A 53129-nucleotide genomic window follows, 5' to 3' on the forward strand; every position below is an offset into this window, starting at 1 on the left:
GAGCTAGGGGATCTCGAAGGTGGCGACCTCGACCGGGTTGTCGAACTTGTCCACCCGCAGCCCCAGCCAGAACTCCCAGGTCCCGGCCGTCGGCAGCACGATCCGGCTGGTCCAGGCACCGTGGCCGACGATCTCCAGGCGCTGCTCGCCCAGGTCGGCGTCGGGGCCCGAGATCCGCAGTGTCGGCTTGGTCAGCGGGGCGCCCTCGGGGTACTCCACGTGCACCGAGAGCGTGTTGACGCCGACCCGGCCCGGCTCCAGGGTCAGGTGCGCCTCGGCGTCGCCGAGCGGCACCGTGCGGGTCAGCGGCGCCGCCGGAGCCGTCACCGTCTCCACCGAGCGCGGCGCCCGGTCGACCAGCACCGCGCTCAGCGCCAGGACGCCGACCAACAGCAGCGCCTCGGCACGCACGGCGCGCCCGATCCCCCACATCGCCGACCGTTCGGCGTCATGCCCGACAGCGGCTCGCGAACGCGGCAACAGCACGAACCGGTTCCAGGCGGCGATCGCCACCACGACCGCGACCACCGTCACCTTCGCCAGCAGCACCCGGCCGTAGGTGGTCTCCACCAGGTCGCTCCAGCTGCCGACGATCCGCCAGGCCAGCAGCCCCCCGGTCGCCAGCAGTGCCACCAGGACCCCGGCCGCCAGCGTGGAGAAGCGGGCGACCAGGTCGGCCGCGGCACGGCGTCCGGCCAGCTGCGGAAGCACCAGCGCCAGCGCGAAGGCGCCGCCGAACCAGGCGCTGCCCGCCGCCACGTGCACGATGTCAGTGGCGATCACCGGCAGCTGCGGGTCGAAGGCCCGGGTGTGACCGGCCAGGGAGGGACCGAGCGCGCCGAGACCGAGCGCGATGCCGACCGGCCAGGTCTCGGTGACCCAGCGCAGCGCCAGCAGCGCCGCCGCAGTCAGCACGCTGGCGCTGACCTCTGCCGAGCTCAGGCTCCACTCCCCAGGCGAGACCAGGGCGCTCAGTCCGGTGCCGCTCAGCGCGGCGGTCCGCACCCAGAGCACCAGCAGCCAGGCGACGGCGCCCACCACCCCAGCGATCCGGACCAGCCGGAGGACCCGCTGTCCGGCCGGTGCGCGGCGCTGGTCGCCGGGCAGCAGGAACCGCCAGAACGCCATCGCCCCGAGCGCCGCGAACAGCGCCAGGTAGGCGGCCGCGGTGGTCACCGCGACCACGTGCCGCAGCGCTCCGGCGTCGTCGCCGACGTCGGGACGCACCACGGTCGCACTGGCCTCACCGATGGCGAAGGTGATCGACCCGGCGACCGGATGCCCGTCGGCCGAGGTCACCCGCCAGGTGAGCACATGGCTGCCGCGGCCGAGGTCGTCGGGCAGGGCGACGGTGACGACCTCGTCGATCGCCTCCGCCTGCACCGAGCGCTCGGTTCCGTCGGCGTCATAGAGCCGGACCCCGCCGGAGCTCAGCGCCACGTTCTCGGTGAACCGCAGTGTGGCCTCGTCGGGTGCCTCGGCCAGCACCGCACCGTCCACCGGGTCGGCTTCGACCAGGGTGGCGTGGGCCGCCGCCGGGCCGGCCCCGCCGAGCACCACCAGGATGCTCAGCAGGAGGCCGACCAGGCTGGCTCCGAGCAGTCGAATCACGAGGAGCGGCGGGTGCGCGCAAGTGCGACGCCGCCCGCCAAGGCACCGACCACGCCGGCACCGAGACCGACAGCGCCCATCCAGTTGCTGTCGTCGTCGGCCTTCTCGGCCTTCGACTCCTGCGCGTCGCCGGACTCCTCGGTGTCGGCGTCGGCGTCGGCGTCGGCGTCGGTGTCGCCATGGCCGTGGCCGTCACCCTCGGCAGCGGTGACGGTCAGCAGCGGAGCCGGGGACTCCAACTCCTCGTCGTTGCCGTCGGCGGCGACCTCGGTCCAGGCGGTCTCGCCCTTGGCGCAGGTCTGGATGGTCGGGAACGCGAGCGTCTCGCCCTCGGCGTCGGGCAGCTGGACGGAGAGCTCGAAGGTGTCGCGGACGCCGTCGGGCAGCGGCTCGGTGGCGGTGAAGACCACCACCGCGTCACGCTCGGTGATCTGGGCTCCGTGAGCGTCGGTCACCGGCTCGTCGAGCTTCTCGGTCTGCACGTCGAGCTTCCAGAACGGAGTCCGGGTAGGCGTGACGCTGAGGATCTGCTCGGGCAGCGAGATCTCCATCCGGGTGGTCGGCGATCCGTCGCAGCCGTGACCGGCGCTGAAGGTCAGCACCGTGTAGGCGCCAGCTGCGGTGCTCGTGGCGGTGACCGTGACGTGCGCGGCAGCAGGGCCGGCGGTGGCGAGGGTGAGCACGCCGAGAGCGGCCGGGACGGCGAGCAGGCGGGCAGCAGTGCGGTAGGACATGCGGGTTCTCCTTGGCAGGTAGCAGTGCGGACGCCCCTCGGTGAGGGTGCGTGCGGAGCCCGCCGGGCATCGGACGCCGGCAGGCAGGATGCGCCCGGCCTCGAACGAGGTCAGGCAGCCAGGAGAGAGAGCGGGGGGCCGCGCCGCGGCAGACAGCGCAGGGCTCGCAGCGCGATCGGCGGGACGCGCCGGCCGGTCGTCGGCACCGGGCGCGATGCCGTCGGGAGCGGACTGGTGAGCAGCTCGGCCCAGAGCACCAGGGCGTCGAAGGCCCGGCGGCGCAGCGCCCAGACCACCAGGGTGGCCAGAGCACCGAGAGCGTGGGCGAGCATCATCTGCCCGCTCATCGAGCCGAGCATCGAGCCGTGTGCGTGCGCGGCGTCGGGACTCATCGCGGTCAGCAGGTGGTGCAACCCGAACTGGGCGACGCCGACGCCGACGGCCGCCGGGAGCAGCGCGAACCGGCCGCGCAGCAGAGCACATCCGGTCGCGTAGACCAGGCCAGCGGTCGCCAGCAGCCAGGGCAGGGCCGGCAGCTCGCCGCCGGCCCACACGTGGGCGGCGGCGACCGCGACCATGATCTCGACGCTCGACAGGGCGGCCCGCAGCCGGATGCCTCCGGGCGCCTGGACCAACACGCGTGCCCCGGAGCCGGGGGCCGGATGCGTGCGGTTCACGCGGTCAGCCTAGCCCGCTCGATGTGACCGGAGAGCTCGGTCTTACGGCAATACACAGCGCTCAGGTCACATCGAGCGGGAGATGCCGTCGAACATGACGCCGATGATGGCGGCGCTCAGCTCACGCTGGTGGTCGACGCCGGGGCGCCGGATCCCATCGATCGCCGCGGCCAGGATCATCCCGTTGATGGCGCGCGCGGTGTTGACGACGTCGAGGCCGGGACGCAGGTAGCCGCGCTCGACGCCGTGCGAGAGGTAGGCGGCGTTGAGGTCGGCCGCCAGGTCGAAGAAGTCCAGCACCCGGTTCGCCATCTCCGGGTCCACCCCGGGCGCCTCGATCACCAGCATCCGTGGCACCCGCGGGTCGCTGGTGATGATCTCCGCCAAGGCGTCGGCGATCCGCACGCTCTGCGCCCGGTAGCCCTCCAGGGTGTCCACTGCGCCCGGTGCGTTCTCGGCGGTCAGCGCACCGACGATCCGCTCGATGGTCGCGCTGACCACGTGGTCGACGATGTCGCGCTTGTTCTCGAAGTACCGGTAGAAGGTGCCGTGGCCGATGCCCAGACGCGCGGCGATGTCGGCGATGCCGGTGGCGTGGTAGCCGCGCTCGGCGAACGCCTCGAAGGCGGCGTCGATGATCTCGCGCCGCAGCTCGGCCTTCTTGCGCTCGTTGCGACTCAGGGCGGGTTCCACACTCACGGCGCCGATTCTATTGCCACTCCCTCCAAAAGTGACATACCGTTCCGGCAATGACATGCGGTTCCGTTATGCGTCGTCCCGGACGACGCCGCAGCGAGGAGCATCGATGAGCACAGTCCACGACGCCGTGATCGTCGGCGCGGGGTTCGGCGGGATGGGCGCCGCGATCGCGCTCAAGCGTCTCGGCCTGGACGATCTGGTGATCCTCGACCGCGAGTCCGACCTCGGTGGCACCTGGCATGTGAACCGCTATCCGGGGCTCGCCGTCGACATCCCGTCGGCGACCTACTCCTACTCCTTCGAGCCCAACCCGTACTGGTCGCGGCTCTTCGCTCCCGGCGCCGAGCTCAAGCGCTACGCCCGGCACGTAGCCGAGAAGTACGACCTCGCACGGCACATGCGCTTCGACGCCGTCGTGGACGGCGCCACTTGGCAGCCTGAGGCCAGCACCTGGCTGGTCCGCCTCGCCGGGGGCGGCAGCGTCGAGGCCCGCTACCTGCTGACCGCGACCGGCTTCCTCTCCCAGCCGCGGATGCCCGACATCACCGGGATCGACTCCTTCGCCGGTCACGTCGTGCACACCACCGACTGGGACGACTCCTACGACTTCGCCGGCAAGCGGGCGGCGATCATCGGCACCGGGGCCACCGCCGTCCAGCTGATCCCCGAGCTCGCCCAACAGGTCAGCGAGCTGACCGTCTATCAGCGCACCCCGATCTGGGTCAGCCCGAAGGTCGACTTCGGCGTCCCCGAGGTGGTGCAGCAGCTCTTCGCCTCCGTCCCGCTCTCCCAGCGCGCCGCGCGCCTGGTCGGCACCTCGGTGCTGGAGGCGATGATGGTCAGCGGCGTCCTGCACTACCGCCGGGCCAAGGTGATCAACCAGCTCGCCGAGCGCTGGTGCCGCGCGCACCTGAACCGCCAGGTCCCAGACCCGGCGCTGCGCCGCAAGCTCACCCCCGACTACTCGTTCGGCTGCAAGCGGCCGACCTTCTCCAACGACTACTTCCCCACCTTCAACCGCGAGCACGTCCACCTGGAGACGACCTCGATCAGCCACCTCGACGCCACCGGACTCGTCACCTCCGACGGCCGCCGCACCGACGTGGACGTGCTGGTGCTGGCCACCGGGTTCAACCTGTGGGACGTGAACTTCCCGGCGATCGAGGTGATCGGCAAGGACGGCCGCAACCTCGGCGAGTGGTGGCGCGCCACCCGGTTCCAGGCCTACGAGGGCGTCAGCGTGCCGGGCTTCCCGAACTTCATCTCGCTGAACAGCCCCTACTCCTACAGCGGGCTCTCCTACTTCACCACCATCGAGTGCCAGATGCGGCACATGGAGCGGCTCTTCACCGCGCTGCGCGAGCGGGGAGCCGACACCTTCGAGGTCACCGAGCAGGCCAACGACGCGTTCCTGGCCCGGATGCGCGACCTGGTCGGCGACTCCGTCTTCGCCCTCGGCCACTGCGCCACCGCCAACAGCTACTACTTCAACCAGCACGACGAGGCCACGCTGCTGCGACCCACCTCGACGGTGAGCGCACTGCGCGCGGCCGGCAGCTTCCCCCTCGACGCCTACGCCTACGCCTGAGGAGAGTCATGTCCCGCTACCCCACCTTCTCGCTGACTGGTGCGAGCGTCGCGATCACCGGCGCCGCCCAGGGCATCGGCCGAGCCACTGCCGAGGCGCTGGCAGCGCACGGCGCCAAGGTCGCGATCGGCGACCTCGACCTCGAGCTGGCCACCCGGACGGCGACCGCGATCGGCGGCACCGCGCACCGCCTCGACGTCCGCGACCGCGAGGGGTTCGCAGCGTTCATCGCCGAGGCCGAGGCCGCCCACGGCCCCCTCGACGTGCTGGTCAACAACGCCGGGGTGATGCCCAACGGCGGCTTCCTCGACCTGGACGACGCCACCAACGACCTGATCATGGAGGTCAACGTGGGCGGCGTCGTCAACGGCATGCAGACGGTGCTGCCCGGGATGCTGGCACGCGGGCGCGGGCACATCGTGAACGTGGCGTCCCTGGTCGGCAAGTTCCCACTTCCCGGCCTGGCGATGTACACCGCCAGCAAGTTCGCGGTGGTCGGCCTGACCGCCGCCACCCGTCGCGAGTACGCGGATTCCGGGGTCAGCCTGACCGCGATCCTGCCTTCGGCGGTCGACACCGCACTCGCCTCCGGCCTGGACATGAAGCCGCTGCCGAAGGTGAAGCCCGCCGAGATCGCCGACGCCGTCGTCTCCTCGGTCGTCTCCCGCAAGGCGGAGATCGCCGTCCCCCGCTACGTCGGGGCGATGTCGACCTTCATGGCGGTGCTGCCCAACGCTGCCGAGGACCGGCTCCGCCGGCTCACCAAGGACGACCGGGCGCTGCGCACCGACCATGCCGACCGGGCGGCGTACACCGCCCGGCTCGACGCCCAGGCACACGACTGACGAGCACCCGCCTCAGAAGGACGGCGCCCGCTCGGCGGCCTGCGCGCGCAGGTTCTTCACGGTGGCGTTGAAGGCGCGCACCGCGATCGCGCGGTCCACCGGCAGGTCCTCGACCTGGTCGCACGGCTTGCCGGCCAGCCGTGGCGAGTCGCAGCTGACCAGGGCCTGCGTCCCGAAGAAGACGCCGTAGTTGCCGACTCGCGCCACGATCGTGCCGCTCGAGGTCCACAGGTGCGCGGCGTCGGCGTCGGTGCGCAGCTTCGGGCCGGGGTCGACGCCGCGGTAGAACTGCTTGGCCTGCTCCTCGGTCGGCAGGTAGACCAGGCGGACGTCGAGGCGCAGGCTGCCCGAGCTGCCCAGCGAGCGGTGCAACGCGTTGCCTCCGCGCTTGGGGCCACGATCCGCCTCGTAGAGCCGGTCACAACCGGCCGCCGGGTCACGCCGCCCCAGCTCGTCGGGCAGATCCGGACGCGACGGCGCGATGCTGCGCTCGGTCCTGCCGTTCTGGGACAGCCCGGTGCCGCGGCGGAAGGCGGTGCGGTCGAAGAGGGCGCACGGCTCCAGCAAGGGTGTGTTGCCGAGCAGGTCGCGCTCGCCGAGGATCGTCGGGGCCGGGGACTGGTCGAGGTCCGGGTCCTGCAGCCGCTCACGCAGCGCAGCGACCAGCGCACCGCCCGCAGCGAGGAAGGTCGGATCCGAGGCGCGCTCGCCCTGGCCCGGCCAGCCGTCCGCCTCCAGCTGCCAGGTCACGTTGCCCTCGTTGCCGGCGAAGACGAAGGTGCCGCCGAGCCCGGTCTCGGTGGGCACCACGATGCCGTCCGGATCGGGCCCCGACAGGCCGAACTCCTTGGCCAGCTCGCGATAGGTCGACACCCCCGTGCGGAGCTGCTCCTGGAAGGCGAGCGCGGCTGCGGGCGCCGTGGAGGGCACCTTCTTCCAGCGCCGCCAGGCATCGACGACGTCGTAGGGCAGCCGGTCGTAGATCGCCCGCTGCTCGGTGGCGTCGGCCCCAGCGGCCTGCTTGAGCCGGATGGTGACCGAGCGGGTGTCGCGCAGCCCGTTGCGCCAGGTGCACTCGGCGTCGTCCTCGGTCCACGCCAGCCCGTTGCGGGCGCGCTGCGGGGAGCGGTCCCAGCTGGTCTCGTAGATCCCGTCGTCGGCGGTCCGCACCTCGCCGAGCACCGCGCGGACGGCGTCCAGCGGCAACAGCTGGCAGGCGCTGACGTACCGGTGGCGGCCGATCCGGATCTCCTCGGAGGGCTCCAGCAGGTTGGGGAAGCCGCTGGTCTCCGGCTCGCCGGGCGTGGCGCCGCTGGTCTGTTCGCTGCTCGTCGCCGCCTGGTCAGGCCCGACACTGCTGCCGCGCTCCGGATCGGCAGAGCCGTCGTCGCTGCATGCCCCCAGCACGGCCAGCCCGAACAGTGCTACGACGGCCCCGAGCCGCTGTCGCGTCCTCATGGCGTCATGATGCCCCGCGGGGCGCGCCTCACACCCGGGATCGGGGGAAGTCAGAACTCCTTGCGCCGGCGCAGCCGGCTCGGGCGGCCGTCGGGATCGTGCAGGTAGCGGTACCAGGGTGCGGCGAAGAGCTGGCGCGGCAGGGAGAGCCGCGGCTCGGGGAGGCGCCGCAGGCGGCCGGGCGGCCGCTCGGCGGCCTTGCCGCCGTCGTGCCAGGCCTGCAACGCGTCGGCACAGGCTGCGAAGCGGTCGAACATCGCGACCGGATCGACGCAGTCGGCCATCGTCTCGACCAGGTCCGCGTCGCGCATCGCGGCGATCCCGGTCAGCTGGTCGACGTCGAGGCGGTCGAGGTGCTCCGCGGCGAGGGTCAGCCGCAGCCGTCGTCCGTAGTCGGCCTGCGGCTCGGCGCCCGAGGGGTCGGCGCCCAGGTCGATGACTGCGGCGGAGAGCTCCGAGTCACTGGTCCAGGAGCGCCGGCAGAAGTTGTCGGAGCCGATCGAGGTCCAGAGGTCATCGAGCACGCATACCTTGGCATGCACGTAGACCGGCGTGCCCGCGTGGTTCTCCAGGCCGTAGAAGGCGACCCGCTCGGGTGCCGTGAGCAGCACCCGCAGCACGCCGCGGATCCGACCGAGCAGCTGCGGATCGCGCTGGAACCACCCGTCGACGTCGGGGAACTGCGGCAGCACCGCGATCAGGCGCAGCTCGGGGTTCTGCTCCAACGCCGCGACCAGGACCTCGCTCATCTCCCGGCCCCAGAGGAACTGGTCCTCGATGTAGATCAGCCGGCGGGCCTGGCGCACCGCCTTGGAGTAGCCCCGCGCCACGGACCGCTCGCCCTCGGGCGCGAAGTCGTAGGCCCAGCCGGCGCCGAGGTCCGGATAGGTGCGCAGCAGCTGGACCGCGTGGTCGCCGGCTGGCTCGGGCGGTGGCGCCTGGGCCGGAAGCGGACTCTGCTCCTCCCCCAGACCGTCGACCGCGTCGCGCCAGCGCCGCAGCGGGTTGCGCGACGTCGGGGTCGAGTCGTCCCAACGCTCCCGGAAGACGGTCTCGACGTCGGCGACCACCGGCCCCTGCAACGCCACCTGGACGTCGTGCCACGGCGGCCGGGCGCCGTACTCGGCCGAGATCTCGTCGGCCTGCGGATCACCGCGGTGGCTCGAGTCGTCGCGCCTGCCGTGGCACAGGTCGATCCCACCCAGGTAGGCGACGTCGCGCGTCGCGTCGGCGGCGTGACGGACCACCACGAACTTCTGGTGGTGGGCGCCGTTGCGGCGCACCCGCATGTCGAGGCGGACGTCGGCACCGCGCTCCTGCAGGAGCTCACCGAGCGAGCGGTGGTCCTCGTGCGAGAAGCCGAGCGCCCGGCTCTGCGAGCGCCACACCAGCGCCCGGACGTCGACCCCGCGCTCAGCGGCACTGCCCAGCACGTCGACCAGCCGGATGCTGGGGTCGTCGTCGAGCTGCTGGTCGGGGTTGCTCTGCCAGTCGGTGAACCAGACCAGATCACCGGGACCGGTCGCCTGGATCACCCTGAGCAGCTCGGCGAAGTAGGTGGAGCCGTGCACCAACGGCCGGGCGAGGTTGCCCAGGCTGTAGGCACGCTCGGGGTGTGCGCCGTCGAGGCGGGTCCCCGGATTGCCGCGCTCCTCGACCGCCAGGTACCACTGCTCCAGATCCGCACTCATCGGCTCACCCAGCGGCCCGCGGGCTGTACATGATGATCGCGACGCCGACCAGGCAGACCAGCGCCCCGACGACGTCGTAGCGGTCCGGGCGGAAGCCGTCGACCGCCATCCCCCAGGCCAGCGAGCCGGCCACGAAGATGCCGCCGTAGGCCGCCAGGATCCGGCCGAAGTTGGCGTCGGGCTGGAGGGTGGCGACGAAGCCGTAGAGGCCGAGCGCGATTACCCCGCCGCCGATCCACAGCCAGCCCCGGTGCTCGCGCACGCCCTGCCAGACCAGCCAGGCGCCGCCGATCTCGGCAAGTGCGGCGAGCCCGAACAGCAGCAGCGACTTGGCGAGGGTCATGGACGGAATCGTTCCACAGCGTGAATCGCTCAGTCGCCGGTGATCTGGTCGAGCAGGTCGTCGTCGGCGGCGCGCTGCTCGGCGACGGCGTCCGCGAGCTCGACCAGGGTGTCGTCCTTCAGCTCGTCGCGGTAGTCGTCGGCGACCTCGGTGGCGCCGTCGTTGAGCTCGCCGAGCAGGTCTGCCAGGAGCCGGAGGAACTCCTCCCCGGTCGCGGCGTCGAGCTCCGCCAGCTCGTCGGCGTCCGGCATCCCCGGCAGCTCGGCGCCGGTCTCGGCGTCGGCTGCCTGGGGTCCGTGGTCGCCGTGGCCGGCGTTGACGTGGTCGCGCACCGTGGCCGGGATCGGCAGCGAGGCCTCGGTGAGCCACTGGGTCAGCGTCTCGACCTCGGCTGCGCGCTGCATCTGCACCTCGCCGATCACCGAGCTCGCGGACGGCGGGAGCTCGCTCTGCCGGGCGAGGTCGAGCAGCGCCAGCACCTGGGCATCGTGCTGCAACAGGTCGGTGGCGAAGCCGCTGTGTGCCTGCTCGGCGCTGCGCTGGGGCCCGCTGGCCTCGTCGTCGCCGCAGCCGGCGAGCAGCGTGAGGGCGACGGTGATCAGGACGCCCGTCCGGGCAACGGTGCTGGCGAGGCTCATGCGGGCGATGCTCCCAGGTCGCCGGCGACGAGCCTGACCTGGACCCGGTCGCCCTCGCCGACGCCCTCGGCACGCTGCACGGCGACCTTCACCCCGAGCAGATAGCCGCCGTCCTTGGGGAAGAGCGAGGTGGTCCAGTCGGTGCCGCCGATCCGAGCCGCCACCGGGATCACGCCCCAGCCGTAGGTGAGCGCCGAGGCGACCTCACGCAGGTCGGCGGCGACGTCGGCGGGCAGCGGGACGAAGAGGTAGGGCGCGGGGCCGCGCCAGCTGATGATCTCGCCCGAGAACTCGAACTCCACCTCGCCAACCTAGTGGCCCGTGTCGCTAGCGGCGACGGAGCACCGCGGCGGTGACCAGGCCCGCGACCAACGCCCAGAAGGCCGCGCCGATCCCGGCGACGCTGACGCCGCTGGCTGCCACCACGAACGTGACCACCGCGGCCTCGCGGCCCTCGGTCGCCGAGACCGCAGCGGACAGGCTGGCGCCGAGGGTGCCGAGCAGGGCCAGGCCGGCGACGGTCTCCACCACGCCGGGGGGACCGGAGACCGCGAGCGTGGTCAGCGCCACCGAGGCGACCGCCAGCACCAGGTAGGACCAGGCCGCGGTCTCGGCGGCGATCCAGCGGCGCTTCGGGTCCGGTCCGGCGTCCGGCCCGGCGCTGATCGCGGCGGTGATCGCAGCCAGGTTGACCGCGTGACCGCCGGCGAAGGCCCCGGCCACGGTGCCGAGCCCGGTCACCGTCATCGTCTCGCGCCACGGCACCTGGTAGCCGTAGCTGGCCATCACCGCGACGCCGGGCACGTTCTGCGAGGCCATCGTCACCACGTAGAGCGGCAGCGCGATGCCGATCAGCGCGCCCACCTCGAAGGCGGGCACGGTGCCCTCGATGCGTGGCAGCCAGTCGCCGGTCGGGCCGCCGTGGCCGGCGGTCCAGATCACGATCACCACCAGCGCCACCACGAACGCCGCGGGCACCGCGAGTCGCGGCGCGAAGCGCACCAACGCCAGCCAGGTGAGGATCACCGGCGCGATCACCCAGGGGTCGTCGACGACCGCGCGCACCGGCGCCAGGCAGAGCGAGAGCAGGACGCCGGCCAGCATCGCCTGGGCGATCGGGGCCGGGATCATCGCGATCAGGTCGCCGAGGTGCGGCCAGAGCGCGGTGAGCAGGATCAACAGGCCGACCACCACGAAGGCGCCGACCGCTGCCGGCCACCCGCCGTCCGGGACCCCGGTGCCGGCCAGCAGCGCGGCGCCCGGCGTCGACCAGGCCAGGCTCAGCGGGATCCGATGACGGCGGCTCATCCAGAGCATGCCGAGCGCCTGCGCCACACAGAGCACCAGCAGCCCGGAGGCGGCCTGGGCGGGGCTCGCGCCGACCGCGGTGAGACCGGCGAGCACCACCGCGAACGAGCTGGTGAAGCCGACCAGCGCGGTCAGCACCCCGGCGGTGATCGGCTGGCTGCGCGAAGGCGTCGCGGCGTCGTGCATCGCGGCCGCCTAGGAGACGAACCGGGCGTCGACCTCGGCCTTCACCTCGATGTCCTCGGGCAGCAGCCCGAGCTCGTTGTCGGCCGAGCCGGCGGCCGCACCACGCATGAAGGCGGCGGCGGGCATCGCGGTCGGGCCGATCCCGGAGCTGAGCATGCCGGCGTCGGCGATCGCGACCGGCGTCACCGGGCCAAGACCCAGCGCGTCGGCGTAGGTCTGGGCACGCGAGACGGCGTCCTGGACGGCGGCTGCGCGCACCTCGCGCTGCAGCTCGGCCTGGCGCTTGGCGGTCAGCGCCCAGTCGACGCCGTCGAGGGTGAAGCCGCGGGTGTGCTCGACGTGCTGGCCCACCCACCGCGACAGCTCGGCGAAGTCGGAGAACTTCACCGAGATGCCGACCCGGGCGTGGTGCACGAGGGGGAGCTGCTTGCCCTGGTTGTTCCAGGGCCGGTTCGCCCAGGTGCGCACCTGCTGCGTCGACCACCAGGTCACCGGCCCGGCGTCGGGCTGGTGCAGCGGGGCGATGCTCTGCGAGACCTTCTCCAGGGAGCGGACCACCTGCTCGTAGACGGGCCCCAGCGACGGACCCTGCAACCCCACGGTGGCCCTCACCGTGCCGCGCTCGGGCGTGCGGAAGGCGCTGAACCGCCCCTGGACCGTGAACTCGACTGCCATGCCCGCACGCTACCGGGGCCTCGCCCAGAAGTCGTGGGCGCCCGGATCGCGCGATCCGGACGCGGCGCATCTCGGCTGACCGCGGGCGCTAGCGCGGGCCCTCCGGTGCGGCGATGTGATCCGCCCACCGCTTCTCGGCCTCGGCGAGGGTCAGCCCGTCGACCTCGGCCACCGGAAGCCGGACGACGTAGCGCAGCGCCTCGCTCAGCCAACGCGGCACAGGCTCGGGCTCGATGGGCTCCGGCGTCGCGGAGAGGCCGCGAGCCTGCTTGGCGAAGAGGCCCAGCACCTCGACCAGCGCCTGCGTCGCCGGGGACTCCCCCACCTGCTGGATGCGACGCTCGATCTCGGCGTAGACCTCGCCGTCCTTGCGGTAGCCGACCGCCCAGACCTCGGCGACCTCGATCCGATGCCGCCCCGCTGCGTCCTGGACGACCCGCCAGACCACCCGCCAGTCCCGAGCCCCGACAGTGATCTTCCGATACCCGATGAGCCCGCCCAGCAAGGGCTCGCCGGCATGGGGGTCCCGCTCCAGGAGGAGCATCTTCTTCAACGCCCAGCGCACGATCTGCGGGTCGATCTTGAAGAGCTCGAACAGGTCCGCCACGGCGTCCTCGGTCAGCCGGACCACGCCACCGGGAACGGCAGGATGCCGCTGCTCACTCATCGGCCGGCGACCCGGAGGGCACTCATCGACGGGTCACTCCCGGCTGGCGGCGAGGTCCGCCTCGAGCTCCGCCTCGAGCTCGGCGCGGTCGAAGCCGAGCGCCGTGATCGCGTCGTCCAGCTCGGTGCGCCGACCGGTGTCGGTGAGCTCGCGCGCCAACACCAACGAGGCATGCATCAGGTCGATCCGGAGCCGGCGGATCTCCTCGAAGTGCTCGACCGAGACGACTGCCGCAACCGGGCGGCCATGACGCTCGACGATGATGTCCTCGCCCCGCTCTGCGTCCTTGACCAGGCCGGCGACCCCGCGGCCCGTCGCCGCAGTGACCGAGAGGGTCCGCTCCGGGTGCGCGTCAGCAGGCATGGCCATACAAAAACTGTACAGAAAACCATCCAGATCGCAAGGTGGGTGGCATTGGTCCGCGGCAGGCTCCGGCTGTGCGGCGCGCCCGGTGGGGCTGCGCCGACGACCAGATCGGTGCTGCCCAATGAAGAGGCCCCCCACGACGCAAGACGACGTTGGGGGCCTCCCTCACGACCAGCCCGGCTCAGGCACCCCGGAAGCGCCGCAGCCGCAGGCTGTTGGTGACCACGAAGACCGACGAGAACGCCATCGCCGCACCGGCCAGCATCGGGTTCAGCAGACCGGCCGCCGCCAACGGAAGCGCAGCCACGTTGTAGGCGAACGCCCAGAACAGGTTGCCCTTGATGGTGGCCAGCGTGCGCCGCGACAGCCGGATCGCGTCCGCCGCCGAGCGCAGGTCACCGCGGACCAGGGTCAGGTCACTGGCCTCGATCGCGATGTCGGTGCCGGTGCCCATCGCCAGGCCCAGGTCGGCCTGGGCCAGTGCCGGGGCGTCGTTGACGCCGTCGCCGACCATCGCGACGACGCGCCCCTCCCCCTGCAGCCGCTTGACCACGTCGACCTTCTCGCTCGGCAGCACCTCGGCGACGACGTCATCGGCGTCGATGCCGACCTCGGCCGCCACCGTGCGGGCCACCGCGGCGTTGTCGCCGGTGAGCAGCACCGGCCGCAGCCCGAGCTCGCGGAACTGGGCGATCGCCTCGGCGGAGGTGGGCTTGATCGCGTCGGCGACCACCACCACGCCCCGGGCCGCCCCGTCCCAGCCGACCGCGACCGCTGTGCCGCCCTGCTCCTGGGCGGCTGCCAGCGCAGCGCTCAGCTCCGCGTCCAGGTGCTGCGACCACTCCTCGAGCAGCCGCGGCCGACCGACCAGGACGGCGTGGCTCCGCTGCTCGCTGCCGGGCTCGCCGTCGAGGATCACGCCCTGCACGCCCAGCCCCTCGACGTTGCTGAACTCCGCGACCTCGGGCAGCGGACCGGTGCGCTCGCGCGCAGCGGTCGCGATCGCCGCGGCGATCGGGTGCTCGGAGGCCGCCTCCAGTGCGCCGGCCAACCGGAGCACCTGCTCCTCGCTCTCACCGGCCGCGACGTGCACCGCACGCAGCGCCATCTGGCCGGTGGTCACGGTGCCGGTCTTGTCGAGCACGATGGTGTCGACGCTGCGGGTGGACTCCAGCACCTCGGGGCCCTTGATCAGGATGCCGAGCTGCGCACCGCGACCCGTGCCGACCATCAGCGCGGTCGGCGTGGCCAGGCCCAGGGCGCACGGGCAGGCGATGATCAGCACCGCCACCGCAGCGGTGAAGGCGGCGGTCACGCCGCTGCCGGCACCGATCCAGAAGCCGAGGGTGCCGGCTGCCAGGAGCAGCACGATCGGCACGAAGATCCCCGAGATCCGGTCGGCCAGGCGCTGCGCCTGGGCCTTCCCGTTCTGGGCGTCCTCGACCAGACGGGCCATCTGCGCCAGCTGCGTGTCGCTGCCGACCCGGGATGCGCGGACCACCAGGCGACCGCCGGTGTTGACGGTCGCACCGGTCACCGCGTCCCCCGGGCCGACCTCGACCGGCACGGACTCACCGGTCAGCATCGAGGCGTCGACGGCGGAGCTGCCGACCTCGACCACGCCGTCGGTGGCGATCTTCTCGCCGGGCCGGACCACGAAACGGTCGCCGACGCTCAACTGCTCGATCGGCACCCGGCGCTCGCTGCCGTCGTCGGCGAGCAGGTTGGCCTCCTTGGCGCCGAACTCGAGCAGCGCTCGCAGCGCGGCCCCGGCGCGACGCTTGGAGCGCTGCTCGGCGTAGCGGCCGGCCAGGATGAAGGTGGTGACACCCGCCGCCGCCTCCAGGTAGATGTTGCCGGAGCCGTCGGAGCGCTCGATGGTGAGCTCGAACGGGTGGGTCATGCCGGGGGTGCCGGCGGTGCCCCAGAAGAGCGCATAGAGCGACCAGCCGAAGGCGGCCAGCGTGCCGAGCGAGATCAGCGTGTCCATCGTGGCTGCGCCGTGGCGCAGGTTCACCCAGGCCGCCTTGTGGAACGGCCAGGCGCCCCAGACCACGACCGGCGCGGCCAGCGTGAGCGAGAGCCACTGCCAGTACTCGAACTGCCAGGCCGGCACCATCGCCATCGCGATCACCGGCACGGTGAGCAGGGTGGAGATGAGCAACCGGTCGCGCAGCGGCCGGGTCGGGTCGGCCTCCTCGGCCGGCTCGGCCTCGGCCGAGCGCTTCGGCTCGGGCAGCTTCGCGCTGTAGCCGGCATCCGCGACGGCCTGCAGCAGGACGTCGGTGCCGACCGCGTCGGCGTAGTGGACCTTCGCCTTCTCGGTGGCGTAGTTGACCGTGGCGGTGACGCCGTCGAGCTTGTTCAGCTTGCGCTCGATCCGGTTCGCGCAGCTGGCGCAGGTCATCCCGGTGATCGCGAGCTCGACCTCGCGCTCGGTGACGGGTGCGTCAGTGCTGGTGCTCATCGCCGCTCTCCTCCTCGGTGCTCGACGGCGTCATCCCGTGCTCGCTGTGGTCGCCGGACCCCGACGCCGCACCCGTGCCGACGTCGAGCACGAAGGCGGCGGTGCGGACCACGCCGTCGTGCTGGAAGTCGAGGTACAGGTGGTAGCGCCCGGCACTCGGCGCGGTGACGTGGAACCCGACCTCGGGACCACTCGGAGTGGCCGGATCGCTCGGGTCGCCCTCGGGGTGGGCGTGCAGGTAGGCGAGGTCGCCGGCCCGCAGGGCCACCAGGTGCCCGTAAGCGCCCAGGTACGGCTCCAGGTCGGTGACCGGCTCGCCGTCCTTGGCCACGCTCAGGGTGAGCATCGCTCCCTGGCCGGCTGCCAGGTCACCGTTCAGGGTGACCTCGTAGTCGCCCACCTGTGCCACCCGGTTCGGCTCGGTGACCACGTGCTCGGTCTGGCCGGGCACATGCAGGTCGGCGCCCAGCGTGAGCGCGGGACCGCCGGTGGCCTGGAAGTCCGCGAAGACCCGCCAGGTGCCCGGCGTCAGGTCGACGTCGACGCGCCAGGTGCCGTCGTCGTCGCGGGTCGGGTGCACGTGCTGGAAGCCGGTCAGATCGCGGCGGACCACGATCAGATGAAGCTCCTTCTCGTGCGCCACCTCGAACTCGGTGACCGGGTCGCCCTGGGGACCGGTGATCCGGAAGGCGATCTCGCGGGACGTGCCCGGCTCGGCGTGCGCCGCGTCCAGGGCCAGGGTGTAGCCCTGGTCGGAGATGCTGAGCCCGGCCGGCGCGGATGCGGCGTTCGCCGCGGGCGTCGCACCGTGCTGGTGCGCCCCGGACTCCGCCTCGCTCGCGCCGCCGCTGTGGCTCGCATCATGGCTCTCGGGCTCGTCGTCGATCGGGCCTGCCGCCCACCCCACGATCACCGCGGAGCCGAAGACGAAGGCGATCGCCGAGGCGAAGAGGCCGACCTTCAGTCCGGTGTTCATGCCAGCTGGTAGCCGGCTTCCTCGACGGCGGCGCGCACAGCGTCGTCGTCCAGGGCCTCGGCACTGGTGATGGTGACGACCCCGGTCGGCAGGTCGACGGCGACTTCCGAGACGCCCCGGATCTCCTGGACCTCCTCGGTCACCGAGGAGACGCAGTGTCCGCAGGTCATTCCGGTCACGGTGTAGGTGCTCTGGGTCATTTCTTCTGTCCTCTCGATGTGGTCAGGAGCGCACGAGACGCGCGATCGCGTCGTTGGCTTCCTTCAACTTGGCCTCTGCCTCGTCGCCGCCCGCCTTCACCGCGTTGACCACGCAGTGCGCCATGTGCTCCTCCAGGAGCCCCAGCGCGACGGCGTCCAGCGCCTTCTTCACGGCGGAGACCTGGGTGAGGATGTCGATGCAGTACTGGCCCTCTTCGACCATCCGTTGCAGACCTCGCGCCTGGCCCTCGATCCGCTTGAGGCGCTTGAGGTAGTCGCCCTTGGTGTCGTGGGCGATGTAGCTGTGCTCGTCGGCGGTGTGTTCGTGCGGCATGACAGATACGGTACCCCCCTAGGGTATCTAGATCAAGGGGTCGCCGAAGATCGCCCTCGCGGGCGCGGTCGAGGTGCGGCTAGCGGGTCAGCCGATCCCCGACGGTGACCTCGCCCGGCCGGACCACGGCGGCATAGACAGCCGCACAGGCCTCCCGCTCGGCTCCGAGCAGCTTCAGCCACTCCCCACGCGCGGCGGCGCCGTCCTGGTCGATGTCGATCATCCGGCAGCGCGGCACCCGGTCGACGATGCGCAGCGCCGCCCCGCCCAGGGTGACCTCGGTGCCGAGCCAGCCCTCCTCGACGAACGGCTCGGCGGTCTCCAGCAGCAGGTTCACCCGCAGCCGGCGCGGGTCGGCGTCGATGCCACGCTCCGCGCACCAGGCGAGGGTGGCGGTGCCGATCAGGGAGATCGGACCGTCGTCGAAGTGTGGCACCTCGTTCTCGGGCAGCACCCGGACCGCGGCCCCCATGGCCGCCGACAGCTCGACGTCCAGCTCATCGGCGCCGACCCGCCAGCGTGCGTCGCCGCGGGTGACCAGCACCTGCTCGCCCTCGGTCTGCGCGGCGTAGTCGAAGACGGCGTCACGGCGCCGGAAGCGCCGGCTGTTCTTGCCTGAGGAGAGCCGGCCCTCGGCGTCGACGACCGCGAACCACCGGTCGCCGACCAGGCCGCGGGAGTCGAGGACGACGCGCGCCAACTCCTCGCCACCCATCGACTTCACCGGATAGCGACGGATCGCGGCCAGGCTCACCGTCATCTCAGCGGACGACCTCGAAGACCTGCTTCTGGATGCCGTTGGCGTAGGCGGCGGAGTCGATCAGCTTGAGCTTGACCTTGGCGAGGTCGGCGTCGCTGAACAGACGCTTGCCGGCGCCGAGCAGGACCGGGAAGACCAGCAGGTGGTAGCGATCGACCAGCCCGGCCTCTTCCAGCGAGCGCGCCAGGGTGGCGCTGCCGTGCACCGCGATCGGGCCGCCCTCCCCCTCGCGCAGTGCGGCGACCTCGTCGAGGGAGCGCAGCACCTCCACCGGCTGCCACGGACCCGCAGCCACCTCGTCGGCGTCAAGGCTGGTTGACACCACGTACTTGGGCATCGCGTTGTAGGTGGCGAACTCCTCCATGCTCGGCCAGACCGGGGAGAAGGACTCGTAGCTGACCCGCCCGAGCAGCAGCGCCGTCGTCTCCTCCTGCTCGGTGCCCTTGAGCTCATAGGCCTCAGGCAGGAAGTCGATGTCCTGGAAGGTCCAGCCGCTGCTGCGGTGCCCCGGCTCGCCGCCGGGTGCCTCGACGACGCCGTCGAGGGAGATGAAGGCGGTGACGATGATCGGACGCATGGTGACATCATCGCTCAATGTGACCTCAGCGCTGGGTTGACGCCGGATTCTGCGCGCTGAGGTCACATTGAGGTGAGGGATACGCTCGGTGCATGGTCGACAACGTGGTGCCGTTCCCGACTGCCCGGCCGCGTCGATCCCCGGCTGCGGCCGAGCCGCTGTGGCGGGAGGCCGTGGGCTCCCAGGTGCGCGAGGAGCGGGGACGACGCGGCGAGCGGATCGCGGACGTCGCCGAGCGGGCGGGGATCGCCCCGCAGTACCTCTCCGAGATCGAGCGTGGCCGCAAGGACCCGTCCTCCGAGGTGCTCTCCGCCGTGGCCGGTGCCCTCGACCTCAGCGTGCTGGAGCTGACCCGCCGGGCCAGCCACCACCTGCAGACCCGCAGCTCGGGCCCGCTCTGCCTCGCGGCCTGAGGCTCCCTGTTCAGCGGCCTGTTCAGCGTCCTGGCAGCGGCCTGCTGCCCAGCACCACGTCGACGACGCCGTACTCCACCGACGCCTGCGGGCTCAGGATCAGGTCGCGCTGGGTGTCTTCGCGCACCTGGGTGGCGCTGCGGCCGGTGTGCTGCGCCAACAGCTCCTCCTGCATCGTGCGCACCCTCTCCACCTCATCGGCCTCGACGATCAGGTCCGGCACCGCACCACGCCCCTCCGCCGCCGGAGCATGGATCACCACGCGGGCGTGCGGCAGGATGCTGCGCCGTCCGCTGACCCCGCCGGCCACCAGCACCGCCGCGGTGGCCGCCGCCTGCCCGACACAAGTGGTCTCCACCTCGGGACGGATGAACTGCATCGCGTCGTAGATCGCCAGCGTCGCGGGGATCGAGCCGCCCGGCGAGTTCACGTAGAGGGCGACCGGCGCGTCGGGGTTCTCGTTCTCCAGGTGCAGCAGCTGGGCGATCACCGCGTTCGCGACGCCGTCGTCGATCGCCGTGCCCAGGTAGACGATCCGGTCCGCCAGCAGTCGGCTGTAGATGTCCACGGTGCGCTCGCCGCTCCCGGTCCGCGTGGTCACGTAGGGAATCGCATAGCTGCTCATCGGGCCACGTCCCAGCCGATCGTGCCGCGCTCGGGCAGCCACAGCTCATCGAGCGAGGTCAGCACCGCGTCCACGAAGCCGTACTCGATCGCCTCGGTCGCCGAGAACCAGCGGTCCCGCCGCGAGTCCGCCTCGATCTGCTCCACCGAGCGTCCGGTGTCGGCCGCGATGAGTCCCAGCACGACGTCGCGGGTCTGGCGCAGGTCGTCGGCCTGGATCGCGATGTCCATCGCGGTGCCGCCGAACCCGGCGGAGCCCTGGTGCAGCAGCACCTTCCCGTGCGGCATCGTGTATCGCTTGCCCGGGGTACCGGCCGAGAGCAGGAACTGCCCGGCGCTGTAGGCCATCCCGAGGTTGACGGTGCGTACGTCGTTGGGGATCAGCCGCATGCAGTCGCGGATCGCCAGCATCCCGGGCACCGAGCCGCCGGGCGAGTTGATCAGCAGGGTGATGTCGGCGTCCGGGTCCTGGGTGGCGAGCACCAGCAGCCCCGCGCAGAGCCGGTTGCCGTTGCCCTGCTCGAGCGCGTCGCCGAGCACCAGGGTGCGGCGGGTGAACAGGTGCTGGGCCAGCGCCTGATCCACGATGTGGGTGGTCTGCTCTGTGGTCATGACGCCAGCGTGCTGCGCGCCGGCGCACCGGGAAAGGGTGCGCTGCTCAGAGCAGCGCTGCCCCCAGCAGCCTCAGTGCAGCCGCGCGGGCCCAGCATGCTCGAGCGCGACCTCGATCCGCTCCTGCAGGTCGGGCTTGAGCGGCGGTAGGTCGTCGACGGCGAACCACCCGACGTCGCTGGACTCGTCGTCGGCGACCCGCGCCTCGCCGTCGACGAAGTGACAGCGGAAGACCAGGTCGAGGTACTGGGCGTGGTCGCCGTTGGCATGCACCACCGGATCACCGACGCTGACCCAGACCAGCTGGTCGACCGTGCAGCGCACCCCCGTCTCCTCGGCCACCTCGCGCACCGCGGTGGTGGCGGGATGCTCCCCGGGGTCGATGATTCCGGTGACCGGAGACCAGGCGCCGTTGTCGGAGCGCCGCACCAGCAGCACCTCGTTCCCGCGCAGCACCACCGCCGTGACCGCGGCGAGCCAGAGCGGGTCGTGCCCGATCCGCCGACGCAGGTCGACGATGAAGTCAGGAATCGGCATGTGCCGGCTCCACTCCGGCGCCGCGGGCCACGGACGCCGACCGGGCGATGCCCAGCGCGATCAGCATCTGGGCGGCGACGTAGGTGAGCATGATCCAGAACCCGGAGGCGGCGATGTCGAGGTCGGTGAAGGCACCCAGGCCGATCATCGCGTCGGAGACGACGAAGACCAGTGCGCCGTAGCCGGTCAGCGCGTTGACGCCGTCCGCGAGCAGGGCCATCGCCACCAGGGCCGAGCCGTAGACGGCGATCGCCGGCAGCAGCCAGCCGGCGTCGCGGCAGACCCAGAGCAGTCCGACCACCAGCACCGCCGCGAGCGCGAGCAGCCACGGCGCCCGGGCCACCGTGGCGCGAGCGCGGTAGGGCCAGAACGCCACGACATAGACGATCTGGGCGACCAGGAAGCCGCCGACCATCAGCAGGAACCCGTCGTCGACGAAGCGGGGCAGGGTGTCGCCGAGCCAGGAGAAGCCGAGCGCGACCAGCCCGAGGCGGACCAGTCGCGGCCGGGGTGCGGCGGTATGCAGCCACAGCACTGCGGCGACCAGCGGCATCAGCATCACCTGGGTGATCGCGCTGGTGGTGTCGGCGTCCGCGAGCTGCGCGCCGAGGTGGATCAGCGCGACGACGGCGAGGAGCGCCCAGGCGAGAGTGCGTTGCATGCCGGAACCCTAAGCGCTCCATGTGACCTCAGCGCTGGGAAACAGCGCTATGTCGCGCGCTGAGGTCACATGGAGCGGGCCACGTCGTCGCAGAGGACCGCGGGCCAGGTCGCCACGTCATCGGGCGTGGCCGCGACTTGGAGCGTCGCCTGAGGCAGCAGCGCGCAGAGCCGCTCCGCGGTGGAGACCGGGTGGGCGGGGTCGTCGGTCCAGGCCAGCACGGTGACCGGGACGGCGATCCTGGCGACGAGCTCCGGGGCCGGGAAGTCGGCCAGCGCGGCACCTCGCAGCAGGGTCGGCAGGAGCTCCTCGGTGACGTCGGGCACCGTCTCCGGGGCGCCGAGGGTGGCCGGCGGCGGAGCGGTGGCACGACCGGCCGCCACGAACGCCTCCATCCCGATCTCCTCCACGACCCGCGCGGCCTTGCGGTAGTCCTCGGCCTTGGCGGCGCGCGTCTCCCAGGCGGTCGGCGGCACGAGCAGGGTCAGGCCGCTGAACCGCTCCGGGTCGCGGACCGCGGCGTGCAGGAGGGTGCCGGTGCCCATCGACGGACCGACGCCATGCACCCGCTCGCCGGGGAACCAGGCGTCCAGCAGCCGGAGCAGGTCATCGGCGAGGACGTCCCAGCGGTAGTCGTCGGCCACGGCGCGCCCGGTGGAGCGCCCGTGTCCGCGGGCGTCGTAGCGCAGTAGCCGGGTGCCGCTGAGGCCGCGACCGAGGTCCAGGTCGAGCAGGCGGTCGCGGTAGCGACTCGAGGTGAGGCCGTGCAGCTGGACGACGGGATGCCCGCCCTCGTCGCTGAGCTCGACGTCCAGCTCGGCACCCGGCACCACGAACGTCGTCATCGCCGTCTCCTCTTCCCCAGGGCCCTAGGCGTGTCTCGAAAACGGGCGCCGGGGGTCACGCAAGCAGGCAACTTCCGTTTGGGGGACACGCCCTAGGCTACGGGAATGAGGCTGACCAACGTGGCGCATCTGCGGCTCCCCTTCGGCCGGCTCTTCGGCTACGACGTGGGGGTCGGGGCGCCGGTCCGCCCGCTTCCGGTCTCCTTCGACCAGGCCCGTCATGTCGGGGCGGGCGACCGTCCGGGCTCGTGGATGGCGCTCTCGTTGAGCCTGCCCGATCAGGTCGGCCTGGACGATCTGGCGACCGCCTGGCTTGCGGTGGTGGCGCGGCACGGCACCCTGCGCTCGGTCTTCTCACCCGCCGCGACGCCCGGCGATCCGCCGCAGTTGCAGGAGGTCGAGGTCACTCCTGGTGCCTGGGTGGAGCATCCGATCGCGCCCGGGCAGGCGGTCAACCAGGCGTTGCGCGACGTCCTGGACGTGGCCTGCCGGCCCTATGCGACGCCGTCGCACCGGCTCTGCGTGTTGCAGACCGCGACCGGCCCGACCGTGGTGATCGGGGCCGACCACGCACACACCGACATGTGGTCGATGCTGGTGATCGCCCGCGATCTGCTGACCGCGCTCGGCGCGATCCGCTCCGGTCGCTCCCCGGAGCTGACCCCGGTGCCCGCCTTCTCCGCGCACACCCGTGCCCTTGCCGATCGCGCACTGGCACCGGCTCAGGTGCGGAGCCGGTGGGCGGAGATCCTGCGCGACGGGGGCGACGTGATGCCGCGCTTCCCGATGCCGTTGGGCGACGTCGAGCGGCCACAGCCGGAGCGGGTGGAGGTGCGCGACGTCCTCGACGTCGACGCCTGCGCCGCGTTCTCCGCCGAGGCCCGCGAACGCGGCGTCTCCACGCTGACGTTGGTGGTGGCGGCGATGACGGCGGTCACCGGAGAGCTGGCCGGCGCACCGCTGCGCGCGGTCTTCCCGGTGCACAGCCGCTACGACGAGACCTGGCACGACTCGGTGGGCTGGTTCATCACCAACTCGGTGCTGGAGTCGAAGGACGCCGACCCCCTCGCCTGTGGCGAGGCGTTGAAGGAGGCGATCCGCCTCGGCTCATGGCCGCTGGCCGACATCCTGCAGCCGTGGGGCGGGATGCCGGAGGCCCCCGGCATGTTCGCGATCTCCTGGCTGGACCTGCGCCGGCTGCCGGTGCGGGTGGACGCCGCCGGGCTGGCCTCGCAGTACGTGGGCGCCCAGATCCTCACCGACGGCGTGATGCTCTGGTTCGTGCTCGACGAGTCCGGCCTGCACCTGCGCTGCCGCTACCCCGACACGACCGAGGCCCGGGAGAACGTCGGGAGGTGGCTCGACGGCGTGGTGGAGCGACTGCAGGCGGAGGCGAGTGCCTCGGTGGGGGGACGGCTCCGGCTGAGCGGGCCGGACGGCGAGCCGCGCGTGTATCGGGTGCGTCGGGCGCGGCGTCGCGACGTTCCGGCCCTGGTCTCCCTGCTGGCCGACGACCCACTGGGCGCAGGTCGCGAGGGCGCCGAGCTCGCCCGCTACGAGGCGGCGTTCGACGCGATCGACCGCAGCGACGCGCACTATCTGGCGGCGGTGAGCGATGCCGAGGGCCGGGTCGTCGGCACCATGCAGCTGACCGTGCTGCCCGGACTCTCCCGCGGCGCGACCACCCGGCTCCAGATCGAGGCGGTCAGGGTCGCCTCGTCGGAGCGCGGGCGTGGGCTGGGCACGGCGATGTTCGAGTGGGCGCACCGCCACGGGCGCTCCCGCGGCGCCGGGCTGGCCCAGCTGACCACCGACCTCAGCCGCGGGCAGGCCCGCGCCTTCTACCGCGCCCTCGGCTACGAGGAGTCGCATGCGGGACTGAAGCGGCCGTTGTGAGCGGCTGATGGAGGCCCTTGCTCCACTGCTCGTGCTCGCACTCCTGCTGCTGGGCTACGTGCTGGGAATCGGCTTCTGGGTGGTGGCCGGCTTCAAGGGGCTGTGGCGACACTGGCCCTGGCACCTGAGCGGCGTCGTCCTGCTGCTGCCGCCGACGGCGATCTTGAGCTTCGTGGGGCTTTTCGCCGGTGGGTTGGACACGGGCGAGACCTGCGCGATGGCGGGCCAGGAGGTCGACTGGGAGTACGCAGTCGAGCACGAGCGTGTGCTGCCGCCGTTCAGCTCGCCCTGCAATGCCGACCACGACCTGGTGCCCACCTGGCACAACGTGGCAGTGATCGGCCTGCTGGCCCTGGTCGCCGTCTTCACCGTGATGATGGTGACCCTCTTCGTGCGCCAGTACGTCGTTCGTCCGCTACGCCGGCGCGCCGCCGCCTGAGGCGACCTCGGCGACCCGGTGCGCCTGCTGCTCCAGCTCACGCGCCAACGCCCCGAGCGCCGCGCGGTCGACGGGACTCGCTGCCTCCAGCGCGGCGGCCCGGATGAAGGTGGTCACCTTGATGCCGGCCTGGTCGGCCTTGCGCCTGAGCTCGCCGATCTCCTGCTCGGAGAAACGGACCGAGATGGTCACCGAGCGCGTGACCGTGACCGGCACCGGCGTCTCCTGAAAGTCCGCAAGGTCCTGCGTGGCGTTGTAGCCGTTCTCCATCGGCGAGCTCAGTCCACGATCGTCAGCGAGACGTCACCAAAGTCGGCGACCACGCGCAGGCTCCCGCCGAGCGCCTCGACATAGCTGCGCAGGGTGCCGAGCTCGGACGACTCCAATTGACCCGACTCGATCTGCGAGACCCGACCCTGGGTCACGTGCATCCGCGCAGCCAGTTCGCGCTGGGTCGCGGCGGACCGCTTCCGGATCTCGGCCAGGCGATAGGCACGCAGCTCACGCTTGGCCTGCTCCCCCGCCTCCTCGATCCGCTCGTTCGACGTGAGCCCGGCTGCGATGGCGTCGCGCTTGACGGCCTCCCACGAGCGGCCACGGCCTCCCCGCTCAGTCATCTCCGATTCCCTTCTCCTGCGAGCTCAGCCACGCGGCATAGCGGTGCTCGGCGATCCGAATGCTCACGTCGTACCAACGCCGCCACCCCTGCGCCTTGTCTCCCGCAACCAAGAGGATCGCCTGGCGGGCCGGGTCAAAGACGAACAGGATTCTGATGTGACTTCCGCTGCGCGTCGGGCGCAGCTCCTTCAGCTTGTGGAGTTGTGAGCCCGCGATCTTGTCGACGAACGGCCGTCCGAGCGTCGGCCCTTCCTCGGCCAGCAACTCGATCGCCTGCTCCACCTTCGCGGCTGCACCAGGATCCCGACGGCACAGTTCGAGATACCAGTGCTCCACCTCGGTGAGCAGGATGACGTTCCATCTCGCCACAAGAATATTACCTTTGGCTAATGTGGCGCAATGGCCCCGCTGCCAGGCCGCCTCTGGGTAGCCAACCACCTTCCCGACCGCGGGAGGCCGTTCTCCACAGGCGGGCTCAGCCGACGGTCGCGAGCGACACATCGCCCGCCACCCAGCCCCTGTGCCCCGACGCAGCCACCTTGCTGCGCCACTAGGGTCGCCCCGTGCAGCCGAAGCGGGGCACTCTTGGCACCGTCATCGCCGTCCTGGTCCCGGCCATGTCGAGGCTGGTCGTCACCGCCGGACCAGCCTCGACCAATGTCCACACCCCACGAGGCGGAACCGGTTCCTAGGCCCGAGTTGAAGCGCCGCATGACCGCCACCACAAGAAGACGGCGACGGCGAACGAGCTGGGCATGTCTCGGAGGTTGGAGACACCCTCCGCCACCGCGCTAGCCGTCGCACCATGCCTCAGCGACGAACACGCCTCGCCTTCGAGATCGTGGTGAGCACGGGCAGCTTCGGCGCGAACGCCTTGACCCGGACGGCGATCCGGTCGCCCCGGTCCGCGCGACGCACCCGGTAGCTGGCTGCGGTGGCGCCGCGGATCACCCGACCGTTGCGCAGCCACTGGTAGCGCCACCGCGATGCCGGCTTGGAGGTCCGCGGCGGGACCGCCCTCAGGGTGCGACCGGTCACCGGCTTGCCGCTGATAGTGGCGCGGCCCAGCAGCCGCCAACCAGGCTGCGGGTCGGGGTTGGGCTCCGGCTGAGTCACCACCGGGACGGCTACCTCGGTCGCGCCACCTGGGAAGGTGCACGGTGTGCGCAGCTCGTCGAACCCCGGCTTGGTGAAGACCTGCATGCAGCTCAGCCGCAGTCCCGCGTGCGCGGAAGTGAGCGTCAGCCTCGGCGCGTCGGTCTCGACCGTCTGGCTGCCGATCTTCCACAGGTTCTGCACGTTCTGAGCAGTCGGGACGACCTCCGCCCCGGTGATGGTCAACAGCTGGCCGACCCGGACCTGCCCGGTGACCTGCGGTGGAGCGACCAGGTCGAACTGGTTGGCCAGCACCGGCACGGCGGGGGTCCGCTCGGTGGTGAGCTCGAGGAAGTCGGGGTGGGTTCCGGTGGCGGTCAGCGAGATCCGGCGTCCGACGTCCCCGGGCCCGGGGATGTAGCTCGTGCCCACACCGACCTGCTGATCGTCGGCGTACCAGCGGTAGACCACCGCCGCGGCGGGCGGAAGGAACGTCGCCGGGGTCGCGCGAAGCTCCTCCCCTGCGTAGACCGCCGTCGGCGCGCCGTCGATGCCAGGCGCTCGAGACATCCTCAGCTGCCCCTGCTGCACGACCAGGTGACCCACCTGCGCCGTCTCGGTCTGGTCGTAGTCCGGTCCGGCCAACGAGCCGAACGCCGAGACCGAGACCGACTTGCCGCGGTCTTGCTCCCGTGGCGTGAAGGTGTCCCCGTCGGAGACCTTCACACCGTCCACGTACCAGTGGTAGATGAAGTAGCCGGGCGTCGGCTCGAAGACGGCGCCGGTAGCCGTCAACGGGACCCCGACCCGGGCCTGGGTCGGATCGCCCACCAACCGTGGCGGACTGATCACCGTCAGCGGACGCACCCGCACCTGGTAGGTGATGGTGCGCTGCGTGGTCCGGCCGACCCGATCCACCGCGGTCAGACCGATGGTGTGGGTTCCCGTGTTGCTGGTGTCGACCGCCGCGCCCGAGGAGTACGGCCGACCGTCCAAGGTGGCAGCACACGAGCTGAGCCCGGTGCCGGCGTCGGCGCAGCCGTAGTCGAGGTAGCGCAGGTCGCCGCGGTTGAGCACGGCGCCCGGGACGAGAGTGCCACCGACGGTCAGCTGAGGATCTGCGAGATCCAGGCCGACTCCGTACCGGCGGGTCGCGACATTGCCGTTGACGTCGCGCGCCTCCAGCTCGATCGTGGTCTGCCCGGGTTGGTCGATGGTGACGACGAACGGACCCGTCTCGGCCTCCTCGCCGCCGCTCTGGGCCCCGGTCAACCGGTAGCTGAAGTACTCCACGCCGGCACCATCATTGGCCGAGAGGGTGACCGTGACCGGTCCGGGGTACCAGCCTTGCCACGGGCTGGGCGGAAGGTCGAGGTGAATGTTCGGCGGGTTGGTGTCGCCGCCGGGAGGAGGGTCGGCCACCGAGGGTGCCGCGGTGGCGATCAGCGTCGCACCGGCCAGCACCGCCCCGAGCACCGCGCGCATCAGGCCGGCCCTGCCGTGATCGGGCTGCGCCCGAAGGCCAGCCAGATGCCGGCCACGACGAGGCCGACCAGGACCATCGCCGGCAGGCCCGGCACACCGAGCACCAGGACCGCGCCCAGCAGGGCGGTGGCGAGCACCGCGGACGCCGCACCGAGACCGCGCGAGACCAGGCGCTCCTTGAAGGCCATCCAGGCCAGGGCGTAGGCGGAGGCCAGCAGCGGCACGAAGGCGATGTAGGGGCTGAAGTCGGTCATGATGTAGTAGTTGTAGAGGCCCTCGGCGTCGTAGGTCTCCTCCTCCATAGCGCCGGGCATGTAGTTGCCCAGGGCACCGCGCCAGCCATAGGTGAGCGCCGTGATGCCGGCCGTGGCGACCACCCCGAGCGAGACCACCGTGGCACCCACGGAGCCCGGGAACCGGCGTTCCACGCGGTGCCGCCAGACGGCTGCAGTGACCAACAGCAGGATCGCCAGCAGATAGCCGAGCGCCCCCGAGATCCGGTACGGCACGTAGTCGAGCCCGAGCACGTCCTCGGCGGTGACCGGATACTCGAAGTCGGCGTCGCCGTCGGGACGGCCCTCCAAGAACAGTGCCAGCAGGCCGAGCACGCCACAGAGCGTGATCAGCAGCGGCCAGGCGGTGAAGCCGGAGCGCTCATCGCCGAGCGGCTCCGGACGGGTCGAGGTGAGAGAGGTCGTTTCGTTCATTCCGCCAGGCTGTTGCGCGCGGCGGCCCGGGTGTCAGGTCCGTCTGTCACGACCTTCCGGGACGCCGGCTCGGGACGCGCATCGCAGGGCACGGCCCGGAGCCCCCGTGCGGCTACGGGGCGTCGTCACCCAGCCCTGCCTCGCGAGCCCGCACGATCAGCTGGGCGCGGTCCGGGAGGTCCAGCTTGGCGAGGATCCCGTAGACGTAGTTGCGCACCGTCTTGCTGCTCAGCACCAACCGGCGCGCGATCGTGGCGTTGTCGTAGCCACGGGCCACCAGGTCCACCACCTCTCGCTCCCGGTCGGTCAGCTCGGGGAAGGCCACCCCGCCGCGGGTCCGCGAGCCGGACAGGTAGAGCGCGGCCCGCTGGGCCAGTTGGGGACCGAGCAGGAAGTCGCCGTTGGCGACCGAGCGGACCGCCCGCTCGACCTCCACCGGCGAGGCGCCCTTGAGCAGGAAGCCGCGGGCACCGGCACGGATCGAGGCGAAGAGCGAGTCGTCGTCGCCGAGCATGGTGACCACCAGCACCCCGAGCGTGGGGTCGCGGCGGCAGAGCTCACGGGTGATCTCCACTCCCGAGTCCGTGCCGAGGTCCAGATCCATCAGCACGACCTGGGGTGCCTGACTCTCGACGGCCGCCAACGCCTCGGCCCGGTCCGCCGCCTCGGCGACCACCTCGACGTCCGGCAGCGAGCGCAACAGCGCCGCCATCCCGATCCGGAAGACCGGATGGTCGTCGACGACCAGCACCCGGATCTGCTCGCTCTCGCTCACGGCAGCATCACCACCACCCGCGTCCCCTTCTGCTCCCCTGCCTGCACCTCGAAAGTGCCGTCCAGCTCGCTGGCCCGCTCCCGCATCGAGGCGAGCCCGATCCCGGTCGCGGCACTCTCGTCGAGCCCGCGGCCGTCGTCGCTCACCTGCAGCAGCACCCCGCCGCTCTCCGGCAGCGCCACCCGGACCAGGCAGTGCCGCGCGCCGGCGTGCCGCTCGGCGTTGCGGACCGCCTCGGCGGCGATCTGATAGATGACGATCTGATGGGTTCCGTCGAGCCGGTCGGCGTCCGCCGCCTCGATCCGGACGGCGAAGCGGGCATTCGAGTAGCGCTGTGCCAGCAGCTCCAACGCCTCCCTGAGCCGCCCCTCGTCCAAGGCCGGCGGAAGCAGCACGCGGGCCATCTGCCGCACGTCGTCAGCGCGGCGACTCAACTCCTCGATGAGCCGCTGCACCAGGAGCGCGTCCGGCTCACTGAGTGAGGAGGTCGCCGGCAGCGCCGCCAGCGCCAAGGCCGTCCCCGACAGCGCCGGGCCCAGACCGTCATGCAGCTCGCGGCGCAGGACGCGGCGCTCCTCCTGGCGGACCTCGACGACGCGGGCCCGCGCCTCCTCGACGGCGCGGTTGGCCTCGTCCAGCTGCGCCGCCACCGCGACCAGCCCGGAGATCTGGCGCAGCAGCCGCACCGTGCGGGGATCGAGCCGCTCGCCACGCGGGGGGACCACTCGGAGCAGCCCGGCACCGCGTGGGTCGAGCTCGAGCCGCACGGCACGGTCGGCGTCGCCGGGCTCGTGGCGCCCGGCCGTGGCGACCGTGGCTCCGTGCACGCTGACCTCCACCCGAGCCAGGCGCAGCGCGCTGCGCAACGCCTCGAGGAGGCCACGCAGCTGCGGCGTCTCCGGGTCGCCGTCCGCCAGCGCCTGGGCCACCCGCTCCAGGAGCGCGGTGGGATCGGCTCCGGAGCCGAAGACCAGGCGCTCCACCTGACGTTGCAGCCAGTCGCGCAACGGCAGGACGGCGAGGGCGAGGACCGCGACCACCACGATCCCGGTGGACTCGGCACGCCAGGCCACCACCTGGCTGAGTGCCCAGACCAACAGCACGTAGGCGGCGACCAAGGTCGTGGTGAGCAGCAGGCCGACCAGGGTCCGGGAGATGGCCAGGTCCATCTGCCACGACGGCTGCCGACGGATCAGCACGAAGACGGCCGCCAGCAGCATCACCTCGGCCACCGAGAGCAACACGATGCCGACGGCGAACCAGCTCCCCTCCAGGCTGACCCCAATCTCGAAGGTCATGTAGGCGAAGGTCACCGCCAGCAGGGCCAACAGCAGCCAGGCCAGACCGCGCCGCTGCTCGGCGTCTCCGCTCCGCAGCCGGTGGCCGAGCCAGCCGACCACGGCCAGACCGAGCAGGAAGTAGCCGGGGATCAGCGCGGCGTCGAGGACGTACGCGATGTCGGAGACCCGGCCACCGCCGGTGAGCGGATGGGTCGGTGCGCCGTCGGTCTGGATCAGGAAGCGGATCGCGCTGGCGGCGACGACCACCGCACTGCCGGCGACGGCGAGCCGCCGTGCCCACCCGGTCGGTGCCTGCGGCGTGAGCAGGAAGGGAAGGACCAGTGCCGAGACCAGGGTGGCGGTCGTCCATCCGGTCAACAGGATCGGTGCCGCGATCCCGGCGCCGGGCAGCTCCGGATTGCCGGACCAGAGCAGCGTCCAGGCGATGCCGGCAGCGGTGGCGCCGTAGCCCGCGCCGATCACCAGGAACGCCCAGCCCACCGCGTGCTGGCTGCGCACCACGATCAACGCGCCGAGCGGGCCGTAGAGCAGGCAGGCGACCACGTCGATCGGCGCCAGCTCGCGATGGATCTCGAAGCCCGGATCGCGGACGTCGGCGGTGGCCAGCAGCACGATGACCGTGGCTGCGGCCAGCAACACCTGGGCCACACCGAGCACCGCAGCGACCCGTGCAGCGGCCCCGCCGCCGGGGCGGTCCTGGGCTGGCACGAGCGCGGACACGTACGACATCATCGTGGATCCGCCTGCCGCAGCGGGTGACTTCTCGAGGACCGCCGAGGTGACCGCGATGCCGTTCAGCGCGCGAAGGCGAGCACGAACCCGCCGTCCTGCGGCGTCACCTGGATCATCAGGGCACCGTCGCTCGCGGTGATGATCGGGCGGCCGATGCCGTCACTCTCGCGGGCCGCGGCGTAGTCGGCCAGCGCCGCTTCGTAGCCGGCCAGGACCTCCTCCTCGGTGGCAGACGTGGCGTAGGAGGCCGTCTCCCGGGAACCGCCGACGGTCTCGGCCGTGATGCACAGGGTCGCCTCGACCGGTGGTTGCGGGAAGCCGTCGGGCAGCAGTGCCAGGTCGGCGAGGTCGGCCGGCCCGAACGCCTGCGGGAACGGGGTCCGGCACTGATCGGGAACGTCGGGCAGGTCGTCGGCCCCGGGATCGGCGCCACCCTGGCCCGCGGTTCCCTCGGCCCGGGTGGGGTCCTCGGCGGGGTCGTCGCCCCCGCAACCGGTGACGGTCACGGCCAGGATCAGGCCGGCCAGGGCTGCATGCACACTTCTCATCGACGTACCTTCACTCTGCGGGTGGTGGCCACCGCGGCGCGGTAGCCCGATCGTTGGGCGGTGATCCGGACGCTGATCCGGTGGGTGCGGTCGGCTCGCTTGAGCCGGTAGCTCGCGGCGGTGGCGCGCTTGATCGGCCGACCGTCGCGCAACCACTGGAAGCGGATCCGACTCGGCGCCGGCGTCCAGGAGCCGGAGGTGGCGCGCAGCCGCTTGCCGACCCGGGGGACGCCGCTCGTCTTGAGCGTCGGTGCCCCGACGAGGGCGAAGCGTCCGATCGGGGTGGGGTGGTCCGGGCGCGTGCCCTGCAACGCGGCCGGGGTCCAGTGCGGTGCGCTGCCGCCCGGGATCGCCAGGGCCGGCTGGAGGTCGCAGTCCAGCGGTGCTGGCTTCACCCAGATGCCATCCGCCTCCTGCCAGGCCAGGGCGCTGCCGTCGGAGGCGAAGGTGGGCGAGCCGAAACCGGCCGCTGCGCTCGTGCCACAGCGATAGGTCGGCCAGGTCGGCGTCGGACCGCTGCGGATGTTGCCGGTGACGCTGGCGGTGACGATGTGCGCCTGGTCCCCCTCACCGCGGACCGCCGCGAACATCGCTCCGTCTCGCGAGACGACCGGCTCGAAGAGCGGGTGGTAGTCGGTGGTCGGCTGTGCGTCGTGGAACCAGAACCGTGCTCCGGCCGCCAGATCGAAGACATGGATGGAGTCGTAGCCCACGCCGTTGAGCAGCAGGCGCGTCGGCGTCACCCAGGACGGGTTCTCGTAGTGGTTGACGCCCAGGTCGTAGGGCGAGGTGAGCCGGCTCGCTGCACTCACCGCGGTGGCCCAGCGCAGCCGGCAGGCGCCGCGCGGCGGGCAGGTGTGGTGTTGGTAGGTGTAGGCGATGCGGGCGCCGTCAGGTGAGACGACGGCGTGCGCAACGGCGCCGCCGATCCGGTCGCCACCCGAGTCGACGAGGTCCGGCGGGTCGAAGCTGTTGAGCACGATCCCCCACTGGTCCATCCGGTAGACCCGGGTTCCCCGCGCGGCGACGATCAGTCCGTTGTCGGTGCCGCTCGGTGAGCGCCAGGGCCGCGCGGAGGTTCCGTCACTGGTGACCCGGCGGGCCCCCGTGCCGTCGGGCCGCGCCACGTAGACGTTGTGCTGCTTGAGGAAGACGATGGTGCCCGCTTCCGCGTCCACGGCGGCATCGGGCGGGAGGGACGGCGCGCCTGCCGTCGCTGCCGGTGCGCCGAGGAGCCCGGCCAGCAGGGTCAGCGCGACCAGTGCGGTCACTCGAGTGCGTTGCATGTCGTCGACCCTGGTCGGCCCAGCGGCCCGGGAACCAGAGTCCGGCGGCCCGATCAACCGGGACGGGACCAGCGCACCGCTCTCCGTTACGCGGGTCTCCGGCCGCTACCTGTTCGCGCGGACTACCGCGGGTCGAGCCGGGCCAGGATCTCGGCGGTGGAGCCCGGACGCACCTCGGCGTAGCGGGCACCGGCCCACAGGTGCATGCCTTCGACGTCGCCCTGCGCGGCAGCGGCGGCGCGCAGGCCCGAGGTCAGGTGGTGGATGGCCGGGTAGCCGAGTGGTGCGTCGGGGTGCTCGTCGGTGAAGCGGTTGCGCAACGCGCGGGCGGGATGGCCGGTGAAGGCCCGGGTCACCACCGTGTCGCGGTCACCGGCCAGCAACGCCTCGCGGTGCAAGGGCCTGGTGCCTGCCTCATCGGCGAGCAGGAAGGCAGTGCCGACCTGCACCGCCCGGGCGCCTGCGTCCAGGAGCGCCGCGACATCGGCCGCCGTCCCGACGCCACCTGCGCCGATCACCGGCAACGGAGTCGCTGCGACCACCTCCGCCACCAGCTCCCGCGCCGGTCGCCGTCCCTGATAGCCGACCGGAGACATGGTGGCCGAGTGCCCGCCCGCGTCGCCGCCCTGCACGATCAGCTCGTCGACGCCGAGCTGCTGCGCGGCGCGCGCCTCCGCCAGCGAGGTCACCGTGGCGACCACCAGGGAACCGGCCGCCTGCAAGCAGCGCACGACGTCGCCCCCAGGAAGGCCGAAGGTGAGGCTCACCCTCGTCGGCGCGGCCCCGACCGCGATCTCCACCTTGGCGGCGAACGCGTCGTCGTCGTCGAGCCTCAGCTCCGGCAGGGCGACGCCGTAGCGCTCGGCCTCACCGGCCAGGCTCGCGCGGTAGCGGCGCAGCGCCTCGACATCGGGTGGCTCATCGGCGGGGACGAAGAGGTTGAGTCCGAAGCTCGCCCCGCTCGCCCGCAGCTCGGCCACCTCACCGGACATCGCGTCGGGCGTCTTGTACCCGCCGGCCAGGAACCCGAGGGAACCAGCCTCAGCAGCGGCACGCACCAACGCCGGGGTGGAGGGGCCACCGGCCATCGGCGCCACCCAGATCGATGACTGCACCACGCACTCTCCCTGCGACTAAGGTCGTCCCATGCCCGGAAAGCGGAGTGCCCTGACGACCGCGATCACCGTGCTGAGCTTGACGGCGGCGATGCTCCTCATCGCCCCCGGACCGACCTCAGCCAGGGTAGCGACACCCCAGACGGCGCACGCCGCCAAGCAGGCCAAGGACCCGCGCCTGACCCGCAGGCCCTGGGCCGACCCGGGCTCGCAGGCCGCCTACGCGGCGAAGGGCGACAAGCGGTTCCAGGTGCTGGCGCGGACCCCGCAGGCGGTGTGGCTCAACGAGCAGACCGCTCCGGTCGGCGACGCCACCCGCTACGTGCGGCAGATCGTCAGCGCCGCGACCCGCGCCAAGCGGACGCCGGTCTTCGTCGTCTACGCGATCCCCGGGCGCGACTGCAGCCTCCACTCCGCCGGCGGCTACCGGGCCCGCACCTACAAGGCGTGGATCACCAAGGTGGCTGCGGGCCTCAAGCGCGGCAAGGCGATGGTGATGCTCGAGCCGGACGCCGTGGCCAGCCTCGGCGACTGCGCCGGGCAGGGCGATCGGGCAGGTCTGCTCCGCTTCGCGGTCAAGCGGCTGACCCGGGCCGGCGCCTGGGTCTACCTGGACGCCGGTCACTCCAACTGGCAGAGCGCCCCGGTGATCGCCAAGCGGCTCAAGCGATCCGGCGTCGCCGGTGCCCGCGGCTTCGTCACCAACGTCTCCAACTTCCGCACCACCGCCAGCGAGAAGCGCTTCGGCCGCGCCGTGCGCACCCGCTTGGCCGCACTGGGGATCAGGCACAAGCGCCAGGTCATCGATATCTCCCGCAACGGCGCGGGCCCCGCCAAGGACGCTGCCTGGTGCAACCCGCCGCACGCCCGGATCGGCGCGAAGCCACGCGTCGTCGACCGCGGCGGGGTCGACGCGCTGCTCTGGATCAAGCGTCCCGGCGAGTCCGACGGCCCCTGCCACGGCGGACCGAACGCCGGCGCCTGGTGGCCGCAGGGAGCACTCCGGCTCCTGCGTTGAGCGCTTCACCGCGACGGTGCACGGCTCACCCGCGAACGCTCAGCGGCGAACGGCCTTCGAACGCGAGGACGCATAGGCACCACTCTTGGCCGCCACCACCCAGCGCAGCTTGGTGCTCCGGGTCGTGATCCGGGCCGAGACGACGCCCCGCTTGGTGGAGCGCACCGTGGTCCGGTTGACCCACTTCCGCTTCGCCGTCGAGTAGCTCTGCAACGTCACCCGCGCAGCCCGGACCGGACTGTAGGCGGTGTTCAGCGAGTAGTCCGAGCGCAGCCGCTGTGCCTTGACGGTGCCGCTGACCCGCACCTTCGCGCCGGAGCGGGCGGCCTTGATGCTCACCGACGACGCGGGCACCCGGTACGGGCGCACCGTCTGGTCCGCGCCACCCGCCCACCGGAACTTGTAGGTCTTCTTGACCCGCTCGCGACCGACCCAGGCACAGCCCTCGGGAACCGCCGGGCCGCAGGTCCACACGCCCTGGTAGTACCAGTCGAGCCGGAGCGTGTGCACGCCCTTTGCCAACTCGCCGGTCTGCGCGATCGCCCGGACCCCGGCGAAGGATGGGTCGATGTGCGAGACGTCGCTGCGCCCGGTGTCGCCATACAGCGGCTCGCCGTCGAGGAACATCTCCACCTCGTACCAGTCGCCGCCGGCCTCGTAGACCGGCTGGTTGGTGCGGATGTGGAAGGTCGTGCCGCAGACCCCGCCCTCGCAGTAGTCGTACTCCTCGTTCATCTGGTGCACGGTCATCCGCCAGTCGCCCACATAGGTGGTCGCGGCGACAGGAGCCGAGGGAACCACGACGGCCGTCGCCGCCAACACCACCGTGGACGCGAACGCGAGCCTCATCCGGACTTCCTCTCCCCGCAGACGATCAGCCAGGGAATCGTAGACCCGATCAGGCCCGCGGCGCCTCACCCGCGCAGGAGCGCAGCGATCGCCTCGAAGCCTCGCCGCTCGGCGTGCTGGAGCGCGGTGACGCCGTCATGGTCCCCGATGCTCGGATCGGCACCCGCTGCCAACAGCAGCCGGACGATCTCGACGTAGTCGGCGCTGCCGTCACCGAGGATCACCGCCTCCAGCATCGCGGTCCAGCCGAGGTTGTTGACGTGGTCCAGATCGACGTCGGTCCGCACGACGCGGCGGATGTAGTCGACGTGGCCGCGCTCGCCGGCCGGGATCGGCGACAGACCCCCGTACCGGTTGACGATCGTCAGGTCCGGGTTCGCCGGCAGCAGCGCCTCCAGCATCGGAACGCTGCCGGTCACCCCGGTCACCAGCCAGGGCGTGTCGTGCCGGTCGTCGAGGGCATCGGGGTCGGCGCCCATCGCGACCAGCAGTCGCGCGACGGCGACGTGATCGAAGGTGCTCGCCAACAGCAGCGCGGTACGGCGGTTGCCGTCCCGAGCCTCGATGTCGGCGCCGGCACGCAGGGCGACGGCGACCGCGTCGGCGTCCCCGCGCTCTGCGGCACGCAGCAGCGCGGAGCTCGGATCGGCGGGCGGCTTGGCGGTGGTCACGGTGGTCAGGATCCTCTCCAGTCCTCGGTACCCGCGGGTGCGGGCCATCTGCATCGGGGTGAGCCCGGCCGACGGCGAGACCCGGTCCAGCTCGACGCCGCCGGCGACCAGCGCACGCAGCGTCGTCGCATAGGAGGCGTCGTCCTTGCCGAGCCAGACCGCCTCATGGATCGCCTGGTAGCCGATCCGGTTGACGTGGTCGCGGTCGATGCCGGCACGCAGCAGCTCGCCGACGACCAGCCCATGCCCCCGCTCAGCGGCGCGGATCAGGCCGGTCCCGTTCCAGCTGTCCAAGGCGTCGACCCGCGCCCCGTTGCGCAGGGTGAGCCGCAGCAGGTCGAGGTAGCCCTCGCTGGTCGCAACCAGGTAGGCCGACTGCTCGGTCTCGTCCTTGGCGTTGACGTCGGCGCCCTGGCGGATCAGCCGGCGCGCTCGCGCCACGTCGTCGGCCCAGGCCGCGTCCCGCAGCCGCGCGTCGAGGGTGGCCTGCGAGAGCGGCGTCCGCGACGACGGCGCGGCGGACGGCGACTCCCCGGCCGAGGCGTCGTCGTCCGGCTCGCTGGCCGGCGCGCTGTCCGGCGTCGGCCGCTGCGGCGCCGCGTCGTCCTGCGCACCGCCGCCCGCGCAGCCCGTGAGGACCAGCGCGAGCGGCAGCGCGGCGATCAGGAGTCGCTTCATCGCGTCGGGTCGGTGATGACCTGGTAGGGACCGCTGGCCACGGCCTCGTCGAACTTGCTGTCCACGTAGAGGATCCGACCACGCAGCGTCTTCGCGGTGGTGAGCACCCGATCAGCAGCGCTGGCCCGCTGGCTCAGCGTCGTCAGTCGCCGTCCGTCGGCGGAGACCCGCAAGGTGGCGATCATCTTGCTGAAGTTGCGCACCACGGTGAGCCGGTTGCCCTGACGGACCAGACCGTCGGCGTTGACCAGGTCGGTGTCGACGGCGATCTCCCGCACCGCAGCGGTGCGGGCGTCGAAGCGCCACATCCTTCCCACGTTGCCCTGCGCCACGACGAAGCCGCTGCGGTCCGCGGAGAGCACGATGCCGCCGAGGTTGAAGCCGGCCTCGCGGGCGATGGTGTCGGTGGCGTCGGCCCACAGGCTGGCCTGCCAGCCGTGGCGACCGGGGGCGACCCGGAAGATCTGGGCGTCATTGGAGTTGGTGAAGTACGCGGCGCCGTCCGGGCCGATCGCCACGTCGTTGAGGAAGACGTCGGTGCCGGGCGCGCGCAGCGCGGCCAGCAGGTGGCCCCGTGCGTCGTAGACCCACAGATCCGGGCGACCGGTGCCGATCCCGTTCGGGCCGCCTGCGACGTAGACCCGGCCCTGGCGGTCCACGGTGATCCCACGCGCGGTGTAGCGGCCGTCGGTGCCGTCGCCCGCGATCCACTCCTGGGTCTGCGCCGAGCCCACCGAGCCGCGGTGGATCTCGCCGCCGGTGACCTCGCTGACGTAGAAGAGGCCGCGGCGCTCGTCGGCGCCGATCCCCTCGAACTTCGAGCCGACCGGGCTGTCGGCGTCGCCGGTGAGGAGGTAGGTCGACGGCCGCGCAGGCGAGTGGGCGGAGGCGACGGAGGCGGTCGCCATCGCGGAGGAGGCGACGACGGTCGCCGCGAGCAGTGCGCTGGTGAGCTGGTTTCGGTTCATGACATCAGCCTCCGGCCACCAACGGTGCCAGCACATCGCGCAGCCGGCCACCGTGCGATAGCCGATCGGATGATGCGTGCCGGATCGCGGCCTGCCTAGGCTGGCGGCGCCATGTCTGCACTCAGCTCCGCCTCTCGCCCCGGCGAGCACGGCATCCTCGCCCCGGCGGCCCGGTTGGACCGCTGGCTGCTGGTCGTGCTCGTGGTGCTGCTGACCGCCTGCGCGATCCGCTACCTCGACCGGCATGCCTTCGGCACCTCCGCGATCGCGGTGCTGGCGGGCGCAGTGGCCCTGGGCGTCGCCTACGCCACCCGCGGCCTGCTCCGCGACCGCCCCTGGTGGCCCACCGCCTGGGTGACGGCGATGGTGGTGCTCTGGGGCGCGTTGACCGCCATCGCCCCCTCGTTCGCCTGGTGCGCCGTGCCGGTCGCGTTCGCGGTGCTGCAGGTGCTGCCGTTCTCCTGGGCGGTCGCGGTGGTGGTCGCGATGACGGTGCTGCTGACCACCGCCTGGCAGCGGATCAGCGACGGCTTCGACCCGGTCCAGGTCGCCGGCCCGATCGGCGTCGCGCTGGTCACCGTGCTGGCCTACCGGGCCCTCGAGCTCGAGTCCCGAGCACGCCAGCACGCGCAGGCCGAGGTCGGCGCGCTCGCCGAGCGGACCCGGCTCTCGCGGGAGATCCACGACTCCGTGGGCCAGGGCCTGTCCAGCATCAATCTGCTGCTGCAGGCAGCCGAGCGGGCCTGGGACCAGCAGCCCGAGGTGGCCCGCGAGCACGTGCGGGTGGCCGCGGCCACAGCGCGCGACGGCCTCGACGAGGTGCGGCGCGTGGTGCGCGACCTGGCCCCGGTCGAGCTCGCCGAGGATCGCACCGGCACCGCCCTGGTCGACGCCCTGCGCCGGGCGGCCGAGGAGTCGCGGGCGATCGCCGGGCTCGACGTGGAGGTACGCGTCCACGGCGCTGCGACGCCGGTCGCCCCGGAGGTGGCCGCGGCCCTGGTGCGCACCACCCGCGGCGCGCTGGCCAACGTCCGCGAGCATGCCGGAGCGAGCCGCGCCGCGGTGACCCTGACCTATCAGTTCGACGAGGTGGTGCTGGACGTGCGCGACGACGGCTGCGGCTTCGACCCGGACCACGTCGCGCCGCACGGCACCCGCGGACGCGGGCTGGCCGGCGTCCGGGAGCGGGCGAGGGCGCTCGGCGGGCAAGCCGAGGTGGAGAGCGCGCCGGGCGAGGGGACGACGGTCTCGGTGCGCTTCCCGACCGGCACGGAGGCGGCCCGATGATCCGGATCGTGCTGGTCGACGACCATCCGGTGGTCCGCGCCGGGCTGCGCGCGCTGATCGAGAGCCAGGACGACCTGTCCGTGGTCGGCGAGGCGGAGGGCATGGATGCCGCGCTGGCCGCGGTGCACGCGCACCGGCCCGACGTCGTCCTGATGGATCTCAGCCTCGGTGCGGGGCAACCCGGGGGCGCGGCCGTGACCGCCGCCGTCCGCGCGCTGCCGCAGAGCCCCGAGGTGCTGGTGCTGACCACCTACGACACCGAGTCCGACATCCTGCGCGCCCTGGAGGCCGGCGCCCGCGGCTACCTGCTGAAGGACGCTCCGCCCGACGAGCTCTTCGCCGGCGTCCGCGCCACGGCCCGCGGCGAGACCGTGCTGGCGCCGTCGGTGGCGGCGACCCTGGTCCGGCGCACCACGCCGGGCGCCACCACCATCACCGAGCGCGAGGTCGAGGTGCTGGAGCTGCTCTCGCGCGGCCTGGGCAACAAGGAGATGGCCCGCGAGCTCTTCGTCTCCGAGGCGACGGTGAAGTCTCACCTGTCGCACATCTACACCAAGCTCGGCGTCGACACCCGGGCCGGCGCCGTCGCTGCCGCGATCGAGCAACGCATCATCCGCAGCTCAATGTGACCTCAGCGCGCGGAAACCGTCGTTTCCCCAGCGCTGAGGTCACATTGAACGGAGCATCTCAGATTCTGACAATTTGTCGACTACAAAGGAAAATGCCTTAGGTTTGCCTTACCTAACTCTAGATGGAAGGCACCCGAGATGCCCGGATCCCTCCGCCACAGGCGCGCCCCCGTTGCCGCGTCATTGGCGTCCGTCCTCACCCTCAGCACGTTCGGTGCGTTGACCTTCACCGCAGCCCCAGCCCAGGCAGCCGAGACGCCGATCACGACCGGCTCCGGGCTGGACTGGGGGGTCAAGGCCTCCTGGCGCAACTACATCGGCCCCGGCGGCACGACCCTCTCCGACGGCGCCACCCGCAACGAGGACGGCACGTTCCATCTGCCCGTCGCCGGCGGGCGCTACGACGACGTCACCCGCACCACCGTCGTCGACTTCGACGGCACCATCGAGTTCCTCGGTCACTGCCATGGAGCAGGCGGCACCAACGTGCGCCCGTGCGACCTGGACCTGACCCTCAGCGACGTCCGCGTGGAGATCACCGAGGACCATGCCAGCGTCTTCGTCGACGCCGAGAGCCGACCCATCGCCGGCGGCGACATCGTCACCTTCGACGACGTCCCGCTGGTCGACCTCGACGTCGAGGACGCCGCGCCGGTCGTCGCCGGCGGCGCCACCCGGTGGTCCGACCTGACCGCCACGATGACCTCCGAGGGCGAGCGGATCTTCAACTACGCCGCCGGCACCGTCGTCGACCCGGTGACCTTCGGCTACCAGGGCCCGGGCGGCAAGCCGGTCGGCGAGACCTGGGACGTCGCGGGGGCCACGGTGCATCAGGCGACTGCTGCCGACCCGCAGCCGGCCTCGACGGCCCATCGCATCGTCGGCAGGCTCTCCAGCGGAGAGCTGGTCGGCTGGAACGACAGTCTCGCGGTCGCCATCCTCGATCCGGAGACCCTGGCCCCGCTGAGCGCGTGGACGAAGGGTCCCGGCGTCACCGGCGACATCCTGCGCGACTCGATCGCGATCGACCCGGGGACGAACACCATCTTCGCCGCGACGGCGACCACCAACACCAACGACCGACGCCTGGCCACGTTCGCCTGGGACGGCACGGCCCTGACGATGACCGAGGTCCCCGGCAGCCACGCCCCGGACCTGAACTACGACAGCGGCAGCGCGGGCACCTGGGACGCCGCACACGACCGCTACCTGGTGGCGCGTACCCGCTCCGCGAGCGCCACCGACATGTGGCAGGTCGTCGAGGACGGCGGCGCCTGGACCGCCAGCAAGATCGGGCCGCTCACCATCAGCCAGCCCGGCACCAGCACCTGGGAGAACGCCATCGTCAACCTGGTGGCGGTCCCCGACGGCGCCGGTCGCAGCGCGATCCTGGCCACCACCCTCTTCGGGGTCCGTCCCTTGCAGCGCCTCGCACAGGTGGGCAACACGTTCGTCGGCGAGCCGCTCGCGGAGACCGGAACCCTCCAGCCGGAGCGCATCCTCGGCACTCGGAACGGTGTCTACGCCGTCAGCGCCGGTGCCAGCGCGGTCTTCCTCCCGTACGTCGGCTATGCCGACAACCGTCGCCTCGGCGACGCCACCGAGCCCGTTCAACTGCGGGTCGACACCGACTCCAACCGCACCCGCTCGATGATCACCGCCGACTGGGCCAGCGACACCCTGGTCGCGATCACCGACTCCGGCCAGAACCTGACCCGGTTGGAGCGCGGCCGGCTCGTGGCCCGCGGCGGCCTCGACACGGGCTCCTACGGCAACAACCTCGTCGTCGGCCTGAACCAGGACGGCGACATCTGGGGCATCCGCGAAGGCCAGCTCGTCACGGTGCGACCGATCGCGCAGAGCCCGGCCTTCACGCAGCAGCCCGAGGCCCCGACCGCCGACCTGACGATCGCCGATGACACCTCCGAGGTCACCGTCAACGCCGCCGTCTCCGGCACCCCCGCTCCGGCGCTGACCTGGCAGACCCGCACCCCGGGACAGGCCTGGGCCGAGGTCACCGAAGGCGTGGACGGCGACACCCTGACCGACACGGTCAGCGCTGCCGACCAGGGCCGCCAGTATCGGGTGATCGCGGAGAACACCGGCGGTCGCGTCGCCAGCGAGCGGGTCACCCTCACCCTGCGCACCCCGCCGCGGATCATGGTCCAGCCCGCCGACGTCGCCGCCGCGCCGGGTGAGAGCGTCGAGCTCAAGGTGATGCCGGACGGCGCCCCGGCACCGACGATCCAGTGGCAGCAGCGCATCGGCGGCGTCTGGCACGACGTCCCCGGCGAGACCGGCGCGACCCTGCGACTCGACGACGTCGACGCGAACCTGTCCGGCACCGCCTTCCGGGCGCGCCTGACCAACCCCGTGGGCAGCGTGATCAGCGCACGCGCGACGGTGACCGTCGCCGAGCCCACCGTCGAGCGTCGCGAGATCACCGACGGCACCATCGACTGGGGCGTGAAGGCCTCGTTCCGCAACTACATCACCGGGCCGATCGCCCACGGCACCGTGACCGTGACCGGGGGCGTCACCACCAACGACGACGGCACCTACGCCTTCCCGGTCGTCGACGGCGAGTGGAGCCCCGAGGGCACCAGCACCATCGAGCTCGGCGGCAGCGTGCGCTTCACCGGTCATGACACTGGCAGCGGTCCGCAGCTCGACCTCACCATCACCGACCCGCGCGTGGTGATCGACGCCGAGGGCTCGACCCTCGTCGCCGACGTCGTCTCCCGGGGGCTGAGCAGCGGCTCGCTGGCCACCTTCGACGACGTGGTGCTCGCCGACCTCCAGACCGGCGAGGCGGTGCGGGCGCTCGGCGACGCGCTGACGCTGACCGAGGTGCCTGCGACGTTGACGGCGGCCGGAGTCCCGGCGTTCGCCGACTTCTACCCGGCCGGCAGCGCCCTCGACCCGATCAGCGGCACCGTCGCGCTCGGCGACGTCGTCGGCGAGCCGAGCACCGACCCGGAGCCTGTCTCCACCCGGACCACGGTGCTCGTCGCCGGGGCCACGCCGTTCGGGCAGGCAGCCCGCCTGCGCGTCGCCGTCAGCTCCGACGACGGCAAGCCGGCCAACGGCTCCGTCACCCTCACCGCCGCGGGCCGTACCTGGACCGCGCGCGTGCTCAACGGCCTGGCCACCAGCGCCACGCCGGCCGGCGTCGTCCCCGGCTCGTACGTGTTGCGTGCGCAGTTCGCCGGCGAGGGCCTCCAGCCGTCCACCGACAGCGACACGCTGCGGATCACCAAGACGGCCCCGAAGGTGAAGGTCGCACTGCCCGCGAAGAAGGTGGGTGCCGGCAAGCGGGCGAAGCTCGCGATCACCGCGACCCTGCCCGGCAGCAGCATCCGGGCCACCGGCAAGGTCGTCGTCCGTGACGGCGGCAAGGTCGTGCTCCGCGCGAACCTGAAGCCGAACGCGAAGGGCAAGACCGTGCTGCGCCTGCCGCGGCTGGCACGCGGGTCGCACCGGATCACGGTGAAGGTCGTGGCGAACCCGCGCCTGCGGGCGACCACCAGCAAGGCGGTGGTGCTCCGGGTCCGCTGAGGCGGCTGAGCAGGCAGACGAGGGGCGCGGGCCGACCGGCCTGCGCCCCTCCTTCCCGGGAGCGAGGGAAACCGTGCCCCCGGTCTGAGATGGTGCACCTCAGGCCAGGGCTCCCGCGCCTCCTCGTCACCACCTGAGGAACGCGTCGCCCGTCGCCCTTGTGACCCCCTTCACTGCAATGCTAATATTCATAGGCATTGATTCTAGGAGGGTCCCTGTGCGCGTCATCCCGCCAACCGAACTCGACGTCCTCGTCGTGGGAGCCGGCTTCTCCGGTCTCTACAGCCTTCATCGGCTCCGGACGCTCGGCCGATCCGTCCATCTTGTCGAGGCCGACGACGACCTGGGCGGAGTCTGGTACCGCAACCGGTACCCCGGCGCCCGCTGTGACATCGAGAGCGTCGACTACTGCTACTCCTTCGACGACTCCATCGTGCAGGACTGGACCTGGGCCGAGCGCTACCCCGCCCAGCCCGAGATCCTGCGCTACATCAACTTCGTCGCCGATCGGTTGGAGCTCCGCTCCGGGATCTCGTTCGACACCCGCGTGGACGCGATGCACTGGGACGCAGACGCGTTCGTCTGGCTGGTCACGACCGATCGCGGAGACACGATCCGCGCTCGACACGTGATCATGGCCAGCGGCCAGCTCTCCAAGCCGCAGCTCCCCGACATCGAGGGGATCGAGCAGTTCGCCGGCGAGCTGCTCCACACCGGCGACTGGCCGCGCGACGGCGTCCAGCTGACCGGCAAGCGGGTCGGCGTGATCGGCACCGGCTCCTCCGGCGTCCAGACCATCCCCCAGGTGGCCAAGCTGGCGGCACACACCACCGTCCTCCAGCGCACCGCGCACTACGCGATCCCAGCGCGCAACCACGACCTCGATCCTGCGTATGTGCAAGACCTGAAGTCCAGGTTCCAGGACTACCGCGAGATCGCCCGTCACCACCCCGGCGGCACCCACCGACACATCGGCACGGAGTCGGCCCTGGACGTCGACCCCGGCGCTCTGGAGGAGACCTTCCACGGCCACTGGGAGAAGGGCGGACCGGACATCCTGGCGGCGTACCGCGACTTCCGCACCAACGAAGAGGCCGCCGAGAAGGCCGGGGACTTCGTCAAGGAGCGGATCCGCGAGATCGTCAAGGACCCGGAGACCGCCGAGAAGCTGTGCCCCAAGGGCTACCCCTTCGGCGCCAAGCGCCTGGTGCTCGAGATCGACTACTACACGACCTTCAACCGCGACGACGTGTCACTCGTCGACGTCAAGGCTGACCCGATCGAGCGCATCGAGGGCAACGACGTGGTGCTCGCGAGCGGAGCTCGCCACGAGCTCGACGTCCTGATCACCGCGACCGGCTTCGACGCCCTCACCGGGCCCCTCTTCGCGATCGACATCGTCGGGGTGGACGGGCAGCGTCTGCCCGACGCGTGGAAGGACGGCCCCCGCACCTTCCTCGGCATCGGCACCCACGGGTTCCCCAACCTCTATGTCGTGGCCGGCGCGGGCAGCCCGTCGGTGATCTCCAACGTGCTCATCTCGATCGAGCAGCACGTGGAGTGGATCACCACCTTCATCGATCATCAGTTCCGCAACGGGATCGTCAGCGCCGAGGTCGACGACGACGCCCAGGACCGCTGGACCCAAGAGGTCTATGACATCGCCGCCCCGACCCTCTTCATGAAGGGCAACTCCTGGTACCTCGGTGCCAACATCCCGGGCAAGCCCCGCGTCTTCTCCCTCTACCTGGGAGGGGTCGGCCACTACCGCGACATCTGCGACAAGGTCGCCGCCGACGACTACGCCGGGTTCACACTCACTCGAGGAGAGATCAAGCCATGACCAGCAACGGACCCCTCGCCGGGCTGCGGGTGATCGAAGCCGGCTCGATGTACGCCGCACCCACCGCCGGTCGCATGCTGCGCGACTTCGGCGCCGAGGTGATCAAGATCGAGGACCCCGCGCAGGGCGACTTCGCCCGGCAGTGGCAGCCCGCGCACAACGGCACCGCCATCGGCTTCGCCCGCCTCAACTCGGGCAAGCGGTCGGTCGGCATCGACATGCGCAATGCCGACGGCCGCGACGTCCTCAAGCGCCTCGTCTCCGGAGCCGACGTCCTCATCGAGAACTTCCGGCCGGGCCGGATGGAGAAGTGGGGCATGTCCTACGCCGAGCTGGCGGCCGACAACCCCGGCCTCGTGATGGGCCGCGTCAGCGGATTCGGCCAGACCGGGCCCTACCGGGAGCGCCCCGGCTTCGGCACGGTTGCGGAGACCGCGAGCGGCTACGCCTACCTCAACGGCTGGCCGCACACGCCGCCAACCGCGCCGCCGTTCGGCTTCGCCGACTCGATCGCCGGCATCTCCGCCGCCTACGGCATCGCGATGGCGTTGTTCGAGCGTGGGCGCACCGGCCACGGCCGCGAGGTCGACGTCGCCCTGTACGAGCCGCTGATGTTCATCCTCGGTGACGCCGTCCTCAACTACACCTCGAGCGGCACGATCATGCAGCGCCACGGCAACGCATCCGGTGCCGCGTCCCCGCGCGGCATCTACGAGGCGGCAGACGGTGGATGGCTGTCCATCGCGGCGTCCAACCAGGCGATCGCCATGCGCCTCTTCGATGCGATGGGCCGCCCCGACCTGAAGACCGACGCGCGCTACTGCACCAACGAGGCGCGGATGACCAACAACGAGAGCCTGCAGGCGATCGTCATCGCGTGGATCAAGGAGCGAACCCGCGACGAGAACCTCGCCATCTTGGAGGAGAACGAGGTCGTCGCCGCGGCGGTCAACGACTCCTCCGACATCGTCGACGACCCGCACTTCCGCGAGCGCACCTTGAGCATGCTCAAGAACAGCCCCTTGGGAGACGCCCTCGTGCCGGGACCGATCCTGCACGTCAACGGGTACGACGGGCCGACGTACGACGGCGTCCCAGCCGTCGGCGAGCACACCACGGAGGTCCTGACGGCGGCCGGCATCGAGGAGGCTGAGCTCGCCCGGCTGGTCTCCAGCGGTGCGGTCAGTGGCTGACCTCGACCCGGGCCTCGCCGCCCTGCGGGATGCCTCAGCCGGCGGAGTCCCGATGATCGACCTGACGCCGGCGGAGGCGCGTGAGCGGATCGTGACGGGCAACCGGCTCTGCTCCGCCGGGCCCGACGTCGTCATCCGCGACGTCGAGCCCGGCGAGGATGGCGCCCCGGTGGCGCTCCGGCTCTACGGCCCTCCCACCGACATCACGTTGGTGTATGCCCACGGCGGCGGTTGGGTCACCGGCGGGCTGGACTACGCGGACGAGTTCTGCCGCTTCCTGGCTGCTGAGTGCGGCGTCCAGGTGGTGAGCATCGACTACCGACTGGCACCCGAGCATCGGTTCCCTGCCCCTCTCGACGACCTGGCGGCTGCCTGGGACTGGACGGCCGAGCGCTACCCCGGCGTCCTCGCGCTGGGTGGCGACAGCGCAGGCGGCAATCTGGCCGCGGCGTTGGCTCTGCGGCTTCGAGGCACGACCCGGGAGCCGGCATTCCAACTGCTCCTCTACCCCGTTCTCGGAGCTCCCGGCGTCACCGAGTCGTACACAAGTCGCGCCGACGCCTTCCCGATCGGTGCGACCGACATGCACTGGTTCTTCGACCACTACGTCGATCGCGACGCGCGCGATACCGCCGGGCCCGACCTTCTTCCCCTATCCGCAGGCGATCTCTCCGGCCTGCCCGTCACTCACGTGGTCGCTGCCGGGCACGACCCGCTCCGCGACGAGGCGATCGACTACGCCGCTCGGCTCAAGGACGCCGGCGTCGCCGTCACGGTCCAGGAGCATCCTGAGCTGTGCCATGGGTTCCTGCGCTTCACCGGAGCATCGGCCGCGGCTCGCGCGGCTCGCGCGGGTGTCCTGGACGCGGTACGTCAGCTGGCTCAAGGTCTCGTAAACCACGCACCTTGAGCAATTCATGACTAGGATTAGCCGAATCCACCCTCAGCCCCCGCTGCCGACCGAGGACATGCAATGAGCTCAGCTTCGATGCGACCCCAGAAGACCGCCATGCTCCTGGCTCAGCGGATCGTCGCCGACATCAACAGGCGCGGCAACACCGTCGGCGACCGGTTGCCCCCTGAGCGGGTGATGCTCGAGGAGTACGACATCGGTCGTGGCACGCTGCGCGAATCGCTGCGCTTCCTCGAGCTCCAGGGCGTGATCGCGCTCAAGCCGGGCCCCGGTGGCGGCCCGGTCGTCCAGAAGCCGGACTCCGCCAGCCTGGCCACCTCGCTCACGTTGCTGCTGCAGTTCTCCAGCGCACCCTTCCGGACCATCGCCGAGGCACGTGCGGGTCTCGAGCCGATGATGGCGCAGCTGGCCGCACAGCGGATGCGGAAGGACCAGTTGGCAGACCTCAAGTCGAGCGTCGACACGATGTACGACAACCTCGGCGACCAGGAGATCTTCCTCGAGGAGAACAAGCGGTTCCACGACGTCATCGCCCACGGATCGGGCAATGCGATGTTCGGCTACCTGGTGGACGCGCTCCTGGGCATCCTCGACGGCTCCGCTATCGGCATCGACTACCCCGAAGTGCGCCGCGTCGCCGTGCACAAGGCCCACCTCGACATCTACGAGGCGATCGCCGCCAACGACCCCGCACAGTCCGCCGCAGCGATGGAAGACCACATCGCGCAGTACCTGAAGTACGCCGAGAAGAAGTTCCCCGACGTCCTCGACGCCCCCATCGTTTGGGGCGTCTCCAGCTAACCCCCTGACGACGGTCGACCCCGCTGGTCGAGCCTGTCCCCGGTGGTCGAGCCTGTCGAGACCCCGCCAGAAGGCCGCGGCGATCGATCTCGACAAGCTCGATCGACGGTGGCGCCGTCATCGAGGGCTACTCCCCCGAGAACCGGTCCGCGTAGTTCCGCGCCAACAGGGGCAGTTCGTCCGCTCGCCCCTCTATGAGCGCTCGCCGCTTGTCGCGACCCCAGTTCTGAATCTGTTTCTCCCGCGCGTAAGCCGCATCGATCCGCGGGTAGCACTCGTACCAGACGAGCCGGACCGGACGTCGACTACGGGTGTAGGCAGCGCCGATTCCCAGCTCGTGCTGGGAGAGCCGCCGTTCGAGATCGACGGTGCTCCCGACGTAGTAGGACCCGTCAGAGCACTCGAGGATGTAGCAATAGCCGTTCATCGCCCCACGTTCGACGGCTCGACCGCACCTGTCGAGCGGTCCGCCCGGGCCTGTGGATAGCGGCGGTGGTCGGTGCTGACGTCTCGACGGTCTCGACAAGCTCGACCACCGGACCCAGCACGACCACCCCACCACCGCTGATCGAGCCTGTCGAGATCACCCACAACAACCTTCAGGTGAGGTCTCGACAAGCTCGACCACCGGGTTGAGTCCGCCTCCAAGGGTTGGGTCCGCCTCGAGGGAGGTCAGGACCAGGAGGACTTGATGCCGAGGACCCGAGCGAGGGTTCCGCCGAGCACGAGCTTGGTCTCGGTGTCGTTGAGGCCGAGGGCCTGGATCGCGGCGATCTCCTCGGCCGGGCTGGTCATGGGCCAGTCGGAGCCGAACACGATCCGCTCGGCGCCGTGCTTGCGGATCAGGTTGCGCACGCGCTCGGGACGCAGGGTCTTGAGGCTCGGCGGCCAACTGGTCTCCAGGACGACGTCGGCGCCGGCGAGCATCTCCTCGGCGTCGTCGAGGATCTTGTAGCCGCCGAAGTGGCAGGCCATCAACCGCAGCTTCGGGAACTGCCGGGCGATGTCGCGGATCATCGCGGGGCTGGAGAGGCGGTTGGCCTCCGCCGAGCCGCCTGCACCCACGTGCGTGATCACCGCGAAGTCCTCGCCGAATGCCTCGAGGATCGCCCACAGTCGCGGATCGTCGAGGGCGAATCCCTGATAGAGCGGGTGGATCTTGACGCCGCGGATGCCATGGCGCTTGAGGCTGGCAATGTTCTCCTCGACCGACAGCTCGACATGGATGGTGCCGAAGCCGAAGCGCGTGTCGGAGGTCAGCCCAGCGACGAAGCGGTTGACCGAGTCGACGTGCCGAGCCTCATTGGCGATGCCGAGGCAGCAGCTCATGTCGACGCCGCTGGCGGACATGTCGTCGACCAGCCCACCGACGGTTCCGTTGCCTCGAGCCGCCAGGTTGTCGAGCTTGTCGACGCTGGACGAGAGCGCGATCTCCGCGATCCGGTCGGGCCAGACATGGGTGTGTGCGTCAATGATCACGTGAACCTCCGTGGACCGTGATGGGTCAGAGCTTGCCCGACTCGCCACCGTCGACGACGAAGATCGCGCCGGAGGTGAACGAGGAGAGCGGGGAGACGAGCAGGCAGGCCAGCGGAACCAGCTCGGAGGGATCAGCCATACGGCCGGCCGGGATCTTGGCGATGCGCTTGGCGTGCAGCTCGGGCGATTCGGTGACCGCCTTCTGCGCCTCGGTGACGAAGGCCCCCGGCGCGATGCAGTTGACCTGGACGTTCTTGGGAGCCCATTCGGCAGCAAGCGCCTCGGTGAACCGGACGACGGCTCCCTTGGAGGTGGAGTACGGAACCAGGAAGGGCTTGCCGCGAACGCCGGTGGTGGAGGCGATGTTGACGATCCGCCCGGCACCCTGCTCGATCATGTGCGTACCGGCCGCCTGTGCCAGCAGCATCGGGGCGATGACGTTGACGGCCATCGCGTCCTTCCACACCTCAGGGTCCTGGGTGGCGAACTTGCCAGCCGGGGCGATCCCCGCGTTGTTGATCAGTCCGTCGATGCGACCGTGCCGGGCGATCACCTCTGGCACGAGCTTCGCGACGGACGCCTCGTCTCGCATGTCGGTGGCGACCGTGCTGATCCGGCCGCCACCCTGGGCCGCCACCTCGGCGAGGCTGTCGACCGAGCGCGCCGCCGCGACGACGTGTGCTCCCTCGGCCGCCAACGCGAGGGCCATCGCGGCCCCCAGACCTCGGCTGGCGCCGGTCACCAGGACGACGGAGTCCGTGAGTCCGAGGTCCATCAGCGCGCACCCTTGGCGAGACGGCGGGCGAGCGAGTCGAGCAGCACCTCGGTGGCACCCTCGTAGACCCGCAGCGGCCGCGCGTTGCGGTACAGACGCTCGATCTTGGAGCCCCGCACCAGTCCGAAGCGGCCCATGGTCTGCATGGAGCGGTCGACCACCTGAGCAGCCGCCTCCGTGGCGTGAACCTTCGCCATCGACGACAGGTCGAGATTGGCCAGCGGGTCGCTCTTGGCGCGGGCCGCAGCCAGGTAGACGAACGCGCGGGCTGCCTCGACGTCGGTCCACGACTGGGCCAGCTTCTGCGAGACGGCGCCAAGCTCGATCAGGGGCTTGCCGAACTGCTCACGGGTCAGCGCGTGCTCCTTCGCCTCGTCGAGCGCGGCCTGGGCCAACCCGACACCGGACGCCGCCACGGTCACCCGGAAGACGGCCAGGGTCTGGAGCATCAGGGAGAACGCCTTGCCCGGCACACCCAAGCGGTGGTTCGCCGGCACCCGGACGTCGGTGAAGGTCAGCTCGCCGAGGATGTGCGGAGCGATCAGGTCGGATCCGCGCTCGACGGACAGGCCAGGCGTGTCGGCCGGGATCAGCACCATCGACCAGCCGTCGCCCTCGCGCACCAGGGTGCAGTAGAACGAGGCGGCGCCGCCGTTGGTGATGAACGACTTCCGGCCGTTGACGACGAGCTCGTCGCCGTCCGCCTCCATGGTGGTGCTGACGGCACGCAGGTCCGAGCCGACGTCGGGCTCGGTGAGCGCGAGGGCGGCGATGGCCTCCAGCGCGGCGACCTTCGGAAGCCATTCCTGCTTGAGCTCCTCAGAGCCGCCCGCGGAGAGCGAGTAGCTGCCCACGCCCTGCATGCCGAACAGGGAGTCGAGGTGGGCCGAGGAGTACATCAGCGCCTCGCGGATCACCGCGATCGTCAAGGGATCCAGCACCTCGTGGGCGCCGCCGTACTGCGCGGGAACGACGTAGCGAGCGAGCCCGCTCTCGGCCAGGAGCTCCCGGGTCTTGGGGTGCACGTCGACGTACTCGTCGGCTTCGTCGGCGAACGGCGCGACGGCTGCAGCGAGCTCACGGGCCTTGGCCTGGATCTCCCGGTGCTCCGGGCTCAGGTCGAACATGGGTTCCATCCTCCCTGCCACGGGTGCGGCAGTCACGGGTCGGTCAGCGTCGCTGGTCGAACTTGCGGCCGAGCACCTCGGAGACGATCCGGGTGCGCTGCATGGTGGGCGTGCCACCCGCGATCGCCCACCCGTGGGCGTCACGGTGCAGTCGTTCGAGACCGTACTCCTCGGTGTAGCCGTTGCCGCCGTGGATCTGGATCGCGAGGTCGGTGACCCGCTTCGCCATCTCGTTGGCGGTGCACTTCGCGAGCGACACCTTCAGCGGGTCGGGAATGCCGTGGGCGTTGACCGAGGCGGCGGCGTCGTCGCGCAGGAGACGCGCGGCCCGGACCTGCAGCACCATGTCGGCCACCATCACCTGGATGCTCTGGAACTCGATGAGCGGCTTGCCGAACTGCTCCCGCTCCTCGACGTACTTGAGGGTCTTGTCGAGCGCGGCTTGGGCGATCGCAAGACTCATCGTCGTGTTGCCCATGCGCTCGATGGAGAAGACGCCGAACAGCTTGCTGAACCCGCCCGCCGGAACGACCACGTTCTCCTCGGGCACCTCGACGTTGTCGAAGTAGAGGTCGGCGGAGGGAATGCCACGGAAGCCCATCAGGCGCTCGCTCGAACCGCACGAGAAGCCCGGCGTGTCCTTGTCGACGACGACGGCGCCGATGGCCTTCCCGCCCGGTGCGTCGGAGAGGCGGCAGTAGACGACGTACTGGTCCGCCTCGCCTCCGTTGGAGATCCACCGCTTGTTGCCGTTGATGACGACGGTGCCGTTGGTGATCTTGCCCGTGGTGCGCATGTCCGTTGCGGCGGAGCCCGCGTCAGGCTCGGAGATGCCGACGGCCATGGTCTTC

General features: G+C 71.5%; 55 protein-coding genes. 13 read left to right on the forward strand and 42 right to left on the reverse strand.

Annotation, left to right across the window (positions count from 1 at the left end; translation table 11 throughout):
• Window positions 1-3: 3 nt before the first annotated feature.
• From ABD151_RS11605 to ABD151_RS11620, 4 genes are all read right to left on the reverse strand, one after another.
• Window positions 4-1611: a copper resistance CopC/CopD family protein gene (locus tag ABD151_RS11605; RefSeq protein ID WP_343994463.1), complete on the reverse strand. Its 1608-nt coding sequence runs from the start codon at window positions 1609-1611 to the stop codon at window positions 4-6.
• Window positions 1608-2345, reverse strand: coding sequence for a YcnI family copper-binding membrane protein (locus ABD151_RS11610; protein WP_343994465.1), 738 nt, complete (start codon window positions 2343-2345; stop codon window positions 1608-1610). Before ABD151_RS11610 ends, ABD151_RS11605 begins: the two co-directional genes overlap by 4 nt.
• A 110-nt stretch (window positions 2346-2455) precedes the next feature.
• A complete protein-coding gene (locus ABD151_RS11615) occupies window positions 2456-3022 on the reverse strand; it encodes a cell division protein FtsQ (RefSeq protein ID WP_343994467.1) in 567 nt (188 codons plus the stop codon).
• A gap of 66 nt (window positions 3023-3088) precedes the next feature.
• Window positions 3089-3721 (reverse strand): TetR/AcrR family transcriptional regulator, encoded by a 633-nt coding sequence (locus ABD151_RS11620; RefSeq protein WP_343994469.1) that lies wholly within the window; start codon window positions 3719-3721, stop codon window positions 3089-3091.
• A gap of 106 nt (window positions 3722-3827) precedes the next feature.
• Here ABD151_RS11620 and ABD151_RS11625 point away from each other — a divergent pair, with 106 nt between their 5' ends.
• Both ABD151_RS11625 and ABD151_RS11630 read left to right on the forward strand, forming a co-directional pair.
• A complete protein-coding gene (locus tag ABD151_RS11625) occupies window positions 3828-5309 on the forward strand; it encodes a flavin-containing monooxygenase (protein ID WP_343994471.1) in 1482 nt (493 codons plus the stop codon).
• A gap of 8 nt (window positions 5310-5317) precedes the next feature.
• Window positions 5318-6154 (forward strand): SDR family oxidoreductase, encoded by an 837-nt coding sequence (locus tag ABD151_RS11630; RefSeq protein ID WP_343994473.1) that lies wholly within the window; start codon window positions 5318-5320, stop codon window positions 6152-6154.
• A gap of 12 nt (window positions 6155-6166) precedes the next feature.
• Here ABD151_RS11630 and ABD151_RS11635 read toward each other — a convergent pair whose 3' ends face one another.
• The 15 genes from ABD151_RS11635 to ABD151_RS11705 form a co-directional block, all read right to left on the reverse strand.
• Window positions 6167-7612, reverse strand: a complete 1446-nt coding sequence (locus ABD151_RS11635) for a hypothetical protein (RefSeq protein ID WP_343994475.1) — start codon at window positions 7610-7612, stop codon at window positions 6167-6169.
• Window positions 7613-7662: 50 nt separating this feature from the next.
• On the reverse strand, window positions 7663-9303 hold the full coding sequence (locus ABD151_RS11640; protein ID WP_343994477.1) for a phospholipase D family protein: 1641 nt from the start codon (window positions 9301-9303) through the stop codon (window positions 7663-7665).
• A 4-nt stretch (window positions 9304-9307) separates the two neighbouring features.
• Window positions 9308-9646 (reverse strand): YnfA family protein, encoded by a 339-nt coding sequence (locus tag ABD151_RS11645; RefSeq protein ID WP_343994478.1) that lies wholly within the window; start codon window positions 9644-9646, stop codon window positions 9308-9310.
• Between the two features lie 29 nt (window positions 9647-9675).
• Window positions 9676-10284 (reverse strand): DUF305 domain-containing protein, encoded by a 609-nt coding sequence (locus ABD151_RS11650; protein WP_343994480.1) that lies wholly within the window; start codon window positions 10282-10284, stop codon window positions 9676-9678.
• Complete coding sequence (locus tag ABD151_RS11655; protein WP_343994482.1) at window positions 10281-10586, reverse strand: DUF1905 domain-containing protein; 306 nt, start codon at window positions 10584-10586, stop codon at window positions 10281-10283. The genes ABD151_RS11650 and ABD151_RS11655 overlap by 4 nt, the downstream gene beginning before the upstream one ends.
• A gap of 25 nt (window positions 10587-10611) precedes the next feature.
• Window positions 10612-11778 carry a benzoate/H(+) symporter BenE family transporter gene (locus ABD151_RS11660; protein WP_343994484.1) on the reverse strand — a complete coding sequence of 389 codons (1167 nt, stop codon included), beginning with the start codon at window positions 11776-11778 and terminating at the stop codon, window positions 10612-10614.
• A gap of 9 nt (window positions 11779-11787) precedes the next feature.
• Window positions 11788-12453 carry an SIMPL domain-containing protein gene (locus ABD151_RS11665; protein ID WP_343994486.1) on the reverse strand — a complete coding sequence of 222 codons (666 nt, stop codon included), beginning with the start codon at window positions 12451-12453 and terminating at the stop codon, window positions 11788-11790.
• A gap of 88 nt (window positions 12454-12541) precedes the next feature.
• Window positions 12542-13120, reverse strand: coding sequence for a type II toxin-antitoxin system RelE family toxin (locus ABD151_RS11670; protein WP_343994488.1), 579 nt, complete (start codon window positions 13118-13120; stop codon window positions 12542-12544).
• Window positions 13121-13153: 33 nt separating this feature from the next.
• On the reverse strand, window positions 13154-13489 hold the full coding sequence (locus ABD151_RS11675) for a type II toxin-antitoxin system Phd/YefM family antitoxin (RefSeq protein WP_343994490.1): 336 nt from the start codon (window positions 13487-13489) through the stop codon (window positions 13154-13156).
• 178 nt (window positions 13490-13667) lie between these two features.
• Window positions 13668-15953 carry a heavy metal translocating P-type ATPase gene (locus ABD151_RS11680; RefSeq protein WP_343994492.1) on the reverse strand — a complete coding sequence of 762 codons (2286 nt, stop codon included), beginning with the start codon at window positions 15951-15953 and terminating at the stop codon, window positions 13668-13670.
• Window positions 15937-16929 carry a hypothetical protein gene (locus ABD151_RS11685; RefSeq protein WP_343994494.1) on the reverse strand — a complete coding sequence of 331 codons (993 nt, stop codon included), beginning with the start codon at window positions 16927-16929 and terminating at the stop codon, window positions 15937-15939. The genes ABD151_RS11680 and ABD151_RS11685 overlap by 17 nt, the downstream gene beginning before the upstream one ends.
• On the reverse strand, window positions 16926-17129 hold the full coding sequence (locus ABD151_RS11690) for a heavy-metal-associated domain-containing protein (protein ID WP_343994496.1): 204 nt from the start codon (window positions 17127-17129) through the stop codon (window positions 16926-16928). Before ABD151_RS11690 ends, ABD151_RS11685 begins: the two co-directional genes overlap by 4 nt.
• Before the next feature lie 22 nt (window positions 17130-17151).
• Window positions 17152-17463 (reverse strand): metal-sensitive transcriptional regulator, encoded by a 312-nt coding sequence (locus ABD151_RS11695; RefSeq protein WP_343994498.1) that lies wholly within the window; start codon window positions 17461-17463, stop codon window positions 17152-17154.
• Between the two features lie 79 nt (window positions 17464-17542).
• A complete protein-coding gene (locus ABD151_RS11700; RefSeq protein WP_343994500.1) occupies window positions 17543-18223 on the reverse strand; it encodes an MOSC domain-containing protein in 681 nt (226 codons plus the stop codon).
• Between the two features lies 1 nt (window position 18224).
• On the reverse strand, window positions 18225-18800 hold the full coding sequence (locus ABD151_RS11705) for a dihydrofolate reductase family protein (protein WP_343994501.1): 576 nt from the start codon (window positions 18798-18800) through the stop codon (window positions 18225-18227).
• A 92-nt stretch (window positions 18801-18892) separates the two neighbouring features.
• Between ABD151_RS11705 and ABD151_RS11710 the strand changes: the two genes are divergently transcribed.
• Window positions 18893-19213: a helix-turn-helix domain-containing protein gene (locus tag ABD151_RS11710; protein ID WP_343994503.1), complete on the forward strand. Its 321-nt coding sequence runs from the start codon at window positions 18893-18895 to the stop codon at window positions 19211-19213.
• A 22-nt stretch (window positions 19214-19235) separates the two neighbouring features.
• On the opposite strand, the gene ABD151_RS11715 is transcribed toward ABD151_RS11710, so the two are convergent.
• From ABD151_RS11715 to ABD151_RS11735, 5 genes are all read right to left on the reverse strand, one after another.
• Window positions 19236-19838: a ClpP family protease gene (locus ABD151_RS11715; RefSeq protein ID WP_343994505.1), complete on the reverse strand. Its 603-nt coding sequence runs from the start codon at window positions 19836-19838 to the stop codon at window positions 19236-19238.
• Window positions 19835-20449, reverse strand: a complete 615-nt coding sequence (locus ABD151_RS11720) for a ClpP family protease (RefSeq protein ID WP_343994507.1) — start codon at window positions 20447-20449, stop codon at window positions 19835-19837. Before ABD151_RS11720 ends, ABD151_RS11715 begins: the two co-directional genes overlap by 4 nt.
• Window positions 20450-20521: 72 nt before the next feature.
• A complete protein-coding gene (locus tag ABD151_RS11725) occupies window positions 20522-20986 on the reverse strand; it encodes an NUDIX hydrolase (RefSeq protein ID WP_343994509.1) in 465 nt (154 codons plus the stop codon).
• Entirely contained in the window at window positions 20973-21647 is a 675-nt protein-coding gene (locus tag ABD151_RS11730) for a lysoplasmalogenase family protein (protein WP_343994511.1), read from the reverse strand. Before ABD151_RS11730 ends, ABD151_RS11725 begins: the two co-directional genes overlap by 14 nt.
• Window positions 21648-21712: 65 nt before the next feature.
• Window positions 21713-22492, reverse strand: a complete 780-nt coding sequence (locus ABD151_RS11735) for an alpha/beta fold hydrolase (RefSeq protein WP_343994513.1) — start codon at window positions 22490-22492, stop codon at window positions 21713-21715.
• Window positions 22493-22597: 105 nt separating this feature from the next.
• On the opposite strand from ABD151_RS11735, the gene ABD151_RS11740 reads away from it, so the two are divergent.
• Both ABD151_RS11740 and ABD151_RS11745 read left to right on the forward strand, forming a co-directional pair.
• A complete protein-coding gene (locus tag ABD151_RS11740) occupies window positions 22598-24388 on the forward strand; it encodes a GNAT family N-acetyltransferase (RefSeq protein ID WP_343994515.1) in 1791 nt (596 codons plus the stop codon).
• Between the two features lie 7 nt (window positions 24389-24395).
• Complete coding sequence (locus ABD151_RS11745) at window positions 24396-24827, forward strand: hypothetical protein (RefSeq protein WP_343994517.1); 432 nt, start codon at window positions 24396-24398, stop codon at window positions 24825-24827.
• Here the strand turns inward: ABD151_RS11745 and ABD151_RS11750 are convergent.
• The 10 genes from ABD151_RS11750 to ABD151_RS11795 all read right to left on the reverse strand — a co-directional run bounded on the left by ABD151_RS11750 (window position 24804) and on the right by ABD151_RS11795 (window position 34489).
• Window positions 24804-25097: a plasmid mobilization protein gene (locus ABD151_RS11750; RefSeq protein ID WP_343994519.1), complete on the reverse strand. Its 294-nt coding sequence runs from the start codon at window positions 25095-25097 to the stop codon at window positions 24804-24806. The two genes, ABD151_RS11745 and ABD151_RS11750, sit on opposite strands and share 24 nt — an antisense overlap.
• Window positions 25098-25105: 8 nt before the next feature.
• On the reverse strand, window positions 25106-25444 hold the full coding sequence (locus ABD151_RS11755) for a helix-turn-helix domain-containing protein (RefSeq protein ID WP_343994521.1): 339 nt from the start codon (window positions 25442-25444) through the stop codon (window positions 25106-25108).
• On the reverse strand, window positions 25437-25814 hold the full coding sequence (locus ABD151_RS11760) for a type II toxin-antitoxin system RelE/ParE family toxin (RefSeq protein WP_343994522.1): 378 nt from the start codon (window positions 25812-25814) through the stop codon (window positions 25437-25439). The genes ABD151_RS11755 and ABD151_RS11760 overlap by 8 nt, the downstream gene beginning before the upstream one ends.
• 441 nt (window positions 25815-26255) lie before the next feature.
• Window positions 26256-28025, reverse strand: coding sequence for a hypothetical protein (locus ABD151_RS11765; protein WP_343994524.1), 1770 nt, complete (start codon window positions 28023-28025; stop codon window positions 26256-26258).
• Window positions 28025-28732, reverse strand: coding sequence for a hypothetical protein (locus tag ABD151_RS11770; protein ID WP_343994525.1), 708 nt, complete (start codon window positions 28730-28732; stop codon window positions 28025-28027). Before ABD151_RS11770 ends, ABD151_RS11765 begins: the two co-directional genes overlap by 1 nt.
• Before the next feature lie 112 nt (window positions 28733-28844).
• Entirely contained in the window at window positions 28845-29507 is a 663-nt protein-coding gene (locus ABD151_RS11775; RefSeq protein WP_343994527.1) for a response regulator transcription factor, read from the reverse strand.
• Window positions 29504-31528 carry a sensor histidine kinase gene (locus ABD151_RS11780; protein ID WP_343994529.1) on the reverse strand — a complete coding sequence of 675 codons (2025 nt, stop codon included), beginning with the start codon at window positions 31526-31528 and terminating at the stop codon, window positions 29504-29506. Before ABD151_RS11780 ends, ABD151_RS11775 begins: the two co-directional genes overlap by 4 nt.
• A 74-nt stretch (window positions 31529-31602) precedes the next feature.
• Complete coding sequence (locus tag ABD151_RS11785) at window positions 31603-32088, reverse strand: hypothetical protein (protein ID WP_343994531.1); 486 nt, start codon at window positions 32086-32088, stop codon at window positions 31603-31605.
• Entirely contained in the window at window positions 32085-33374 is a 1290-nt protein-coding gene (locus ABD151_RS11790; protein WP_343994533.1) for a TolB-like translocation protein, read from the reverse strand. The genes ABD151_RS11785 and ABD151_RS11790 overlap by 4 nt, the downstream gene beginning before the upstream one ends.
• A 122-nt stretch (window positions 33375-33496) precedes the next feature.
• Entirely contained in the window at window positions 33497-34489 is a 993-nt protein-coding gene (locus ABD151_RS11795; protein ID WP_343994535.1) for a nitronate monooxygenase, read from the reverse strand.
• Window positions 34490-34520: 31 nt separating this feature from the next.
• On the opposite strand from ABD151_RS11795, the gene ABD151_RS11800 reads away from it, so the two are divergent.
• A complete protein-coding gene (locus tag ABD151_RS11800) occupies window positions 34521-35507 on the forward strand; it encodes a glycoside hydrolase family 6 protein (protein ID WP_343994537.1) in 987 nt (328 codons plus the stop codon).
• A gap of 39 nt (window positions 35508-35546) precedes the next feature.
• Here ABD151_RS11800 and ABD151_RS11805 read toward each other — a convergent pair whose 3' ends face one another.
• The 3 genes from ABD151_RS11805 to ABD151_RS11815 all read right to left on the reverse strand — a co-directional run bounded on the left by ABD151_RS11805 (window position 35547) and on the right by ABD151_RS11815 (window position 38673).
• On the reverse strand, window positions 35547-36356 hold the full coding sequence (locus tag ABD151_RS11805; protein WP_343994539.1) for a hypothetical protein: 810 nt from the start codon (window positions 36354-36356) through the stop codon (window positions 35547-35549).
• A gap of 65 nt (window positions 36357-36421) precedes the next feature.
• Window positions 36422-37705, reverse strand: a complete 1284-nt coding sequence (locus tag ABD151_RS11810) for an ankyrin repeat domain-containing protein (protein ID WP_343994541.1) — start codon at window positions 37703-37705, stop codon at window positions 36422-36424.
• Window positions 37702-38673: an SMP-30/gluconolactonase/LRE family protein gene (locus tag ABD151_RS11815; protein WP_343994543.1), complete on the reverse strand. Its 972-nt coding sequence runs from the start codon at window positions 38671-38673 to the stop codon at window positions 37702-37704. The genes ABD151_RS11810 and ABD151_RS11815 overlap by 4 nt, the downstream gene beginning before the upstream one ends.
• A 111-nt stretch (window positions 38674-38784) precedes the next feature.
• Between ABD151_RS11815 and ABD151_RS11820 the strand changes: the two genes are divergently transcribed.
• From ABD151_RS11820 to ABD151_RS11850, 7 genes are all read left to right on the forward strand, one after another.
• Window positions 38785-39960: a sensor histidine kinase gene (locus ABD151_RS11820; protein ID WP_343994545.1), complete on the forward strand. Its 1176-nt coding sequence runs from the start codon at window positions 38785-38787 to the stop codon at window positions 39958-39960.
• Window positions 39957-40589, forward strand: coding sequence for a response regulator (locus ABD151_RS11825; RefSeq protein WP_343994547.1), 633 nt, complete (start codon window positions 39957-39959; stop codon window positions 40587-40589). The genes ABD151_RS11820 and ABD151_RS11825 overlap by 4 nt, the downstream gene beginning before the upstream one ends.
• Window positions 40590-40808: 219 nt before the next feature.
• Entirely contained in the window at window positions 40809-44147 is a 3339-nt protein-coding gene (locus tag ABD151_RS11830) for an HtaA domain-containing protein (RefSeq protein ID WP_343994549.1), read from the forward strand.
• 217 nt (window positions 44148-44364) lie between these two features.
• On the forward strand, window positions 44365-45990 hold the full coding sequence (locus ABD151_RS11835) for a flavin-containing monooxygenase (protein WP_343994551.1): 1626 nt from the start codon (window positions 44365-44367) through the stop codon (window positions 45988-45990).
• Window positions 45987-47183 carry a CaiB/BaiF CoA transferase family protein gene (locus ABD151_RS11840; RefSeq protein WP_343994553.1) on the forward strand — a complete coding sequence of 399 codons (1197 nt, stop codon included), beginning with the start codon at window positions 45987-45989 and terminating at the stop codon, window positions 47181-47183. The genes ABD151_RS11835 and ABD151_RS11840 overlap by 4 nt, the downstream gene beginning before the upstream one ends.
• Window positions 47176-48093, forward strand: a complete 918-nt coding sequence (locus tag ABD151_RS11845) for an alpha/beta hydrolase (protein ID WP_343994555.1) — start codon at window positions 47176-47178, stop codon at window positions 48091-48093. Before ABD151_RS11840 ends, ABD151_RS11845 begins: the two co-directional genes overlap by 8 nt.
• Window positions 48094-48192: 99 nt before the next feature.
• On the forward strand, window positions 48193-48897 hold the full coding sequence (locus tag ABD151_RS11850; RefSeq protein WP_343994557.1) for a FadR/GntR family transcriptional regulator: 705 nt from the start codon (window positions 48193-48195) through the stop codon (window positions 48895-48897).
• A gap of 127 nt (window positions 48898-49024) precedes the next feature.
• Here the strand turns inward: ABD151_RS11850 and ABD151_RS11855 are convergent, their stop codons facing one another.
• From ABD151_RS11855 to ABD151_RS11875, 5 genes are all read right to left on the reverse strand, one after another.
• Window positions 49025-49324: a GIY-YIG nuclease family protein gene (locus tag ABD151_RS11855; RefSeq protein ID WP_343994559.1), complete on the reverse strand. Its 300-nt coding sequence runs from the start codon at window positions 49322-49324 to the stop codon at window positions 49025-49027.
• Window positions 49325-49569: 245 nt separating this feature from the next.
• The gene (locus ABD151_RS11860; RefSeq protein WP_343994561.1) at window positions 49570-50376 is read right to left on the reverse strand and encodes an amidohydrolase family protein; all 807 of its coding nucleotides are present in this window, start codon (window positions 50374-50376) and stop codon (window positions 49570-49572) included.
• A 25-nt stretch (window positions 50377-50401) separates the two neighbouring features.
• Complete coding sequence (locus ABD151_RS11865; RefSeq protein ID WP_343994563.1) at window positions 50402-51151, reverse strand: SDR family NAD(P)-dependent oxidoreductase; 750 nt, start codon at window positions 51149-51151, stop codon at window positions 50402-50404.
• Window positions 51151-52278, reverse strand: coding sequence for an acyl-CoA dehydrogenase family protein (locus ABD151_RS11870; RefSeq protein WP_343994565.1), 1128 nt, complete (start codon window positions 52276-52278; stop codon window positions 51151-51153). The genes ABD151_RS11865 and ABD151_RS11870 overlap by 1 nt, the downstream gene beginning before the upstream one ends.
• A 43-nt stretch (window positions 52279-52321) precedes the next feature.
• Window positions 52322-53129: acyl-CoA dehydrogenase family protein (locus ABD151_RS11875; protein ID WP_343994567.1), on the reverse strand; the 808-nt coding region annotated here is incomplete at its 5' end.

It is taken from the genome of Nocardioides dubius, from assembly GCF_039528155.1.
Taxonomy (GTDB): Bacteria; Actinomycetota; Actinomycetes; order Propionibacteriales; family Nocardioidaceae; genus Nocardioides; species Nocardioides dubius.

Bases quoted from the DNA above. Each gene is read 5' to 3' on its own strand.
- ABD151_RS11720 (WP_343994507.1), bottom strand. From the start codon at position 20,449: ATGACCACAGAGCAGACCACCCACATCGTGGATCAGGCGCTGGCCCAG.
- ABD151_RS11710 (WP_343994503.1), top strand. From the start codon at position 18,893: ATGGTCGACAACGTGGTGCCGTTCCCGACTGCCCGGCCGCGTCGATCC.
- ABD151_RS11705 (WP_343994501.1), bottom strand. From the start codon at position 18,800: ATGCGTCCGATCATCGTCACCGCCTTCATCTCCCTCGACGGCGTCGTC.
- ABD151_RS11840 (WP_343994553.1), top strand. From the start codon at position 45,987: ATGACCAGCAACGGACCCCTCGCCGGGCTGCGGGTGATCGAAGCCGGC.
- ABD151_RS11660 (WP_343994484.1), bottom strand. From the start codon at position 11,778: ATGCACGACGCCGCGACGCCTTCGCGCAGCCAGCCGATCACCGCCGGG.
- ABD151_RS11735 (WP_343994513.1), bottom strand. From the start codon at position 22,492: ATGACGACGTTCGTGGTGCCGGGTGCCGAGCTGGACGTCGAGCTCAGC.
- ABD151_RS11815 (WP_343994543.1), bottom strand. From the start codon at position 38,673: ATGAACCGAAACCAGCTCACCAGCGCACTGCTCGCGGCGACCGTCGTC.
- ABD151_RS11870 (WP_343994565.1), bottom strand. From the start codon at position 52,278: ATGTTCGACCTGAGCCCGGAGCACCGGGAGATCCAGGCCAAGGCCCGT.
- ABD151_RS11805 (WP_343994539.1), bottom strand. From the start codon at position 36,356: ATGAGGCTCGCGTTCGCGTCCACGGTGGTGTTGGCGGCGACGGCCGTC.
- ABD151_RS11865 (WP_343994563.1), bottom strand. From the start codon at position 51,151: ATGGACCTCGGACTCACGGACTCCGTCGTCCTGGTGACCGGCGCCAGC.
- ABD151_RS11610 (WP_343994465.1), bottom strand. From the start codon at position 2,345: ATGTCCTACCGCACTGCTGCCCGCCTGCTCGCCGTCCCGGCCGCTCTC.
- ABD151_RS11700 (WP_343994500.1), bottom strand. From the start codon at position 18,223: ATGACGGTGAGCCTGGCCGCGATCCGTCGCTATCCGGTGAAGTCGATG.
- ABD151_RS11755 (WP_343994521.1), bottom strand. From the start codon at position 25,444: ATGACTGAGCGGGGAGGCCGTGGCCGCTCGTGGGAGGCCGTCAAGCGC.
- ABD151_RS11810 (WP_343994541.1), bottom strand. From the start codon at position 37,705: ATGAAGCGACTCCTGATCGCCGCGCTGCCGCTCGCGCTGGTCCTCACG.
- ABD151_RS11640 (WP_343994477.1), bottom strand. From the start codon at position 9,303: ATGAGTGCGGATCTGGAGCAGTGGTACCTGGCGGTCGAGGAGCGCGGC.
- ABD151_RS11785 (WP_343994531.1), bottom strand. From the start codon at position 32,088: ATGAGAAGTGTGCATGCAGCCCTGGCCGGCCTGATCCTGGCCGTGACC.
- ABD151_RS11645 (WP_343994478.1), bottom strand. From the start codon at position 9,646: ATGACCCTCGCCAAGTCGCTGCTGCTGTTCGGGCTCGCCGCACTTGCC.
- ABD151_RS11695 (WP_343994498.1), bottom strand. From the start codon at position 17,463: ATGCCGCACGAACACACCGCCGACGAGCACAGCTACATCGCCCACGAC.
- ABD151_RS11680 (WP_343994492.1), bottom strand. From the start codon at position 15,953: ATGAGCACCAGCACTGACGCACCCGTCACCGAGCGCGAGGTCGAGCTC.
- ABD151_RS11855 (WP_343994559.1), bottom strand. From the start codon at position 49,324: ATGAACGGCTATTGCTACATCCTCGAGTGCTCTGACGGGTCCTACTAC.
- ABD151_RS11630 (WP_343994473.1), top strand. From the start codon at position 5,318: ATGTCCCGCTACCCCACCTTCTCGCTGACTGGTGCGAGCGTCGCGATC.
- ABD151_RS11675 (WP_343994490.1), bottom strand. From the start codon at position 13,489: ATGGCCATGCCTGCTGACGCGCACCCGGAGCGGACCCTCTCGGTCACT.
- ABD151_RS11670 (WP_343994488.1), bottom strand. From the start codon at position 13,120: ATGAGTGAGCAGCGGCATCCTGCCGTTCCCGGTGGCGTGGTCCGGCTG.
- ABD151_RS11745 (WP_343994517.1), top strand. From the start codon at position 24,396: ATGGAGGCCCTTGCTCCACTGCTCGTGCTCGCACTCCTGCTGCTGGGC.
- ABD151_RS11800 (WP_343994537.1), top strand. From the start codon at position 34,521: ATGCCCGGAAAGCGGAGTGCCCTGACGACCGCGATCACCGTGCTGAGC.
- ABD151_RS11690 (WP_343994496.1), bottom strand. From the start codon at position 17,129: ATGACCCAGAGCACCTACACCGTGACCGGAATGACCTGCGGACACTGC.
- ABD151_RS11665 (WP_343994486.1), bottom strand. From the start codon at position 12,453: ATGGCAGTCGAGTTCACGGTCCAGGGGCGGTTCAGCGCCTTCCGCACG.
- ABD151_RS11790 (WP_343994533.1), bottom strand. From the start codon at position 33,374: ATGCAACGCACTCGAGTGACCGCACTGGTCGCGCTGACCCTGCTGGCC.
- ABD151_RS11765 (WP_343994524.1), bottom strand. From the start codon at position 28,025: ATGCGCGCGGTGCTCGGGGCGGTGCTGGCCGGTGCGACGCTGATCGCC.
- ABD151_RS11715 (WP_343994505.1), bottom strand. From the start codon at position 19,838: ATGAGCAGCTATGCGATTCCCTACGTGACCACGCGGACCGGGAGCGGC.
- ABD151_RS11725 (WP_343994509.1), bottom strand. From the start codon at position 20,986: ATGCCGATTCCTGACTTCATCGTCGACCTGCGTCGGCGGATCGGGCAC.
- ABD151_RS11685 (WP_343994494.1), bottom strand. From the start codon at position 16,929: ATGAACACCGGACTGAAGGTCGGCCTCTTCGCCTCGGCGATCGCCTTC.
- ABD151_RS11730 (WP_343994511.1), bottom strand. From the start codon at position 21,647: ATGCAACGCACTCTCGCCTGGGCGCTCCTCGCCGTCGTCGCGCTGATC.
- ABD151_RS11820 (WP_343994545.1), top strand. From the start codon at position 38,785: ATGTCTGCACTCAGCTCCGCCTCTCGCCCCGGCGAGCACGGCATCCTC.
- ABD151_RS11750 (WP_343994519.1), bottom strand. From the start codon at position 25,097: ATGGAGAACGGCTACAACGCCACGCAGGACCTTGCGGACTTTCAGGAG.
- ABD151_RS11650 (WP_343994480.1), bottom strand. From the start codon at position 10,284: ATGAGCCTCGCCAGCACCGTTGCCCGGACGGGCGTCCTGATCACCGTC.
- ABD151_RS11635 (WP_343994475.1), bottom strand. From the start codon at position 7,612: ATGAGGACGCGACAGCGGCTCGGGGCCGTCGTAGCACTGTTCGGGCTG.
- ABD151_RS11740 (WP_343994515.1), top strand. From the start codon at position 22,598: ATGAGGCTGACCAACGTGGCGCATCTGCGGCTCCCCTTCGGCCGGCTC.
- ABD151_RS11625 (WP_343994471.1), top strand. From the start codon at position 3,828: ATGAGCACAGTCCACGACGCCGTGATCGTCGGCGCGGGGTTCGGCGGG.
- ABD151_RS11825 (WP_343994547.1), top strand. From the start codon at position 39,957: ATGATCCGGATCGTGCTGGTCGACGACCATCCGGTGGTCCGCGCCGGG.
- ABD151_RS11850 (WP_343994557.1), top strand. From the start codon at position 48,193: ATGCTCCTGGCTCAGCGGATCGTCGCCGACATCAACAGGCGCGGCAAC.
- ABD151_RS11770 (WP_343994525.1), bottom strand. From the start codon at position 28,732: ATGAACGAAACGACCTCTCTCACCTCGACCCGTCCGGAGCCGCTCGGC.